The organism is Olsenella sp. An188, assembly GCF_002160255.1.
Classification (GTDB): Bacteria; Actinomycetota; Coriobacteriia; order Coriobacteriales; family Atopobiaceae; genus Thermophilibacter; species Thermophilibacter avistercoris.
In genome coordinates this window covers 1-56,490 of the sequence record NZ_NFKF01000006.1, presented here as the reverse complement: position 1 = coordinate 56,490, position 56,490 = coordinate 1, and the positions used below count along the sequence as shown (strand labels likewise).

Below are 56,490 nucleotides of genomic sequence, written 5' to 3'. Positions count from 1 at the left end.
CACCGCCGACGACCTCGTGGCCTCGGTCAAGGGAGGCCTCGCATGAGCCTCGCATCGATCATCGACCACACCGTCCTCAAGGCCAACGCCACGCGCGAGCAGGTCGAGCGCCTCTGCGACGAGGCCGCCGAGCACGGCTTTGCCTCCGTCTGCGTGAACTCGTGCTGGGTGGCCACGGCCGCCGAGCGCCTTGCCGACAGCCCGGTCAAGGTCTGCACGGTCATCGGGTTCCCGCTCGGCGCCATGTCCACCGCCGGCAAGGTGGCCGAGGCCACCTGCGCCGTCGCCGACGGCGCCGACGAGCTCGACATGGTCATCAACGTCGGCTGGCTGCTCGCCGGGGAGGACGACGCGGTCTGCGCCGACATCGCCGCCGTCGTGGAGGCCGCCCGCGGCCGCTGCGTCAAGGTGATCCTCGAGACCTGCCTGCTCACGCCGGAGCAGATCGTGCGCGCCTGCGAGCTCTCCGTCGAGGCGGGCGCCACCTTCGTGAAGACCTCCACGGGCTTCTCGACCGGCGGCGCCACCGTCGAGGACGTGGCCCTCATGCGCAAGACCGTGGGGGACCGCTGCAAGGTCAAGGCGTCCGGCGGCATCCACAACGCCGCCGAGGCCCAGGCCATGGTCGACGCCGGTGCCGACCGCATCGGCACGAGCAGCGGTATCGCCATCGTGGCCGGATAGCCGCGCTCCCGCAGCCCTCGGGCCGGACGTCCTTCTCGGCGTCCGGCCCTTTTTGTTTCCACTCGAATTCAATTCCGGACCACGCCGCCGCGGCGGTCTATAGTCAGCCTCGTCAGACAGCCGCGGGCCAATAGCCCGCGCCCGCTCAACGTACTTGAGGAGGCCAACGTTTATGAACGTTCACAGCGCGCAGACGCCCGCTGCGGCCCTCCTCCCCTCCCGACGCCAGAACCGACGAATCACGCCCTAGATGTCGCGTGTCGCTTCAAGCTTGCCGGTTCTTATCGCCAGCCTCGGCTCCAAGCGCCCCGCGACGTCGGGGCTTTCTTGTATGCACGTCAAGCTGCTAGCCAACCAACCGAAGGGAATCACCATGGCTGAGAAGGAAAAGGTCGTTCTTGCGTACTCCGGCGGACTGGACACCTCCGTCATCGTCAAGTGGCTGCAGGTCGAGAAGAACCTCGACGTCATCGCCATCTGCGGCAACGTGGGCCAGGACGAGAAGGACCTCTCCTGGATCAAGCAGAAGGCGCTCGACATGGGTGCCATCGCCTCCGAGGCGCTCGACATGCGCGCCGAGTACGCCGAGAAGATCCTCTCCAAGGCGATCTGGGCCAACGGCAAGTACGAGGGCGTCTACCCGCTGCTCTCCGCCCTGTCCCGCCCGCTGATCTCCAAGCACCTCGTGGACATCGCACACCAGTACGGCGCCAAGTACATCGCGCACGGCTGCACGGGCAAGGGCAACGACCAGGTGCGCTTTGAGACCTGCATCCGCGCGCTCGACCCCGAGCTGGAGATCATCGCGCCGGTGCGCGTCTGGGACCTCACCACGCGCGACTCCGAGATGGAGTGGGCTGAGAACAACGGCGTGCCCGTGCCCACCACCAAGAAGAAGCCCTACTCCATCGACGACAACCTCTGGGGCCGCGCCATCGAGTGCGGCGTGCTCGAGGACACCTGGAACAAGCCGCCCGCGGACATCTGGACGATGACGGCCAACCTCGAGGACTGCCCGGCCGAGCCGGAGGAGGTCGTCATCTCCTTCGAGGGGGGCATCCCCACCGCCATCAACGGCGAGAAGATGGACCTGCTCAGCCTCATCATCAAGGCCAACGAGATCGCGGGCCGCAACGGCTACGGCCGCATCGACATGATCGAGGACCGCGTCGTGGGCATTAAGAGCCGCGAGTGCTACGAGTGCCCGGCCGCGCTGCTGCTCATCCAGGCCCACCAGACGCTCGAGCAGCTCTGCCTCGACGCCGAGACCCTCAAGCAGAAGGCCAAGATGGACGTGGAGTGGGCCTCGACCGTCTACCGCGGCCTGTGGTTCTCCCAGAACCGCAACGCCATCGACGCGTACAACGCCTACACGCAGAAGTTCGTGACCGGTGACGTGCGCATCATCCTGTGCAAGGGCGGCCTGTTCGTCGACGGCGTGCGCAGCCCCTACAGCCTCTACGACTACAACCTGGCCACCTACGACGAGGGTGACACCTTCGACCACAGCGCGGCGCGCGGCTTCATCGAGCTCCACGGCCTGCAGTCCAAGACCTGGTCCAAGGTCCAGGGCCCCGGCTCCGGCCTCCAGCCCGTGCACTAGGAGACAAGGGGACGGTCCCTTCGTATCCCTTCCGGCCCGCCGGCCGACAAAGCTGGGGAAAACGTTAATCCCCTCTCAAGGTGAGGTTAATCTGGCCCTGGGACCATGTTCTCAGAGACGGATCTGGCAACCGACCGAGAGAGGGGATTGCCATGGAGAAGATCGAGCTTGTGGAGACCGTGCGCGAGAAGGCCGGCGTGGGCTACGCGGACGCGAAGGCGGCACTCGACGCCTGCGGGGACGACGTCCTGGACGCCCTGGTGTGGCTGGAGGAGCGTGGCTACTCGCAGACGGGGACGGCGCGCGCGTCGACCGGCGCGCCGGGCGCGGGGGTCTCGAGCGAGATGCGAGCGGCGCAGGACGCCTACGCACGCTCGGCGCAGTCGGGGCCGCGCGCGGCCGCGGGCTGGCTCTCGCGGATGGCGGCGGCGTGCCGGCGCTTCCTGCGGCGCGGCATGGACAGCAAGGTGGTCTCCTACCGCAACGGCGAGAAGTCCGTGCAGCTGCCGCTTCTGCCCACCGTGCTGGGCGAGGTGCTGTGGCTGCTGCTCTCGTCGGCCTCGACCGGGCGCGCCGTCTACCTGGGCCCGTTCCAGCCCGTCTGGTGGATGGCGCTCATCCTTCCCGTGTTCTTCCTCGCCTACCTGGTCTTCTTCTGTCGGATAGAGAGGCCGGCGGAGGAGGCGGAGGAGCCGCGCGCCGCGACTCGCGCGACGGCCCCCGCGCCTGCCCCGGCGCCCGCACCGGCCTACGCCCCGCGGCCGGCGACCCCGGCGCCCGCGCCGCGTGCGGAGGAGCGTGCGGACTCCGAGCCCGCCGACGAGCCCGCGTCCTTCTCGCCGGACAACAAGGCGGCGACGCCGGAGCCCGAGCCCGAGGCGCGCGGCGCCGAGGAGCCGAGCCATGACTAGGGTCCTGCTCGTCGAGGACGAGGAGAAGCTTGCGCGCTTCGTCGAGCTCGAGCTCGCGCACGAGGGCTACGAGGTCACGTGGGTCGCGGACGGGCGCTCGGCCGTGGACCGGGCGCTGGACGTGGACTTCGACCTCGTCCTCCTGGACATCCTGCTGCCCCAGCTCAACGGCATGGAGGTCCTGCGGCGCATCCGGCGCGAGAAGGACGTCCCCGTCATCATGCTCACGGCGCGCGACGCGGTGATGGACAAGGTCGCCGGCCTCGACGCCGGCGCGGACGACTACGTGACCAAGCCCTTTGCCATCGAGGAGCTTCTCGCCCGCGTGCGGGTGGCGCTCAAGAGGCACGCCCCCGCCGCCCTGTCCGAGCCCGACGCCGCGGGCGTTCTCGCCGCCTGCGGGGTGACGCTCGACCCCGAGCGCCACGTGGTCTCCGTGCGCGACGAGCCCGTGGAGCTCACCAACCGCGAGTTCGAGGTCCTGCGCGCCCTCATGGAGCACCCGGGGCGCGTGCTCACGCGGGTCCAGCTCGCGCAGGAGGCCCTCGGCTACGACTACGTGGGGGAGACCAACGTGGTTGACGTGCACATAGCCCACCTGCGCGCCAAGCTCGACGACCGCTTTGGCGTCAAGCTCATCACCACCGTCCGAGGGGTTGGTTACGTTGTCAGAGAAGGCTGAGCCTCCCAGCACCCAGCTCGCGGCGGGCGAGAAGCGCTCCTCCTCGATTGCGTGGAGAATCGCGCTCGGCTTCTGGTGGAGGCGGCTCGTGCGGTGGGTCCTCGTGGACCTGATCGCTCTTCTCGCCGTGCTTGCCGCGCTCTGGGTGGGGTACGCCCGGGACCTCCCGGCCGACGCGCTCGCCTACGGCATCATCCCAGCTGACCACGTGACCTGCGAGCTCTTCTTCAGCACGGACCGCAGCGGGCTCGATGCGCTGACGCTCGCCGTCAAGACGGGTCCGACCCCGGCGGGCGACTGGTTCTTCTTCGAGCCCGGCTCTGACCTCATCTCCCTGTGGCCCGCGGGCGCCGCCCTTCTTGCCGTCGAGCTGCTGAGCCTGCTGGGCATCTTCTCGGACGTCCGACGAATCCGGCGCAGGCTGCAGCCCCTGAACGCGCTCGCCCTGAGCGCGGAGGCGCTCGGGTCCAAGGACATCATGGACGCGAGCAAGATCGAGAGCCTCGAGCAGGCCATCGAGCGGGCGTCGGTCGACTCGCCGCAGGTAAAGACCGGCGTCGACGACCTGGCGAGCATCGAGGTGGCGCTCAACGGGCTGCTGCGCCAGATGCAGGAGGCCAAGCTCCAGCAGATTCGCTTCGTCTCCGACGCGAGCCACGAGCTGCGCACGCCGATCGCGGTCATCCAGGGCTACGTGAACATGCTCGACCGCTGGGGCAAGGACGACCGAGCGGTCCTGGAGGAGTCCATCGCCGCGCTCAAGGCCGAGGGCGCGCACATGCAGGAGCTGGTGGAGCAGCTGCTGTTTCTCGCGCGCGGGGACTCGGGGCGCAACACGCTCGAGCTCGCGCCCGTGAACCTCGCCGCGCTGGTGAGCGAGGTGGCGGGCGAGTCGGCCATGATCGACGCCGACCACGCCTACGAGCTGGGCTTCTCGACCAACGCCGCGAGCGACGAGCGCTTCGTCGTGACCTGTGACGCGTCGATGGTCAAGCAGTCCGCGCGCGTGATCGTGCAGAACGCGGCGCGCTACTCGGCGACGGGCACGAGGATCTTGCTGGACGTGGCGGCAGATGCCGACTCCGTCTCCTACTCTGTGCGCGACGAGGGGATGGGCATGTCACCCGAGGAGGCCACCCACGTCTTCGAGCGCTTCTGGCGCGCCGACGCCGCGCGCGACGCGTCCAAGGAGGGGACGGGCCTGGGGCTGGCCATAGCGCGCTGGATCGTGGAAGAGCACGGCGGCACGATCGACCTCGTCTCGCACGAGGGCGTGGGCACGCGCTTCACCGTGCGGATTCCGCGACGCTGAGCGGAGGCGCGCCGCCCGGTGACGGGAAATTAATCCACATTTGGTTTTGTGAATCGAGCAAAAGGCCAGTTGGCTGTTTTCTGAGCGCCCTGAAATGTGGATTAATTTCCCGCGGGTCCCTCTAATGTGGCCCCAATCAGAAGGCCCCCAGAGATTTTCCTCCCTCCCAGGGCAGAAGGGACCAGACGAGCTGCTGTCTTGCCTGCTCCACCTGGTGATCCCACGCCCCGTCTTCGACGACGCTGGCCGCCGCGGGTCCGCCGAGCCGCTCTGATGCCATCAGGGCCTCAAGGACCACCGTATCAAGGCCGCCACACGCAAAAACGTCCTCGGCAACAACCGGCATGACCACCCGTCCCTGTGCGGCGAGCTCCCTGTCGCGCTTGCGGTCGTCTACGTACTTATTCCTCAGCTGGGCAAGCGATGCCCTCAGCTCCGTGGAGTTGCTAATGGATTTGATGATTGACGAGAGGTTGAGATGATCGTGGCCGTCGTAGTTGAAGCCGACAGGGAGGTCGTCGAGCACAATGTCGGGAACCCTGCTGCTCATGCACCCGCGCTGGACGAGTGCGCGTGGATTGCCCTGCCGCTTGTTGAGGGTGATCTTTTCGATTCCATACCCCAAATCCCTGACGGGCCGCACGACCATCAACGCCATCACAGCCTCGATTGCCGACCACGCGTTGTCCCGCACGTTCTTCAGGTGACGCCTCGCCGCGGGCATTCCGGCAATCCCCTGACACCGGTCGATATAGTCACCGATGCGCAGAACATCCGTAACGGGGTCGAGGCCATGAGTCACGCCGCCCGTGCGGGGGTCAATTGGGCTGCGGGCAAACGTCCCGCAGAGCTCATAGCCGAGGAGCTCGTGCACGGCCGGGTGCATGACTCTGGCGAGCTCGATAAAGAGCAGCTCGGGACAGGGAATGACCAGATCATCGCTCAGCTGTAAGAACGATCCTGGGGGCAATCCCGTGGAATACACCGTGCTTGAGAAGAAGGAGGCGAGCGGCCGCGTCTCCTGCGAGGGGACGGCCACGCACACGCGCCGCTCGGGACTGGGCGCGTCGCGCAGGCCGAGTAGCTCGTGGGGGATGAGCCGCGCAGTCCACCTGCGCTGCGGGAGGGGGTCCGGCTCGGGCAGGCCGCGGATCTGGGCGTGCGCGAGCTCCCCGGTTGCCCGGACGTGTCGCAGAAGTGCGAGCGCAGACGTCTTGTTGACGCAAATCAGCATGGCGACCCCTTTCGTTGTGCGATGGGGGCCGCGCGGTGGCCGGTAGGGTATCACACCCCTTGCCGCCCGGGCGCGGGGCAGCTGCGGACGGCGGCAAGCGTTCGCCGGGCGGTCCGTAAAACCCATGCTACGCGACGGGCGCTCGCGCAAGGACCCGTTCCCGCTTTGGTAAGCTTGTTGGGACAAAACGCGAGCAAGGAGGGCTCATGGCGCTGTGGGGCGGCAGGTTCGAGAAGGGCGTTGACCAGTTCACGCAGGAGTTTGGCGCAAGCCTCGGGGTCGACAAGAGCATGGCGGCCCAGGACATAGCCGGCAGCCGCGCGCACGCTCGCATGCTCGCCGAGCAGGGCATCATCTCGGCCGAGGACCAGGCCGCCATCGACGAGGGCCTCGCCGACATCGCCGCCCAGATCGAGGAGGGCACCTTTGTCTGGGACGTCAACGACGAGGACGTCCACATGGCCGTGGAGGGCGCGCTCACCCGCAACATCGGCACGCCCGGCGGCCGCCTGCACACCGGCCGCTCGCGCAACGACCAGGTGGCCACCGACATCCGCCTGCTCGCCAAGGACCTCTGCGACCAGCTGCTCTCCGGCAACCGCGCCCTGCGTCGCGTCCTTCTCGACGTTGCCGAGAAGAACCTCGACGTGGTGATGCCCGGCTACACCCACCTGCAGCACGCCCAGCCGGTGCTGCTCTCCCACCACCTGCTCGCCTACTTCTGGATGTTCACGCGCGACCACGTCCGCCTCGTCGCCGCGCGCGACGCCGCGGACGCCAACCCGCTCGGCGCGGCGGCGCTCGCCGGCACCACCTACCCGCTGAACCGCCAGCGCACTACCGAGCTCCTGGGCTTTGGCCGCACCATCCCCAACTCGCTCGACGCCGTCTCCGACCGCGACTACCTGCTCGACCTCGAGTACGCCTGCGCCGTCTCCATGATGCACCTCTCGCGCCTGTGCGAGGAAATCGTGCTGTGGAGCTCCACCGAGTTCGGCTTCATCACGCTCTCGGACAGCTACTCCACGGGCTCCTCGATCATGCCGCAGAAGAAGAACCCCGACTTCGCCGAGCTCACGCGCGGCAAGACCGGCCGCGTCTACGGCGACCTCATGGCGCTGCTCACCACGATGAAGTCCCTGCCGCTCGCCTACAACAAGGACCTCCAGGAGTGCAAGGAGGGCCCGCTCGACGCCGCTCGCACGCTCAGCGACTGCATGGAGATCGCCGCGGGCATGGTCGAGACCATGACCGTGAACGCCGACGCCATGCTCGCGCAGGCGGGCACGGGTTTCTCGGCCGCCACGGACGTGGCCGACTACCTGGCCAAGAAGGGCATGCCCTTCCGCGAGGCGCACCGCGTGGTGGGCGAGCTCGTGCTCTACTGCGAGAAGCATGGCAAGGGCCTCGAGGACCTCACGGCCGAGGAGTTTGCCGCCGCGAGCCCGCTGTTCGAGGAGGACGTCGCCCGCGACCTCGACCCGGCCGGCATTGCCAACGCCCGCGTGACCTACGGCGGAACCGGCCACGACGCCGTGGTGGTCCAGCTCGGGGAGGCCCGCGCGGCGCTGGCCGCGGACGAGGGCCGCGTGGCGTAGAGGTTCTTCTCGCCCCTGCGGTAGAATCAGGCTGGTATGCAGCGCGACGCCGAAGGAGCCCCACATGATTGATCGCTACACCCGCCCCGAGATGGGCCACATCTTCTCGCTGGAGAACAAGTACCGCATCTGGCAGGAGATCGAGGTCCTGGCCTGCGAGGCGCACGCCGAGATGGGCAAGATCGGCATCACGCGCGAGGAGGCCGCCTGGATCCGCGAGCACGCGGACTTCAACAAGGACGAGGTCGACGCCATCGAGGCCGTGACCAACCACGACGTCATCGCCTTCCTCACCAACATGGGCGAGTACATCGACCGCGACGTGCCCGAGGGCGAGCCCAAGCCCTCCCGCTGGGTGCACTTTGGCATGACCTCGTCCGACCTGGGCGACACCGCCCTGTGCTACCAGCTCGTCCAGGCCACCGACATCCTGATCGAGGACGTGCGCAGGCTTGGCGAGATCTGCAAGCGCCGCGCCTTCGAGGAGCGCGACACCCTCTGCGTGGGCCGCACGCACGGCATCCACGCGGAGCCCATGACCTTTGGCATGAAGTTCGGCAGCTGGGCCTGGGAGCTCAAGCGCGACCTCGACCGCCTCGTGGACGCGCGCAAGAACGTGGCCTTTGGCGCCATCTCCGGCGCTGTGGGCACCTACAGCTCCATCGACCCGTTCGTGGAGGAGTACGTCTGCGAGCACCTGGGCCTGGTCCACGACCCGCTGTCCACGCAGGTCATCAGCCGCGACCACCACGCCTACCTCGCCGGCGTCCTGGCCACCACCGCCGCCACCTGCGAGCGCATCGCCACGGAGATCCGCAACCTCCAGAAGACCGACACCCTGGAGGCCGAGGAGCCGTTCAAGAAGGGCCAGAAGGGCAGCTCCGCCATGCCGCACAAGCGCAACCCCATCACGCTCGAGAAGGTCTGCGGCCTCTCCCGCGTGGTCAAGGCCAACGCGCAGGTCGCCTTTGACAACGTGGCCCTCTGGCACGAGCGCGACATCTCGCACAGCTCCGCCGAGCGCGTGGCGCAGGCGGACAGCTTCATCGCGCTCGACCACATGCTCCAGTGCCTCATCCGCATCGTGGACGGCCTCATCCTCTACCCGGCCCAGATGATGGCCAACCTCAACAAGACCCGCGGCCTCATCTACTCCTCCAAGGTGCTGCTCGCCCTCGTGGAGACCGGCATCACGCGCGAGGAGGCCTACGCCATCGTGCAGGAGAACGCCATGGCCACGTGGCGCGAGGTCCAGCAGTGCGAGGCCGGCAGCACCTTCCGTGAGAAGCTCGAGGCGGACCCGCGCTGCACCGTGCCCGCGGAGGAGCTCGACGCCATCTTCGACCCGCGTGCCTTCCTCACGCGTGCCGGCGTGGTCTTCGATCGCCTGGAGCAGCTCGAGTTCTAGGCGCCGCGTCACGTGACGCGTCTCGGCCCCGCGGGCACTTCTCGCCCGCGGGGCCGTCTTGCGCGCGGCTGGGCGGGTATACTGCTGTGAGCAAGCAACGAGGGGAGAAGAACCACCATGCAGCACTTTGACTACACCCCGCGCGGGGTCTGCTCGCGCGCCATCCACATCGACCTGTCCGACGACGGCAAGACCATCGAGGCCGTCTCCTTCGAGGGCGGCTGCAACGGCAACCTCAAGGCCATCGGGCGCCTCGTGGCAGGCAAGCCCGCCGCCGAGATCGCCAGCATCCTCGAGGGCAACACCTGTGGCCCGCGCAAGACCTCGTGCGCCGACCAGCTCTCGCGCGCGCTCACGGAGGCCCAGGCCGCGATCGCCCAGGCCTAGCCCATGCGCTTCCCCAGGCTGACCAGGCGCTCGTTCTTCAAGACCGCGGCCGCCGGCACCGCCGTCGCCGCCGCGGTGGGGGTCCTCTCCGGCTGCACGCACACCTCTGACGAGCAGACCTCGGACCCGGTCGTCGTGGACGAGGACTCCGCCGAGAACGTGCTCGACTCGTTCGAGCAGGTCGACTCCACGCTCGTGGAGGAGAACGCCTGGACCATCGCCCTCGGCAACGTGCTCCACCCCGCCGAGGGCGCCTGGATCCCGGTCACCACGGCGGGCTCGTCGGCCACGCCCATGGTAAAGGGCTCCGCGCTCTCGGTCTCGTCCGGGCAGCTCGTCGAGGTGGTGTCGGTGCCGATGGGGCAGTCGACCACCACGGTCATCTACGACGTCCGCTGCTCGGACTCCGTCTACGCCTGGGTCGAGCTCGACCTCGTCACGCGCGCCTGGACGCTCTACGCGTCGTCCTTCTCGGGCGGCGAGCTCACCGGCGACACCAAGACGCTCTGGGAGGGGGACTCCGACTTTGACCCGGCGCCGTTCGCGGTCACGGGCGACCTGGTGATCTGGCAGGTGCAGCCTGCGGTCGGCGGGTCGAGAACCGCGGAGAGCTCGCACTGCTACCTGTGGCGCTCCGGGGACTCCGAGGCCAAGGCCGTCGTGGAGTCGCCGGGCCGCTTCGCCACGGCGCCGACCGTCTCGGGAGACGTGGTGACGCTCACCCCCCGCGTCCGCGCCGACCAGGGCGTCTACTACGGCGTGACGGCCTACTCGCTCGACGATGACCTCGCCACCAGGGTCGACCAGCTCGTGATGCCCCAGAGCGTGCGGCCCTTCCGCGCCTCGCGCGTGGGCGAGCGCTTCCTCGTGTCCGTCGAGGCCAGCTACAGCTCGGGCGGCCTCCTCGGGCAGATGGGGACCTACATCGGCACCGCGGACGGCGGCTTCTTCCGCATCTCCGCCGAGCCCTCCGAGGGGGGCTGCGGCAAGGGCGACGTCGTCATCGTGAAGGTCCTCAACGCCGCGTCCGCCTACTACGTGGTCGACGTGGCAAACCGGACCTACTCGGGCATATCCTCGGTGGACCGCTCGCTCGACTACGGCGAGTTCCCGGCGCGCGCGGGGGAGTGCGACCTCTTCGTGACCTTCTCGACGGTCAAGGACGCGGACACCGGTTACCCCGCTTCCGTGTCGGTACGTACCTTCCGCCTGTAACCTGTGAATCGCCCGCAGGCCGGTGGGGTACACTAGTGTCACTACGGGCCACGTCCGTGGCAACGCGAGCAGACACAGGGAGGCCCCCAGATGGCTTCAGACGAGAAGAAGATCCTGCTGGTCGAGGACGAGAAGGCCATCCGCGACGCCGTCGCCGCCTATCTCGAGCGCGAGAACTACATCGTGCGCGGGGTCGGTGACGGCCAGAGCGCCGTCGAGGAGTTCGAGAAGCACACCTTCGACCTCGTCATCCTTGACCTCATGCTCCCCAAGCTCTCGGGCGAGCGCGTGTGCCGCGCCATCCGCGAGACCTCGAACGTGCCCATCATCATGCTCACGGCCAAGGGCGAGGTCGAGGACCGCATCATCGGCCTCGAGCTCGGCGCCGACGACTACCTCATCAAGCCCTTCAGCCCGCGCGAGCTCGTCGCCCGCGTGCGCGCCCTGCTGCGCCGCGCCCACACCGAGGCCGAGCCGGCCCTCGAGGTCCTCGACTTCGGCGACCTCGTGATCGACATCTCCGGTCACAAGGTGCTCGTGGAGGGCAAGGAGGTCGACCTCACGGCCTCCGAGTTCAAGCTGCTCACCACGCTCGCCCGCTACCCGGGTCGCGTCTACACGCGCATGGAGCTCGTCGAGAAGGTCCTCGGGTACGACTTCGAGGGCTACGAGCGCACCATCGACTCCCACGTCAAGAACCTGCGCGCCAAGCTCGGCGACGACCCGCGCAACCCGCGCTGGCTCTACACCGTCCACGGCGTCGGCTACCGCTTCGAGGCCCCCGAGAAGGCCGCGGACGCCTCGGCCAAGTAGGCCCCCGTGTCGGCTCGCTTTGTGACGGGGCACGACGCCCATCCCGACGAGGCGCCCGAGCGTGCCTCGTCCTCGCGCAGCTCGTGGAACACCATAAAGCCGCGCCCTAAGGGCGGGCGCCCGTACGCGACGAGCCTGAGCTTCGCCTTCGCGCTCACCGCGGTCATGACGGCGCTCGTGCTCGTCGCGGTGCTCGGCGTGGTGTGGGAGGGCCAGTTCATGGCCTACACCCGCTCCAACATGCAGGCCATCGCCGACTCCACGGCCGCCTCAATCTCCGAGGCCTACGCGCGCGAGGGCGAGCTCGACGAGGACGTGGCGGCGGTGGCGGAGTCCGCCTCGTCGGTCTCCCCGGACATCGTGGTCCAGGTGACGGCCGCCGACGGCACCGTCCTGTACGACGACACCTGGGCCTCGGCCGACTCGACCGGCTCCGCCCGCGGCGAGAAGCCCGTTCCCTCGCAGGTCCCCACCTCGCACGAGGCCGTGGTGAGCGCCTCCATCACGGCGCCCGACGGCGAGGTCGTGGGCACGGTGCGCCTGTGGGCCTTCGGGTCTGACGCGCTGCTCACCAAGACCGACTCCGCCTTCCGCTCCAACTCCTACGGGGCCATCGCCACGGCGGCCGCCATCGCCGCGGTTCTCGCCTGCGTGATCGGCTACTTCGTCTCGCGCTCCATCGCGCGGCCCATCCAGCGCATCACCTCCACGGCCAAGCAGATCAGGAACGGCGACCTCACGGCGCGCTCCGGCGTGACGGGCTCCGACGAGATCGGCCAGCTCGGCGAGACGTTCGACGACATGGCGAGCACGATCGAGCGCGACCTCAAGCTCGAGCACCGGCTCACCGGCGACGTCGCCCACGAGCTGCGCACGCCGCTCATGGCGCTCCAGGCAACGATCGAGGCCATGCAGGACGGCGTGCTGCCGGCCGACGACGAGCACTTCGAGACCATCGCCGGCGAGGTGCGCAGGCTCTCGCGCCTGATCGACGCGATGCTGAGGCTCTCGCGTCTCGAGAACGGCACCACCGAGGTCAAGGCCGAGCGGACCGACATGGTCTATCTCGTGCGCAGCCTCGTCTCCGCCCAGCACCAGCTCTTCCACGAGCGCGGGCTGCACCTGCGCTTCGTGGACGAGACGCACGGCGAGCTCTACGCCGACGTCGACCCCGACCTCATCCGCGAGGCCGTGGTCAACCTCATGAGCAACGCGATGCGCTACACGAACGCAGACGGCTGGGTCAAGGTCTCGCTGCGCCAGGACCGCTCCGACGTGCTCGTCTCCGTGCAGGACACGGGCATCGGCATCGCCAAGGAGGACATCCCCCAGACCTTCTCGCGCTTCTGGCGCTCCGACGTGAGCCGCGAGCGCGTCTCGGGCGGCCTGGGCGTGGGCCTGGCCATCACCAAGGAGATTGTGGACCGCCACAACGGGACGATCCTCGTGGAGTCCGAGCTCGGCAAGGGCACCACCTTCACGCTGCGCATCCCGCTGCGGCGCCCGCGCAAGCCGCGCGACGAGTAGCACCCCGGCAGGACGCGCCGGCCGCGCCACGCGGCGCCCGTCCATCCCCCACACGCCTGGCCCCAGTGACGTATACTGGGAGTTTGTGGATACGACATCGAAAGGATGGCAGCATGGCTGAGATGGAACTTCGTCCGGACTCGCGCGGCAAGGTGCGCGACATCTACGACTGCGGCGACAGCCTGCTCATGGTGGCGTCCGACCGCATCAGCGCCTATGACTTCATCCTGCCCGACGAGATCCCCCACAAGGGCGAGATCCTCACGCGCATCTCGGCGTTCTGGTTCGAGCGCTTTGCGGACCTCATCCCCAACCACATGATTTCCTGCGACGTGGCGGACCTCCCCGAGGAGTTCAAGCCCTACGCGGACTACCTCGCCGGCCGCTCCATGCTGGTCAAGAAGGCCCAGACCGTGCCCATCGAGTGCATCGTGCGCGGCTACCTCACCGGCTCCGGCAAGAAGACCTACGACGAGGACGGAACCGTCTGCGGCATCAAGCTCCCCGCGGGTCTCACCGAGGCGTCCAAGCTCCCCGAGCCCATCTTCACCCCGTCCACCAAGGCCGAGCAGGGCGACCACGACGAGAACATCTCCTTCGAGCGCTGCTGCGAGATCGTGGGCACCGACGTGGCCGAGCAGCTGCGTGACGCCTCCCTCTCCATCTACCAGGCCGCCGCTGACTACGCGGCGACCCGCGGCATCATCATCGCCGACACCAAGTTCGAGTTTGGCTTCATCGACGGCAAGCTCACGCTCATCGACGAGTGCCTCACGCCCGACTCCAGCCGCTTCTGGCCGGCGGAGGGCTACGCCGAGGGCCACGTCCAGCCGAGCTACGACAAGCAGTACGTGCGCGACTGGCTGCGTGCCAACTGGGACATGACCGGCGAGCCGCCGCGCATCCCCGCCGAGGTCGTCGAGGGCACCTCCGCCCGCTACGCCGAGGCATTCCAGATCATCACCGGAATCGAGTTCAAGCCCGTGAGGGCGTAAGGGAGAGCAATGTCTCTGAAAGACACCATCGAGGGCGCTCGCCGCGAGGCCGAGGGCAACGTCATCGGCCGGCCCAAGAAGGAGGCGGCCGCCGTGACCGACGAGGAGAAGAAGGGCTTCTCGCGCCCCTCCGCTGCCAAGGCCAAGCCCGCGCGCGAGGCGGCGTCCTCCGTGCGCATGGCCTCCAAGCCCAAGTCGGCCGATCCCTGGGTCAGCGAGACCAAGGACGAGAAGCGCGAGCGCAAGCGTCGCGAGCGCGAGGCCCAGGACGCGCGCAACCGCGCCTACGACCTCGTGCTGCACAGCATGCCCGAGTACCGCCGCTCCGAGCGCAACTTCTGGATCGTGATCGGCGTCGGCATGGCGCTTGCCGTCGTCTCCCTGGCCCTCACCTACTTCTACGGCCAGCAGCCCGACCTCGGCACCTGGCAGGGCATCGCCACGGTCGTCACGCTCGGCGGCGCCTACATCCTCATCATCGGCTCGTTCATCTACGACCTCGTGCGTCGTCGTCCCTACCGCAAGAAGGCCGAGGTCATGGTCCACTCCATGTCCGACAAGCGCATGCTTGAGCTCTTCGAGCAGGACCGCGCCGCGCAGCTCGAGAAGCGCCGCCAGAAGGAGGAGCGCCGCAAGAAGTAGCTTTTGTCGCCGGGTCAAACCGGTGATAGAATAGCTTGCACGCCTTCGTAGCTCAGGGGATAGAGCACCGCTCTCCTAAAGCGGGTGTCGGCCGTTCGAATCGGCCCGGGGGCACCAGAAATTACGCAGGCCAGTCGTACTTCTCGACTGGCCTGTCTTTTTGTGCGGCCCATTTCCGGGAGACCCCAAACCATGCCGACCGTATGCATAAAAGGGCGCGGCCGCCGAGAAGAACCTCGGCGGCCGCGCCGCGTATCGTGATGGTAGGATCCGCTATGCCCCAGTGTTGGCCGAGAGCCCGGTGATTCCCTGAGCCCCGTTGCCCTCGGTCTCGCCATCGGTGCCCTCGCCGTCTCCGGAGCCGGTGTCAGGCGTGCGCGTGGTGAGGACGATCTCGGCGCCCTTGGGCGCGGTCCCGGTCACGGACTGGCTCGAGACGATGCCCTCCGCGGAGTTGCCGGTGGCCAGGACGGGGCTGAATCCCTGGTTGGTGAGGGCGGCGTAGGCCTCCGCGTAGGTCCAGCCCACCACGTACTGCACGTCGTACTCCTTGGGCGCGGCAGGTCCGGAGGAGACGTAGATGGTGACGGTGGAGCCCACGTCGGCGGTCTCGCCGACGCCGGGCGTGGTGTAGATGACGTGGCCTTCGGCCACCGTGTCGCTGTTCGAGGTCTGGCTGCTCACGACGAAGCCGGCGGACTCGAGGCGCGAGCGTGCGGTGCTCTCGTCGTCGCCCTCGACGTTGGGGATGACCTCCTGGCCGCTGCCGCTGGAGACGTAGTAGGTGATGGTGGTGCCCACGTCGACGCTGCTGCCGGGATCGTAGTCCTGGTCGCAGATGAGCCCCTGCTCGATGTTGGCGTCCTCGCGCTCCTCACCCGCGCGTCCCTTGAGGTTGGCTTCGGCGAGAAGCGCCTGCGCCTCCTCCTCGGTCTTGTTGGTGAGGTCGGGGACGCTCGTCTGCTCCACGGGCTCCTCGCCCTTGGAGACCTTGAAGTTGATCGTGGAGCCCTCGGGCATCTCGCGGTAGGCGCGCGGGTCCTGCTCGCAGACCTGTCCCTCGGGGTAGCTGCTGCTGTAGACCTCCTCAGGCGTGCCCGCGACGAAGCCGGCGGCCTCGATCTCCTCGATCGCCTCATCCTGGGTGAGCGTGATGAGGTTGGGGACCGTGCGCATGGTCGTCCCGGAGCCGAGCAGGCTCGTGACGGCAAAGATTACCACGGCAAGAACCGCGATGCCCCCGATGACGCCGAGGATGATGTTGCGACGACGCTTGCGCTGGCGCTCGGCCTCCTGCTCGGCGGCCTGCTCGGTCGCGCTCTGGCCGCGGTAGCGGTTGGCGCGCTCGACGCGCGGCATGGAGGCGGTCCCGCCGGCGGCGGGGATGGTGCCCGCTCCGCGGTCGAGCTTGTTGGTGGGCTGGGCCGGCAGCATCGCCGTGGCGCTGTTGACCGCCTGCATGCGCCCGGCGAGGTAGTCGCGCAGGGTGCGGTAGAGCTCGTCGGCCGTCTGGAAGCGCTCGGCGGGGTTCTTCTGCATGCACTTGAGGATGATGGACTCGAGGCTCGGGTCAACGGCGGGGTTGAGCTGGCTGGGCGGCTTGGGCTGCTCGTTGACCTGCTTGAGGGCAACCGAGATGGCGTCGTCGCCCTGGAAGGGGACCTGTCCCGTGGCGGCCTCGTACATCACGATGCCGAGCGAGTAGATGTCGGTGGTGGGGCCGAGCTCCTTGCCCTGGGTCTGCTCGGGGGAGACGTAGTGCGCGGTGCCGAGGACGGAGTTGTCCTGCGTGAGGTGGCTGTTCTTGGCGCGCGCGATGCCGAAGTCCATCACTTTGATGTTGCCGTCGGGCTGCACCATGATGTTCTGCGGCTTGATGTCGCGGTGGATGATGTCGTGCCTGTGGGCCACCGAGAGCGCCTGCGCGATCTGCGAGCCGATCTGGGCGACCTTCTTGCAGTCGAGGGCGCCGTGCTTGCGGATGCCGCTCTTGAGGTCGGTTCCGCGCAGGTACTCCATGACGATGTAGTAGGTGTCGGCGTCCTTGCCCCAGTCGTAGACGCTCACGATGTAGGGGCTCTGGAGCGCCGCCGCGGCCTGCGCCTCCTGCTTGAATCGCGCAGCGAAGGAGGGGTCGTTGGCGTACTGGGGCAGCATCGTCTTGATGGCCACGGTACGCCCGAGCACCTCGTCGAGGCCACGGTACACCGTGGCCATGCCTCCCGCGCCGATCTTGTCCTGGACCTGGTAGCGTCCGCCGAGCATCATCGCTGACATCGCATCTCTCCTATTCCCCGCGGCTGGGCCGCGTCCTTCTCGCTGGGGCGCCCTCGGGCGCCGGGGTGGTCGTTTCTGCTGCGTTTGGGCTTCGTCTGGTGGTTCCTCTCGTCACACCCCCATCAGCTGCCCGCGCCTGACGCCTGGACCTGGAGCGCCGAGGCGAGCACCTGGCCGGCCAGGCCGGCGGCAAACCCCTCGACGTCCTCACCCTGGCCCTCGACGCAGACCGAGATGACCAGCGTCGGGTTGTCGTACGGCGCGAAGCCGATGAAGAACGAGTTTATGTTGCCGTTCTCGACCTCCGCGGTGCCGGTCTTGCCGGCAACCTGCACTCCCGCGACCTGGGCGCGACGTCCGGTGCCGTGGTCGACGACGCCGAGCATGGCCTCCTTCATCCGGTCGGCCGTCTGGGAGGAGATGACCTGCCCGAGCGAGCGGGGCGTGGTCTGGGAGGTCACGACGCCCTCTGGGGAGAGGACGTGGTCAACGACGTAGGGGTCCATCGCCACGCCGCCGTTGGCGATGGTCTGGGCCACCACGGCGTTCTGCATGACGGTGGTCTGCGGGCCGGCCGGGCTCTCGTGCTGGCCCACGGGCTGGCCGCAGGACGCCCACGCGGTCTCCCACTCCGTCATCTCGGAGGGGTCGGGCATGAGCGAGGTGAGGCAGTCAAAGTCCTGGCCGATCTTGCGCCCGTAGCCGTAGGCGTTGGCGTAGCTCACGAGCGTGCTCGCGCCGAGCTCGGTGCCCACCTGGGCGAACGCCGTGTTCGAGGAGAGCGCGAAGGCCTCGCGCAGGGTGGGGCTGCCGTAGTCGTTGCCGCCGTAGTTGGTCACCTCGGCGCCGCCGATCTCGAGCGAGGGGCCGGCGTAGTAGACGTCGTCGAGCGTCACGGTGCCGGAGTCGAGCGCGGCGGAGAGGGTGACGGCCTTGAACGTGGAGCCGGGCGAGTAGAGCGCCTGCGTGGTGCGGTCGAGCAGCTCGCCGTTGGTGCCCTGGATGGCGGCATCGAGCTCGGAGACCGTGTAGGTCGGCGAGGACGCCTTGGCGAGAACCGCCCCGGTCTTGGGGTCGAGGACCACGATCGCGCCGGTGTAGCCCTCAAGCGCCTGCTCGGCGGCGCGCTGAATCTGCGAGTTGATGGTGAGCGCGACGGTGGAGCCGCTCTGCGAGACGCCCGCCATGGAGTAGAGCGCGCTGCGCCAGTTTGAGTAGTCCTTGTGGCCGGTCAGGGTCTCGTTCATCGAGGCCTCGATGCCCGCGCTGCCGTACTGGGTGGAGACGTAGCCCACCGTGTGCTGCGCGAGCGAGCCCTGGGGGTAGTTGCGCAGGTAGGTGCCGTCGGCCTGCTGCACGCTCTCGGCGAGCGTGACGCCGTCGGAGGTGATGATCGCGCCGCGCTGCACGTAGGCGCTCTTGGCGATCGTGTGGTTGTTGCTCGGCAGGTTCTGGATGCGCGAGGCGTCGATCTGCTGGACGTAGGTGAGGTTGGCCACGAGCGCGGCGAAGAAGAGCGCGAAGACCGTGATGAGGCTCGTGAGGCGCTTGCCGAGGGCGACGCGCCCGAGGACGCCCGACTCGGCCGTGGTGAGGCCGAAGGAGCCGCGCGCGTGGCTGCCGTGGACCACCGAGGCGGCGTGCGCGCCTGCGCCGGCGCCCGCCTGGCCCGCGAGGGTGAGCAGCGGGTCGCGGCGCTCGCTGGCGCGCTCGGTCCCGCTGCGGAGCTCGACCTCGCGTCCGGTGCCCTCGTCGCCGGCGCGCAGCAGCAGGCCAACGATGAGGAAGCTGGCGAGAAGCGACGTGCCGCCCTGGCTCATGAAGGGTAGGGTCACGCCCGTGAGCGGGAGCAGCTTGGTGACGCCGCCCACGATGAGGAACGCCTGGAAGGAGATCGCGCACGTGAGGCCGACGGCCGCGAAGGCCGAGCAGTCGGACTTGGCGCGCGCCGCCGTGGCGAGCCCGCGGACGCAGAAGAGCAGGAACATGATGAGGACGGCGGAGGAGCCGAGAAGCCCCATCTCCTCGCCGATGGCGGAGAAGATGAAGTCGCTCTGCACGAACGGGATCGTGGTGGAGAGGCCGTTGCCGATGCCGACGCCCACCAGGCCGCCGTCGGCCAGCGAGTAGAGCGACTGCACGATCTGGTAGCCGCCGCTCGAGGCCGCCGACCAGGGGTCGAGCCAGATGTTGACGCGGTTCTGCACGTGGCCGAACAGGAAGTAGCAGGCCACGCCGCCGGCGGCGAGCAGCGCGAGGCTCACCACGACGTAGCTCACGCGACCCGTGGCCACGTAGATCATGATGACGAAGAAGGCGAAGAACAGAAGGGCGCTGCCCAGGTCGGTCTCAAAGACCACCACGAGCAGGCTGATGCCCCACATCACGAGCAGCGGGAGCAGCATCCTCAGGCGCGGCAGGCTGAAGGGGCCAAAGCGCCGCATGGAGGCGGAGAGGGCCTCGCGGTTGGTTGCCAGGTAGAACGCCAGGAAGAGCGTGATGAGGATTTTGGCGAACTCGCCAGGCTGGATGGAGAAGCTGCCGATGTAGATCCAGAGCTTGGAGCCGTTCTGCTCGGTGCCCAAAATCATGGGCAGGATGAGAAGGACTACGCCCGCGATCCCGAGCGTGTACTTGTAGTCCGCGAGCGAGTCGAGGTCTCTGACCACGACGAGGACGGCCACCATGGCGGCCACCGAGAGGAAGAGCCAGATCACCTGGTTGACGGCTCCCTCGGGGGAGAGCCGCGTGAGGAAGGTGATGCCCACGCCCGAGAGGGCGAAGACGATGGGCAGGATGGCCGGGTCCGCGCCCGGGGCGAGGAACCTGATGGCCACGTGGGCCGCCGCGAAGGCTGCGAACAGGCCGATCGGCACGCCGAGCGTGGTGAGGGAGAGCTGCGCGTTGGAGTGCAGCACGTACATCGCGTAGAGCAGGATGACCGGCACCGCCGCGAGGCACAGGAGCATGAGCTCGGTGTTGCGGCGACCGTGACCGCCTGCGACCGGGGCGCCGACGGGCGCCGGGGCGGCGACCGCCTCCATCTGGGAGCGCGATATCGCTCCCGTGTACCTGCTTCTTCTCGGCATGTCACTCACCCCCGTTCTCAGATGCGGTCCCGTCCGACTCGGTCTCGGCCCCGGGGCTCGCCTCGGTGCCGCCGGAGTCGGCGACGGCGCTCGGGTCGGTCTCCGAGCGCGTCGTCTCGGCCAGCTCGGCCGCACGGGTCTTCTCGGCGTCTATCTGCTGGTGGTAGGAGTCGATGGTGTCCCGCCCGGCCTGCTCGTTGGCGACGCGGATGCCGCTTTCGAGCTGGTCCTGGAGGGAGACGGGCAGGTCCGAGATCTCGACGGCGCTCTCGCCCACGAGCTCGCTCAGGGAGATTCCCAGGAACTCGCCCTTGACGCCGCGGTAGAGGCCGACGGTCGTCCCGTTGACGCCGAGGTACCACTCCCCGCGGATGAACGCCAGGGCGACGAGCAGCGTCACCACGACGATCCCCACGAAGACGCCCGCGAAGGCGGCTCCCCGCCTGAACAGGCGCCTGCGCGCCGCCTCGGCGAGTCCGTCGTTGAGCACGTCCACGACGACGACCGTCACGTTGTCGGCGCCGCCGGCCGTGAGGGCCGCGGCGACGAGGTTGTCGGCCGCCTGCTGCGGCGTGGCGCTCGAGACGGCGACCGACTCGATCTCGCTGTCGGAGATCATGGACGAGAGGCCGTCCGAGCACAGGATGACGCGGTCCCCGTCGTTGACCTCGAGCGAGAAGTGGTCGGCGTACATGTCCGGGTCCGAGCCGAGGGCGCGGGTGATGATCGAGCGGGAGGGGTGCGTGCGCGCCTCGTCGGCCGTGATCTGGCCGGAGTCAACGAGCTCCTCCACGTAGGAGTGGTCGTGGGTGATGCGCACGAGCGTGCCGTGGTGCAGGACGTAGGCCCGCGAGTCTCCCACGTGGGCCACGGCCATCTTGTTCTTCTCGATGAGGACGGCCGTGGCGGTGCAGCCCATGCCGGGCTTGCCGATGCCCGCCTCGGCCGCGGCGATGACGCTGGCGTTGGCCGCCTCGACGGCCGCGCCGAGAAGGACGTCGTCGGCGGTCCCGGGCGCGCGCTCGCCTATGGTCTCGACCGCGATGGAGCTCGCGACCTCGCCTGCGGCGTGGCCGCCCATGCCGTCGGACACCACGAACAGGGGCGTCCTGAGCAGGAAGGAGTCCTCGTTGTGGCCGCGCACGAGCCCGACGTCGCTGCGCGCGCCCCACGAGATGAACTCGTTGGCGCCGGAGACGGCGTCCGCGCCGGCGCGCCCCTCGACGGGCATCTCGGCGCGTCCGGGGGCGTTGGCGGGCTCGAGCGGGGCGGTCATGGAGGGCTCCGGGCTCATCATCCGCGGCTCACCCTCATGATCGTGTCGCCGATCTGGACCTCGTCGGCCTCGCGCAGCGTGACGGGCTGCCCGATGACGTGGCCGTTGACGAGGGTGCCGTTGGTGGAGCCGAGGTCCTCGAGCACGAGCGCGGGGCCCTGGAGGGTGAGGCGCGCGTGGGTGGAGGAGACGTAGGGCTCGTCGATCACGATGTCGGATGACGGGGAGCGGCCGATGACCACGGGGCCGAGGATGTCGACGTGCAGGCCGCGCAGCGAGCGCGTGCCCTTCTCGACGTCGACGGCCCAGATGGCGGCGTCGCGGCGCTGCCCCTTGACGAGGCCCACGCCGGTGCGCATGACGGCGAAGAGGAAGACGTACAGGACGACGACGAGAAGGACGCGCCCCACGAACAGGACGATGTCGATCATCGCGGGTTCTCCCTGAACTCGAGGTTGACGAGGCCGACCGTGATGAGGTCGCCGTCGCGCAGGACGCACTCGGAGACGTCGACGTCGTTGACGAGCGTTCCGTTGGTGGAGTTGAGGTCGGTGATGCGCCAGTCGCGCCCGTCGAAGGTGAGCTGGGCGTGGCGACGGGAGACGTTGGGGTCGCGCAGGACCACGTCGGCCTGGGAGCGCTCGCGGCCGATGACGGCCAAGGGGGCGCGCCCGGTGAAGGTGCGGCCGGTCTGGCGGTCGATGAGCAGGCAGGACGCCGAGGAGTCGTGGGCGCCCGCGGGACGCCCGGCCCCGGCCGCGACGCCCGCGACGGCGGCGCCGGCAACGGCGGCACCCGCCACGGCCTCGGTCCCGACGCCGCGCCTCACGTCGACGAGCGGGACGTTGCGCCGCTGGGTCTGGGGCACCGAGACGGGCACGGACGCCGGGGCCTCGGCCGCCGCGATGGGGGCGGCGGGAACGACGGGCACCGGCATCGGCGTGGACGAGGAGGCCGACGCCACGGGGGCGGGCTCGGGGAAGTCCGCGGAGAAGTCGCTGGGGATGACGTCGAGGCCGGCGTCGTTGCCGGCGAGCGGCGCGGGCGTGGGCGCGGGGACGCTCGGCGTCGCCTGTGCGGCCGCCTGCCTGCGGTGCGGCCGGTCTCCGCGGGGGTGGAGCTGGGCCGCCGCGCCGCCGGCGCTGGAGTTGCCGGCCAGGAAGGCGCGCTCCTCCTCGCGAAGGCGCGCGAGGGTGCCGGCGTCGACGTTCTCGGCAAAGACGGCGAACTTGCCGGACTTGAGCGAGGGGTCGACCATGAAGCGGACGAGCGGGTTGCCCACGAAGGCGTAGCCCTTCTTCTGGGCCTGGGCCGTCACGAAGGACGCGGTCTCGTAGGTGATCTGCTCGTAGAGCGGGCGCATGAGGGAGTCGTCGGAGGCGGAGACGAGCACGGTGTAGAGGGCGGGGGCGGTGTCCACGCCGTCAATCTCGTAGGTCTCGTTCTCCATCTCGCGCGCCGCACGCTTGGCGAGCTTCTTGAAAGAGAAGGGCTCGGTGTAGCCCTGCGGAGCCGCGCCGAACACAGATCCTATGCGCGCCTCGAAATCACTGAGGAAACTCATGGGTACCCCCGCCTTCCGGGCCCTCGTAGAGCGGGCCTCTCAGGACAGTCGCAATGCACAAAAGCACAAACAAGAGTATCGCAACGACCATCGTGTCCCAGTCGAGGGAGGCCCATATACCGGCATTCTCCACGCTGGCGGCGAGAACCCCAGAGCCAAGCAGGCAGGCGAGGCCGAGCGCCTGACCGAGTATGCCCGCGGCGACCGAGCCCCTGAGCGCCACGGCCGAGGAGACGGCCGCGCACGCCGCGCTCGCGGCGAGCATGACCCAGAAGGTGGGGTCGGAGCAGGTCGACCCGAGCGCCACGAGCAGCGCCCCGCCGGCAAACCCCGAGGTCGCGCACGCGTGGAAGAGCACCCCAACGAGGTAGCCGAGCGCCCCGGTGGCCGCGGCGGGGGCGGGGTCGAGCGCAAAGCCCGCGAGCGCCGCGCCCGAGACGGGCGAGGGGAGGCAGCAGGGGAGCAGGACGGCGAGCGAGGAGAGGTGGTCCCTCCTGCCCGCGAGCGCCCACCAGACGACGACGCCCGCGCCGAGCGCCATGGCGATCAGCAGCGTCGCGCCCGTCACGCTCGTGGCGGCGAGGACGTAGGCGAGGGCGAGGGCGGCAAGGGGCGCCCCGAGCGGCGGCCACGCCGCCGCGGCCGCGCAGCACAGCAGCGACGCCACGGCCACGACCTGAGGCGTTGCCCCCGGCGCGGCGGGCAGGACCACGCGCAGGACGGCGAAGGTGCCGAGCGCGGTGAGGCCGCGGCGCAGGACGGCCGCCGCGCGCGGGGCGTCGAGCGTCAGAGCGGGGGTTCTTCTCGGCCGCCGGCTGTCCTGCCCGTCGTCCTCCTCGGCCTGCTCGACGAGCTCGCGAAGGGAGGCTGCCCCCTCCTGGGCGTCGCCGAGGCTGGCGTCGAGCTCCTCGGCGAGCTGCAGGGCCGAGGCCATGCGCCCCGAGGGCGAGGGGCAGAGCGCCTCGAGCAGGGCCTGCTGGCCCTCGGCGTCCAGCTCGGGGCGGGTGCGCCCGGACGGCCCGCGGTTGATCTTCGAGAGCGACTCGGCGGCGGTGCGGGCCAGGAAGGGGTTGCTCCCGGTGAGCGCCTGCCAGACGACCACGGCGAGCGAGAACACGTCGGCGCGCTCGTCCACGAGCATCCCCTCGATCTGCTCGGGGGGCATGTAGCCCACGGTCCCGCCGCGCGCGTCGCCGTAGCCCGCCGCGGATGCGAGCGTCGCCATGCCAAAGTCGGCCAGCTTAACCGTGCCGCGACGGTCGATCATGATGTTGGTCGGCTTGATGTCGAGGTGCAGCACGCGGTTCTCGTGCGCGTAGTCGAGCGCCCGGGCCACGGAGTCGAGCACGTGGGCGCACTCGTCGGGCGTGAGGCGCCCGCCCTCCACGCGGGCGAGCAACTCGGCGAGGTTGAGGCCGTCGACGTACTCCATCACGAGGTAGGCGTAGGCGCCCTGCGTCTCGTAGTCGTAGAGGGTGACGATGTTGGGGTGGGCGAGCAGGGAGACCGTGCGCGCCTCGGCCAGGGCCTCCTCGGCGGTGGCGCCCGTCTCGGCGGCGAGCGGCATGCGCTTGATCGCCACGCGACGCTGCAGCCGGGTGTCCCAGCAGGTGCACACCGTCCCAAAGCCGCCCGTCCCGCGCCGCTCGAGAACGCGGTACCTGCCAAGAAGGACCTCGTCGTGCGGGGTCTGCTGCTGGGGGGCGCCGTCGCGCATCGGCACGCGCTCCCGTGTGGGCGTCTCGTTCACGGCTCCTCCTCGTTTAAGCTGCTTGCGGCCGTGCAGGGCCATTCTACCGCGCCGTGGTCGCGCCACGCACTTCTCAAGAAAAAGCACTTGGCAGCGGAGGAGGGTTGCGGTACTATATCCCAGCACGCGGGCGTGGCGGAATTGGCAGACGCGTACGGTTCAGGTCCGTATGGGGGCAACCCCATGAAGGTTCAAGTCCTTTCGCCCGCACCATGAATGAGAGGGGCCTCGGCGGCAGCGCCGGGGCCCTTTTTCGTGCGGGCCGGGGCGCGGCCTCCGTGCCGCCCTCTCCCGGGGCGCGGCGTCCGTTCCGCATCGTGTACACCCCAGGGGAGGTCCGAGCCAAGGTCCTTCTCGCAAACGCCCAGCTAGACGGCTTGTCGAGAAGAACCTTGGCCTGGCGGCGGTGTACACGATGCGAGACTGCGTCCTACAGGTCGCGGCGGGCGAGAAGAACCGTGGGCCCGCTACTCGTCGTCATCGTCGTCGAAGAGGTCCCAGTCGCTGTCGGTCTTCTCGTGGTTGAAGTAGCGCTGCTTGGTCTTGCGCTCCATGAGCAGGGCGATGAGCAGGCAGATGACGATTCCGCCGCCGATGAGGCAGATGACGCCCGTCGTGTCGTTGAAGAGCCACGTGAAGAAGTCGCCGATCGCCTGCATGTGCCGCCTCCTGAGAAACGCGTCGTTTTTTCCGCACAAGTATATACTTGGGGAGCCGACGCGGAGGCGCCGGCGGCGAGTCAGCAACCCGGAGCAAGGAGCCAGCATGCTCGACATCAAGTTCGTTCGCGAGAACCCCGACGCCGTGGACAGGGCGTGCGAGTCTCGCCAGAACGCCCACTGGGATCGCGAGAAGTTCTTCGAGCTCGACGAGGAGCGCCGCTCCGTGATTTCCGAGGTCGAGAAGCTCCAGGCCGAGCGCAACGCCGTCTCCAAACAGATCGGCCAGCTCATGCGCGAGGGCAAGAGGGACGAGGCCGAGGCCGCCAAGGCCCAGGTCGCCGCCAACAAGGACCGCATCGCCGCCCTCGACGAGCGTCGCGGCGCCGTCGAGCAGGAGCTCTTTGACCTGGTGGCCGCCATCCCCAACATCCCGCACGAGAGCGTGCCCTACGGGCGCGACGACTCCGACAACCCCGAGGTGCGCCGCTGGGGCACCCCGCGCGACTTCGCGGCGGACGGCTTCGAGCCCAAGGCGCACTGGGACCTCGGCCCCGCCACGGGCATGATCGACTTCGACCGCGGCGTCAAGGTGGCCGGCACCCGCTTCTACGTGCTCGGCGGCATGGGCGCCCGCATGGAGCGCGCGCTCATCAGCTTCATGGTGGACATGCACGTCAAGGCGGGCTTCAAGGAGTGGTGGATGCCCGTCATCACCAACCGCGACACCCTCTTTGGCACCGGTCAGCTGCCCAAGTTCGAGGACGACCTCTACCACGTGCAGCCCGACATGTACCTCATCCCCACCGCCGAGGTCATGCTCACCAACCTGCACCGCGGCGAGGTGCTCGACGCCTCCCAGCTGCCGCTGTGGTACACCGCCTTCACGCCGTGCTTCCGCGAGGAGGCGGGCTCTGCCGGGCGTGACACGCGCGGCATCATCCGCGTGCACCAGTTCGACAAGGTCGAGATGGTCAAGTTCGCCAAGCCCGAGGACTCCATGAACCAGCTCGAGAGCATGGTCGCCGAGGCCGAGGCGGTTCTCCAGGCCCTCGGCCTGCCCTACCACGTGGTGACGCTGTGCACCGGCGACATCGGCTTCTCCGCCTGCAAGTGCTACGACCTCGAGGTCTGGCTGCCCAGCTACAACGCCTACAAGGAGATCTCCTCCTGCTCCAACTGCTGGGACTTCCAGGCCCGTCGCGCCAACATCCGCTACAAGGACCCGGCCGAGTTCAAGGGCACGCGCTTCGTGCACACGTTGAACGGCTCGGGCCTGGCCGTGGGCCGCACGATGGCCGCCATCATGGAGAACTACCAGAACGCCGACGGCTCCATCACGGTGCCCGAGGCCCTGCGCCCCTACATGGGCGGCGTCGAGGTCATCCGGCCCGAGGCGTAGTCCGACCTCGCGTCGAGAAGAACCGTCTGAAAGCAGCCCCTTGCGGAGGCCGCTCGCGCCAAGGCGCGGGCGGCCTCTTCTGTGGGGCCTCCCCCAAAAGCTATTACAAACACACGTTCTTAAGAACATATGTTTGGTATACTGGTGCCAACGGATAGCGAGGGAAGGGAGAGGGCATGCAGACGGTTGAGGTGGCACACTTCGAGCGAGCGGGTGACGTGCGCAGGGTTCTTATCGGCGAGGAGGAGGGGTGCGTCGTCGTGAGGGAGGACCTGAGCGGCCCCTCGACGCTCGTCGCGTACGGAGACGAGCAGCGCAGCCTCCGGGTGACGTTTGCCCGGGAGGCGGTCCCGGCGCTGCTCGATGCACTCGGGACGGTCCAGGAGGGCGGATCGCTGAGGGGATACCTCTCCTGCGAGAGGCATGACGTGGTGGACCTCATGGACCTCTGCGACGCCCGGGGCGTTCCCTATGCGTTTACCGGCATCGGCCCCTCGAGCGGGATTCAGTTCCGTCCGGCGGGCTGGTCGGGCCAGGGTGGGCGCGAGGGCGCCCCGCTCGAGTAGGATGGGGTAAGGACACGTGGGAAGGGGCCACCATGAGGCGCTACACGATTGACAACTTTGCCCAGCTCATCGACCACACCAACCTTCAGCCGGACGCCACGCGCGCGGACATGGAGCGACTCTGCGACGAGGCGGTGCGCTACCACTTTAGGATGGTGGCGATAAACCCGGTCCAGTCGGCGCTCTGCGCCGAGCTGCTCGCGGGGACCGACGTTCACGTGGGCGCCGCGATCGGCTTTCCGCTGGGGCAGATATCTGTTGCGTCCAAGGTGTTCGAGACGCGCGACGCGCTCCGCGCGGGTGCCAACGAGATCGACTACGTGGTGAACCTCACCGAGGTCAAGGCTGGCAACTGGGACTACGTCACCGAGGAGATGGCGCAGGTCGTGGCCGCCTGCCGCGAGGTCGGGGCAACCTCCAAGGTCATCTTCGAGACCTGCCTGCTCACGGACGAGGAGAAGCTGCGCCTGTGTGACGTGGCGAGCGAGGTGCTGCCCGACTTCGTGAAGACCTCGACGGGCTTCTCGACCGGAGGGGCAACCGTGGAGGACGTGCGCCTCATGCGGGGCCGCGTCGACGCGCGGGTCGGCGTGAAGGCGGCCGGCCGCATCCGCTCGGCCCAGACGTTCCTGTCCATGGTCGGCGCCGGGGCGACGCGCGTTGGCGCAACGAGAAGCGTCACGGTGATCGAGGAGCTGCGCGCGCTCATGGAGGAGGCGGGGACGGACTACCTCGAGGTGTAGGTTCCGTCGGGCGGCCCGCGCCGTCCGCGCATAGCAAAACGGGAGGCTTCCGAAGAAGCCTCCCGTACTTTGCGTGGTGCGGCGTATAGGATTCGAACCTATGACGCCCTGATTCGTAGTCAGGTCCTCTATCCAGCTGAGGTAACGCCGCGTGCAGTTGGATATATTGCCACGTGTGCCCACTGCCGTCAAGCCTCAGGGAGAAAAAAGTTGGAGAAGGTGAGGAGGTGCTGGTCAGAGGGGGTCATGCAATCAAAAAAAGACCCGCCGCGCGGTGGCGCGACGGGTCCCTCACAGTCTGGCGGAGAGCTGGGGATTCGAACCCCAGATAGGATTTGCATCCTATACTCGCTTAGCAGGCGAGCACCTTCGGCCTCTCGGTCAGCTCTCCAAGTAGGTGCCTGAGCATCATACCCCACAACGGGCCAACTCACAACGTCTTGTCGGAAAATCCGCCCGTCGGACGCTGCGATGGTGCGTCCCTATCCCAGGCGGGCGAGAAAAGCCTCGTCCACGACGACGTCATCGCGGTGTGCGGCGATCCTCTCCCACGAGAAGGACGCCACGAGCTCGGTGGGCGTGAGGCCGGTACCGCCGTCCACGAGGCCGGCCGCGGCTGCCAGCGCACCGACGATGCGCTCCGGCGCCACGCCGCGCTCGCGCAGGACGCCGAGGTCGAGGTCGCGGTCGCGCTTGGAGAGGCGCCGTCCGTCCGGGGCGACGAGCAGGGGGACGTGTCCGTACTGCGGGGCGGGGTGGCCCAGGAGGCGGCCGAGGTAGATCTGTCGCGCGCAGGAGCCGAGCAGGTCGCGCCCGCGCACGACCTGGGTGACGCCCATGAGGGCGTCGTCGACCACCACTGCGAGCTGGTAGGCAACGACGCCGTCGCTGCGGCGCACGAGGAAGTCGCCGCACTCGCGCGCAAGCACCTCGCGGCGCGGCCCGTAGGCGAGGTCGCGGAACTCGACGGTCCCGGCCGGGTCGTCGGCCTCGGGCACGCGCAGGCGCGTGGCGGGCGGCCGCTCCGCGGAGCGCCGCACGACCTCGTCTGCCGAGAGGTCCCGGCACGTCCCCGCGTAGACGGGCGTGCCGTCGGAGGCGTGCGGCGCCGTGGCGGCGTGCAGCTCGGCACGCGAGCAGAAGCAGGGGTAGGTGAGCCCGGCCCCGGCAAGCCGGTCAAGCGCCTCCTGGTAGACGCCCGCGCGCTCGCTCTGGAAGAAGGGTCCCTCGTCCCAGGTGAGGCCGAGCCACTCGAGGTCTCCCATCAGGGTGTCGGCGCGCTCGCGACTCTGCGCGCGCGGGTCGAGGTCCTCGATGCGCAGCACCACGGTTCCGCCCGCGGCCCGCGCGGAGAGCCAGGCCACGAGCGCCGAGAAGACGTTGCCCAGGTGCATGCGCCCAGACGGCGTGGGCGCAAAGCGCCCCCTCACCCGGGGGTTCTTCTCGACCATGAGGCGTCGGCCCTCCTGCACGCGCTCTTCTCGCCGCCCGCCGCGCTACAGGCGCTCGCTGTAGACGTAGACGTGGAAGTCGTCCGTGGCGGGATCGCCGCCGGGCCAGGCCACCTCGGACTTGCGGTCCATGGCCCTCGCGAGGCCCATGTGCTCGTAGAAGGAGACGTCGCAGGAGTCGTCGGTGAGCAGGTGGTAGCCAGCCGCGCCGCGCTCGCGCAGGTAGGAGCGCACGGCGTCGAACAGGCGCCGCCCCAGTCCCAGCCCGCGCGCCTCCGGCGACACGATGAGCAGTTTGACTACGCAGGCAACCTCCGCCGCGCCCGTCAGCTCGTACTCGTGTGCGAGCCCGGCCTCCTCCACGACCCCGGCCATCTCCAGGTCCATGGCCCGCGTGGCGTCCGGGTTGCCCGCGGCCTCGCGCTCCGCCTCCGCACCGCGCCTGCGCCACTCGTCGGCATCCGCGACCTCGCGGTCCTTCTCGCCCAGCAGGATGGCGCCAAGCAGCGTGCCCCCGCGCTCGGCGACGAGCGACCAGGTGGTCTGCGCCAGGTAGTCACAGAGTTCCACCGTGGCGGCCAGCTCGCCGGGGTAGCCCGGGAAGTCGGGGAGCCAGGTCTTGGCCATGAGGCCCGCAAGGGGGTAGAAGTCCCGCTCCTCGAAGGGCCTCAGGACGAGTTGGGCCGCGTTCTGTGACATGTTGCCTCCTCGCTGCGGTATCGTTAAGGAGACGGTACCGCAAGCGGTCGCTATTTCCAAGGAGGGGCTTACATGGCAGATACTCCCATCAGGCGCGCGCTCGTCTCGGTTACGGACAAGACGGGCGTGGTCGACTTCGTCAAGGCGCTCGAGGACGAGTTCGGCGTCGAGGTGATTTCCACCGGCGGGACGGCCCGCGTGCTCGAGGAGGCTGGCGTGCGCGTGGTCCCGATCGAGCAGTACACGGGCTTTCCCGAGATGATGGACGGCCGCGTCAAGACGCTGCACCCCAAGGTCCACGGCGGCCTGCTCGCCCGGCGCGACAACCCGGAGCACATGGCCGAGGCCGAGGCGCACGGGATTGGCATGATCGACCTCGTCTGCGTGAACCTCTACGAGTTCGAGAAGACCGTGGCCAACCCCGAGGTCACCTTCGCGGACGCCATCGAGCACATTGACATCGGCGGCCCCTCCATGCTGCGCTCCGCCGCCAAGAACGCCGACTCCGTGACCGTGGTCTCAGACCCGGACGACTACGACGAGGTCCTCGACACCATGCGTGCCATGGACGGCTGCACCACGCTCGAGCTGCGTCGCTACCTGCAGCTCAAGGTCTACGAGACCACCGCCTGCTACGACATGGCCATCGCAAACTGGCTCGCGGACCGCTACGACGAGGAGTTCGCCGACGCCGAGGCCGACGACGAGGCCTCCCCCACGCCCGACGAGTTCGGCCTCTACCTCGAGAAGGTCGACGACCTTCGCTACGGCGAGAACCCCCAGCAGAGCGCCGCGGTCTACCGCTTTGCCGACGACTTCGCCGACCTGGGCTCCTCCGCCAACCCGCTCGTGGGCGCCGAGCAGATCCAGGGCAAGCCGCTCTCCTACAACAACTACCTCGACGCCGACGCCGCCTGGAACCTCGTGCGCGAGTTCGACGGCCCGGCCTGCGTGATCCTCAAGCACCAGAACCCCTGCGGCTCCGCCGTTGCCGACGACGTTACGTGCGCCTACGACCGCGCCTTCGCGTGCGACCCCAAGAGCGCCTTCGGCGGCATCATCGCCTGCAACCGCGAGGTCCCCTTTGAGCTGGTCGAGCACGCCTTCGACGAGAACGGCCAGTTCGTGGAGGTCATCATCGCCCCGAGCTACACGCCCGAGGCGCTCGAGCGCATGGCCAAGCGCCCCAACCTGCGCGTGCTTGCCACCGGCGGCGCCGAGGGCCACGCTCGCCTCGAGCTGCGCTCCGTCGACGGCGGCGTGCTCGTGCAGTGCGTGGACACGGTCTCCGAGGACCCCGAGACCTTCACCTGCCCGACCGAGCGCAAGCCCACGCCCGAGGAGATGGACGAGCTCATGTTTGCGTGGCGCGTCTGCAAGGGCGTGAAGTCCAACGCCATCCTCGTCTCCAAGGGCAAGGCCGGCATCGGCATGGGCCCCGGCCAGCCCAACCGCGTTGACTCCGCGCTTCTCGCCTGCCAGCGCGCCGACGAGGCCTGCGAGCGCATGGGCGTCGAGAAGGGCGGCTACGCCTGCGCGTCCGACGCCTTCTTCCCGTTCCGCGACAACGTGGACGTGCTCGCCGAGCACGGCGTGACCTGCATCATCCAGCCCGGCGGCTCCAAGCGCGACGACGAGTCCATCGAGGCCTGCAACGAGCACGGCATCGCGATGGTCTTCACCGGCGCGCGCCACTTCCGCCACTAGGCGCACGGGAAGCTCGGTCGATTCCCGCACTCGGTCGTCGGGCCCCGAGCCCGGCGACCGAGTTCTTACGGGGCGGTCCGTACTGACGCGGGCCGGCGAGGGGAGGAAGCATGCGAGACGAGAAGAACCTGCGGGCGGAGACGGGCCGCTTCACGCTGGGGCGCCCCGCCATCGTCTGCCGCTGGCGCATCGCCGACCGGGCCCTTCCGCTTGAGAACCGCCACCTGCGCGCGCTGGCGCGCCGCAGCGTGGGGGGCGTCCGGGTCTCCCCGCAGCTCGTCGCCTGGGCGAAGCAGCACATAGAGTGGACGCTCGAGGACGGGGCGGCGCGGCACCCGGACGGCGTGCTCATGACGATCGTGGACGAGCGCGGCCAGGCGGCCATGACCGTCGGCCCCTACGAGCCCCTCGCCCCGACCTCGCTCGAGGAGCTCGCGCGTCGCGCGGACCAGGCGGCGCGCGAGGCCCTGGAGAGCGGCGTTGCGCCCGAGACGCTCTGGGCGTCGTGCGACGAGGCCCTGGTTGTCGGCGCCGATGCGGACTCCACCCCCTCCGGGGCGACCTCCCTCGCGCTCGACCTGGCCCGGACCGTGGGCATCCCCGTGCGCTACGATCCCGGTCTCGTCCGGTCCGTCCTCTCGGGCGCCCTGCGCCCCGACGAGGCGTTTCTCGTCTCCGACGAGCATGGCGTGGTCCCCGCGGACGGCCTTGCCGGCACCCGCTCGCTCAGGCTCGCGAAGGGCTACGAGAAGCTGCTCGAGGGGCGTCGCGGGAAGTAGCGATCCCGGGCCGCCCGCCGTCCCTTAGGCCGAGAAGCTCCAGGCGCCCGCCGCCTCCGAGCAGATGAGGTCGAGGTCCCAGGTGCGCATGCTGCGCCCGACGCTGTTGGAGTCGTGGACGACCACCTTGCCGTCCTCGGTCATGCGCTCGAGCACGATGTAGTGGCCCACCTCGGTGAACGTCCCGGGGTTCATGATGCAGATGACCGGGCGGCCGGACTCCAGCTCGTAGCGCAGCGCGTCGGCCGTGGCCACGATCGACTGCCCGTAGACGCCCAGCTGGGCGGCCCCGTCGGTCATGAGGGCCCAGGAGCTTCCGTTGCCCTCGGTGGCGTAGCCGTTCTGGGTGGCAAAGTCTGCCATGCCGGCCGGGTCGTAGCTCGTGTCGCCCGTGAGGTAGATGTAGACCATGCACAGCGCCGTGGGGCCGCAGCCCTGCTCGGCGAGGGTGCCCCCGGAGTAGCTGGCGTCGGACCACTGCGGATCGATCTGGTAGAGGTAGGGCATGGTGCCCTTTGCCCAGAGCTCGCGCGGGGTGCTCGTGGCGGTCTCTTCCGCGGCGCTGTCGGACGCGGGGTCGGTCGTGTCGGTCTCTGCGTCGGTGCCGTTCTCGGCCGCGACGTCGCCCTCGTCGGGGCTGATCACATTGCCGTTCTGCGTGACGGGCACGGTGCCGCCGTCCTTCTCGGCAGGCGAGCACGCCGCGGGCAGGACCGCCGCAACCAGTACGATGACCAGCACGGCCAGGACGGCAACGGCCACGACCGCGCCCCGGCCGGCAAGAAGCCCGCCGAGCCGCGCCTGGGTGGAACCCTTCCCGTGCGTCTGGCTGTCCATGCCACCTCCCGTCGCGTGCACCCGCTGATTCTATCACCGTGCCTCCCGTCGCGCTCGGACCCACGCCAAAACCGCGCGTCTTGGACGCCCGGCGAGAAGGGCGGGCGCGCCGCCGCGTGCGCCGGGCCCGCACTCGCGAGTGCGGGGTAGAAGTGCGGGCCGTACGGGCCGATGGCGTGTGGGAGTGCGGGGTTCTTCTCAGCGTATGCGCGGGAGTGCGGGATTGGGGCCGCCCCGAGCCCGCACTCGCGAATACGGGGCAGGAGTGCGGTGCAGAAGTGCGGGGCGGAAGTGCGGGCCCCGCGGGCCCGATGCGGCCTGCCAGCACGCTCCGCCCCCGCCCGCTAATTCCTAGCGTAAACGAGGCATTCCACCTGCGGCGGCTTTCACCGACAAACTGTTCCGGTTGCGGAATGTCGGATGGCGAGTGGCGGCTCGGGGGTACACTGTGAGATGTGTGGGCACATGCCCATTCTCAGTCATGCGCCTTGTGAGTGAGAGCTGGCCGAGGCCATGGGGGCCCTCGGCGAACCGGTAAAAGGAGAGGATATGGCGCGTAAGTTTAAGTCGATGGACGGCAACGAGGCGGCGGCGTACGTCTCGTATGCGTTCACCGAGGTGGCGGGCATCTACCCGATCACCCCGTCCAGCCCGATGGCCGACCACGTCGACCAGTGGGCCGCCCAGGGCATGAAGAACGTCTTTGGCACGCCGGTCAAGGTCGTCGAGATGGAGTCCGAGGCCGGCGCCGCGGGCACCGTTCACGGCTCGCTCGGCGCGGGCGCCCTCACGACCACCTACACGGCGTCTCAGGGCCTGCTCCTCATGATCCCGAACATGTACAAGATCGCGGGCGAGGGCCTGCCGGGCGTCTTCCACGTGTCCGCCCGCACCGTGGCCTCCCACGCGCTCAACATCTTCGGCGACCACTCCGACGTCATGGCCTGCCGCCAGACCGGCTTTGCCATGCTCGCCGAGGGCAACGTCCAGGAGGTCATGGACCTCGCGCCCGTCGCCCACCTCGCCGCCATCGAGGGCAAGGTGCCGTTCCTGAACTTCTTCGACGGCTTCCGCACCTCCCACGAGATCCAGAAGGTCGCGGTCTGGGACTTCGACGACCTCAAGGAGATGCTGGACATGGACGCCGTCCAGGCGTTCCGCGACCACGCCCTCAACCCGGAGCACCCGCACGCCCGCGGCTCCCACGAGAACGGCGACATCTTCTTCCAGCACCGCGAGGCCTGCAACGGCGCCTACGACGCCCTGCCTGCCGTGGTCCAGTCCTACATGGACAAGATCAACGAGAAGCTCGGCACGAGCTACCACCTCTTTGACTACTACGGCGCCGACGACGCCGACCGCGTCGTGGTCTGCATGGGCTCCTTCTGCGACACGCTCGAGGAGGTCATCGACTACCTCAACGCCAAGGGCGAGAAGGTCGGCCTCGTGAAGGTCCGCCTGTACCGTCCGTGGTCCGTCGAGGACTTCGTGGCCGCCCTGCCCGCCACGGTCAAGAAGATCGCCGTCCTGGACCGCACCAAGGAGCCCGGCTCCATCGGCGAGCCCCTCTACCAGGACGTCATCACCGCCCTCTACGAGACCGGCAAGGACGGCATCACCGTCGTCGGCGGCCGCTACGGCCTCGGCTCCAAGGACGAGCCGCCCGCGGCTGCGTTTGCCGTCTACAAGGAGCTCGAGAAGGACGCCCCGGCCCGCGAGTTCACCATCGGCATCGTGGACGACGTCACCAACCTCAGCCTCCCGATGGACCCGGACGCCCCCAACACCGCCGACCCCTCCACCATCGAGTGCAAGTTCTGGGGCCTCGGCGGCGACGGCACGGTCGGCGCCAACAAGAACTCCATCAAGATCATCGGCGACCACACCGACAAGTACGTCCAGGCCTACTTCCAGTACGACTCCAAGAAGACCGGCGGCGTCACGATCTCGCACCTGCGCTTCGGTGACTCCCCGATCCGCTCGCCGTACTACATCAACAAGGCCAACTTCGTGGCCTGCCACAACCCGAGCTACATCGTCAAGGGCTTCCCGATGGTCCGCGACGTCAAGCCGGGCGGCACGTTCCTGGTGAACTGCCAGTGGTCCGACGAGGAGTTCGCCTCCCACATGCCGGCCGTGGCCAAGCGCTACATCGCCAAGAACGACATCAACGTCTACCTCATCGACGCCATCGACCTGGCGGAGAAGGTCGGCATGGGCAAGCGCACCAACACGGTGCTGCAGTCCGCGTTCTTCTCGCTGGCTCAGGTGCTCCCGTCCGAGGACGCCATCCAGTACATGAAGGACGCCGCCGAGAAGTCCTACGCCAAGAAGGGCCAGAACATCGTCGAGGCCAACTGGAAGGCCATCGACGCCGGCGCCACCGCCTACCGCAAGTTCGAGGTGCCCGCCGACTGGGCCGACGCCACCGACGAGGTCAAGGAGCTCACGCTCGAGGGCCGCGAGGCCATCGTCAGGCAGGTGCGCGAGCTCATGGAGCCGATCAACCGCATGGACGGCGACTCCCTGCCCGTCTCCAAGTTCGTCGACGTTGCCGACGGCCAGTGGGAGCTCGGCGCCTCCGCCTACGAGAAGCGCGGCGTCGCCGTCATGGTGCCGCACTGGGACGAGACGAAGTGCATCCAGTGCAACCAGTGCTCGTTCGTGTGCCCGCACGCCACGATTCGCCCGATCGTCATGAACGCCGACGAGCAGGCCGCCGCCCCGGAGAACATGCGCCGCGTCGACCTGACCGTCCCCAAGAACACCGGCTACACCTTCACCATGGCCATCAGCCCGCTCGACTGCATGGGCTGCACCAACTGCGCCAAGGTCTGCCCGAAGGATGCCCTCACGATGGTTCCGCAGGAGTCCGAGCTCGACCAGGCTCCGGTGTGGGACTACGCCGTCAACAAGGTCTCCGAGAAGATCGAGCTCGTGGGCGCCAACGTCAAGGCCAGCCAGTACGCCAAGCCCTACCTCGAGTTCTCCGGCTCCTGCGCCGGCTGCGCCGAGACCGCGTACGCGCGCCTCATCACGCAGGTCTGCGGTGAGCGCATGTTCATCTCCAACGCCACCGGCTGCTCCTCGATCTGGGGCAACCCGGCCGCCACGTCGCCCTTCACGGTCAACGCCTGCGGTCACGGCCCGGCGTGGAACAACTCGCTGTTCGAGGACAACGCCGAGCACGGCCTGGGTCTCGCCCTTGGCTACGAGGCCGTCCAGGAGAAGCTCGTCGCCGAGACCGAGGAGCTCCTCAAGAGCGACTGCGCGTCCGACGCGCTGAAGGAGGCCGCCACGGCCTGGCTCGAGGCCCGCAAGGACACCGAGGCCAGCAAGACCGCCGCTGCCGCCTACGTCGCCGAGCTCGAGAAGGCCGAGTGCGACACCGCCAAGGCCATCCTCGCCGACAAGGCCTACCTCACCAAGAAGGCCTTCTGGATCTTCGGCGGCGACGGCTGGGCCTATGACATCGGCTTCGGCGGCCTCGACCACGTGCTTGCCTCCGGCAACAACGTGAACGTCTTCGTCTTTGACACCGAGGTCTACTCCAACACCGGCGGCCAGGCCTCCAAGGCCTCCAACATCGGCCAGGTGGCCCAGTTCGCCGCTGCCGGCAAGGTGACCAAGAAGAAGAGCCTCGCCGAGATCGCCATGTCCTACGGCTACGTCTACGTGGCCCAGGTCGCCATGGGTGCCAACCCCACGCAGACCCTCAAGGCCATCCACGAGGCCGTGAGCTACGACGGCCCGTCGCTCATCATCGGCTACAGCCCCTGCGAGATGCACTCCATCAAGAAGGGCGGCATGCAGAACTGCCAGGCCGAGATGAAGAAGGCCGTGGACTGCGGCTACTGGAACCTCTTCCGCTTCAACCCGGCCGCCCCGACCGGCAAGAAGTTCACCCTCGACTCCAAGGAGCCGCAGGGCGGCTATCAGGACTTCCTGATGAACGAGGCCCGCTACGCCTCGCTCACCCGCTCCTTCCCGGAGCGCGCCAAGGAGCTCTTCGCCGAGAACGAGGAGGCTGCCATGGCCCGCTACGCGCACCTGCTCAAGCTCAAGGACCTCTACGCCGACGCGTAAGCTCCCCTCGCTGAGCTCATAGCGCACAGCAAGGCCCCCGGTGCAAGCCGGGGGCCCTTTGCGTTGGGGCGTGGGATTGAAGCGCGCAGGTTCCGGACGGAATCGACCCGGAAAGCGTCCACAACCTGCACGTGTCTCCGATGCGTGCGAGTTCCGGACGGTCTGGGCGAGAAAAGCGTCCACGACCTGCACGCGTCTCCGATACATGCGAGTTGCGGACGGTCTGGGCGAGAAGAGCGTGCGGTCGCGCGCCTAGCGGCGGTCCTTCTCCGCGATCTTGAGCGCCACGTCGTGCGCGAGCGTCTCGAGTTCGTCGCCCAGCGGCGCGAGCTCCACGTCCAGGCCGCGGCGACGCAGCGCGGCCGCGATCAGCCAGTCGGTGACGCCGGGGTTCTTGGGCAGGATGGGACCGTGCAGGTACGTGCCGATCACGCCCGCGTGCAGCACGCCCTCGCCGCCGTCCTCGCCGTTGTTGCCGGAGCCGTGCACGAGCGCGCGCCCCAGGGGCTTCTCGCCCGACGCGAGGTGCGTGCGGCCCGCGTGGTTCTCAAAGCCCACGATCGGCGCGTCGCAGACGGGGGAGTCCACGGCAACGTTGCCGATGAGGCGCGTGTCGCCGGCCGTGGTCTCGAGGTCCAGGACGTGCAGCCCCTCGACGCGCTGGTCCCCCATCATGTAGTAGTGGCCCAGCAGCTGGTAGCCGCCGCAGATGGCGAGAAGCACGCCGCCGTCCGCCACGTAGGCCGTGAGCTTGTCCGTCTGGCCGCGCAGCTCGTTGGCCACGGCCAGCTGGTCGCGGTCGGCCCCGCCGCCGAGAAGCACGACGTCCGCGTCCGCGAGGTCGAGTTCCTGGCCCATGAGCACCTGGTCGACGCGGCAGGGGATGCCGCGCCACTCGCAGCGCTTGGACAGCGACGCGATGTTGCCGCCGTCGCCGTAGAGGTTGAGCGCGTCCGGGTAGAGGTGCACGATGCGCAGCGGCCGGTCGAGGGTCGTCGCCGGGCCCGACGTCCCCGGCCGCTCCGGGTGGGAAACCCCGGAGCTGGTTGCGCTCACGGGCGCGCGCCAGTCCCGCTCGAGCCGCTCGAGCTCGGCCACCACGGGCGGAAACGCCGTGTAGTTGGCCACGACGTGGAGCTTCTCGCCCGCCTCGACGAGGGCCAGCGCGTCCTCCACACCGTCGATGAGCTCGATGGCGCCGGGGAGCTCGGCGTACTTCACGCGCACGGCCATGTCCTCGCGACGCGTGCCGCCCACGAAAACGCAGCGCAGGTCGGGCAGGTCGCGCAGGCGCTCGAGGTCGATGTCCCAGATCCAGGATACGTCGTGGCCGTCCGCGTCGTTGTCGTTGAGGAAGAGCGCGAGGTAGCGGCCCTGCTCGGCGCGCACCTGGGCGATCATGCGGTTGAAACCGGTGGGGTTCTTGGCGAGCATGCTCACGGCCTGGTAGCCGCCGTCGAGCGAGAAGGTCTTGCCGCGCCCGCTGGCCGGCTCGTAGGCGTCGAGCACCTCCTGGAAGCGCGCCGCGTCGCCGCCCGTGACCAGGCACCCGGCGAGCGCCGCCATCACGTTGTAGACCATGTAGAGGCCGCTGTAGCGCGTGCGCACGTGGTGGCGCACCACCTCCGAGCCGCGCCGGTCCTCCACGTCAAACTCAAACCCGCCGCAGGTCAGGGTCACGTTCACCGCGGCAAACGCCAGCTCCGGGCGCCTCCAGCCGCACTCCGGGCAGCGGTACGCGCCCAGCTGGCCGTAGTGCACGTACTCGTAGTCGAGCGGCGCGTTGCACCTGGCGCAGAAGCGGCTGTCGGAGATGCGGTCGGCCTCCAGCCCCGTGGGCTCGTCGATGCCGAACGGCAGGCCGGGGTTGTCCACGCGCGCCGCGATGGAGGCGCACAGCGGGTCGTCGGCGTTGTAGACGAGCGCGGTCTTGCCCGAGCGGCGCAGCGCCTCGGCGATCACGTCCTGCGTGTGGTCGATCTCGCCATAGCGGTCGAGCTGGTCGCGGAACAGGTTGAGCAGCACGAGGGCGCGCGGCCGCAGGGCCGGCATCACGCGCACGGTGTAGAGCTCGTCGCACTCGAAGCAGCCTGCCTGCGGGCGCGTGGCGCGGGTCTCCACCAGGGCCGCGGCTATCCCGGACTCCATGTTGTTGCCGGCCCGGTTGCAGGCCACGCGCGTGCCGTCCGCAGCGAGCGCGTCGGCGAGAAGCCCCGTGGTGGTGGTCTTCCCGTTGGTTCCCGTCACCATCACCGAGCGCTCGAGCCTCCCGCCGAGCGACCCGATGATGCCCGGGTCCACGCGCAGCGCCACGGCCCCGGGCGCGTTGCCGCCGCCGCGGTGCAGCAGGCGGGTGGTGCCCCAGCGCGCGGCGTCGGCGGCCAGGCAGGCGATTGTCGAGCGGGCTCCCATGCGCTCTCCTTAGGACGCGGGCGGTGCGGGCGCGTGCCCGCCCGTTCTTCTCGCTGCCATACTAGCACGCGACCGCGGCGCCGCCCGCACCCGACCGCGTGCCCCCGCAACTCTGCTAGTATCTTTCCTGTCGTGCTCGCGGGGATGCTTCTTTTGGAGTGCTTTCCACCGGGATCCCGCAGGTCGCGGACACGACATGCCCGCTCGCGGGCATCCAGCAAAGCCCTCCCAAGGAGAAAGAGAACCGAAGATGAAGCAGGCCAGCACCCACGAGATCTCGCTCGACCGCGCCGCAGGCGCCCGTCGCACCGTCCGCATCGGCATGATAGCCGCGGCCTACGCCGCGCTCACCCTCGCCACGCTGCTCTTCCTGGGCAGCCTTGCCTGGGGTCCCGTCCAGTTCCGCGTCTCCGAGGCCCTCTGCGTCCTCGCGCTCTTCACGGCCGACGCCGTCCCCGGCCTCGCGCTGGGCTGCGCCATCGCCAACCTCGCCAACATCGTGCTCTCCGGCACGGGCATGCTCGGCATGCTCGACGTGGTCTTCGGCACGCTCGCCACCGCGCTCGGCGCCTACTTCACCTGGCGCAACCGCAGCCACCCCGCGCTCGCGCTGCTCGGCCCCGTGATCGCCAACGCGCTCATCGTCCCGGCCTACCTGCCGCTCATGCTGCAGGGCGTGGGCTTCTACACCATCCCGTTCACCAACATCGCGCTCGACGGGGCCTACCCGGCCATGTACGCCTTCGGCCTGCTCGCCACCGGCATCGGCGAGGCCGCGGTGATGTACGTGCTCGGGCTGCCGCTCGCGCGCGCCCTCGCGCGCACCACGCTGCCGCGCATGCTCGGCTCCGAGCTGCCCGAGTCCCTCTCGAGAAAGGGGTAGGAGCCAGGTGAACCCCGTCGTCGTCATCCCCTCATTCTGGGCGCAGGGCGAGAAGCCCGGTGCGCTCGGCGAGCGCGGCGTCTACGACTACACCACGCGCATCGACAAGCCCCTGCCCGAGCTCGAGAGCTGCCTCGCCTCGCTCGAGCAGGTCCGTGGCATCCTGCGCGTGATCGTGCTCGTCGTGGCCCCGCCCTCGTGCGAGGAGTCGGCGCGGGCGCGCGTGAACAGCATCTGCCGCGCCCACGTGGGCCTCAACCCGCTCGTGGTCGGCGCCCAGGAGGCGGCCCACGTCGAGCGCGCGGTCGCCCGCATGGCGCATCACGTGGCGGGGGAGACCGTGTCGCTGCGCGGCTACGGCGCCATCCGCAACATGGGGCTCGCCGTGGCCGCCGTGCTCGGACACGACGTGGTGGTCTTTCTCGACGACGACGAGGTGGTGCTCGACGCCGACTTCCTCGTCAACGCCGTCTACGGCCTGGGCTCGCTCACCCGACAGAACCTGCAGGTCCTTGCCAAGAGCGGCTTCTTCGTGGACGAGTTCGACTCCCCGTACGCCGAGCCCACCGAGGAGTGGAGCGAGCGCTACTGGTCGAAGGCGGCGGACTTCAACAAGGTGATGGAGCGCGCGCAGACGGGCGCGTCGCGCATCACGCGCTCGAACCACCTCTGCGGCGGGTGCTGCGCCCTGCACGCCGCCGCCTACTCGCGCGTGCCCTTCGACCCCTACATCACGCGCGGCGAGGACCTCGACTACGTCCTCAACCTGCGTGCCAACGGCCTCGACGCCTGGTTTGACAACGCGTGGTTCGTCCGCGCGCAGCCGCCCGAGGAGATGGCGCCCGTGCCCTCGACCTTCATGCAGGACGTCTACCGCTGGCTCTACGAGTACCGCAAGCTCGACGCCATGAACGCGCGGCGCGACCTGCGCACGATCACGCCCGAGTCCCTCATGCCCTACCCGGCGCCGTGGCTTTCTGCGGAGGTGCGCCAGCGCGTCTTCCGCACCGCGCTGCGCCGCTTTGTCACGGGCCCCAACCGGCTGGCCTACCTGGGCATCCTCACCAAGGGCCGCTACGAGGCGGACAAGTTCGCGCGCAGCGCGAGCACCCGCTACCTCTCCTTCGCCATGGTCTGGCCCACGATCGTCTCCGCCCTGTGGGAGGATCGCTTCCTGCAGAGCGCCATCCTGTCGACCGGCGAGGTGAGCGCACCCATATCGTCTGCCGTGCACGCGGCGCGCGACGGCGCCGACCCGCTCGCCGACACCGGGTCCCTGCCGAGCCTGGGGGACCTCTCATGAGGCGGCCCGCTGCGCGGCTGAGCGCCAACCTCGTGAGCGTCCTTCTCGTCCTGTGCTCGCTCGCCCTGATAGGCCTGCTCGTGTGGAGCGTGCGCGACGGGCTGGTGATCGCCGCCATGGTGGTGGGGTGCGGCCTGGCGCTCGTCATCGTGATGGGCGGCGCGGTCAACCTCTCCCCGGAGGACACGCGCACCGAGGCCACCGAGCGCACGCTGCGCGTGGCGACCAACACCCTGCAGCACCTCCACGGCGGCCTCACGGTGGACAACGCGCGCGCCATCTGCGCGCTGCTGCTGCCCGAGACCGACGCCGAGGGCATCGCCATCACCGACCGATCCCACGTGCTCGCCTACGAGGGGTCGATAAGCACCACCTACGTCCCCGGGACCGAGAACGCCAAGCCAACGCTCGAGGTGCTCGAGAGCAAGCGCATGGAGACGTTCGTCTCGGTTGACGCCGAGAGCCAGGACGTGAGGCGCTTCTCGATGGGCAACCGCCGCGAGGGGCACGCCTTTGGGATCATCGTCCCGCTGCTCGTCCAGGACCGCGCGGTGGGCGCGATCAAGTTCTACTACCGCCGCGACGTGGACATCGACCGCACCCAGCTCGCCATCGCCGAGGGGCTCGGCTCGCTGCTCTCCACGCAGCTCTCCTCCTACGAGCTCGACCGCCAGGCCGAGCTCACTGCCCGCGCCGAGGTCAAGGCGCTCCAGGCCCAGATCAACCCGCACTTCCTCTTCAACACGCTCAACACCATCGCCTCGTTCACGCGCACCAACCCCACGCGCGCCCGCGACCTGCTGCGCGAGTTCTCGACCTTCTACCGGCGCACCCTCGAGAGCTCGGAGAAGACGCTCATCCCGCTCTCCCAGGAGCTCGAGCAGACGCGGCGCTACCTCAAGATCGAGAAGGCGCGCTTCGGCGAGGACCGCATCGTCGAGACCGAGCACGTCGAGGAGGGCTGCGGCGAGCTCGAGGTGCCGTCGTTTCTCGTGCAGCCGATCGTGGAGAACGCCGTGCGCCACGCGATGCGTGACGAAGGCGCGCTTCATGTGGACGTTCAGGTTGCGACCGACGGGGATGATATTCTTATTGCCGTCGCCGACGACGGACTGGGCATGGACAAGGCGGTGGCCGAGAGGCTCCTCGCCGGCGCCACGGAGCCCGGGAGGTCGCGGGGGCCGGCCGCGGGTGCCGGGACGGGCATGGCGCTGCGCAACGTCGCCGAGCGCATCGAGCGGTTCTTTGGCGTCGGGTCCGGCGTCGAGATCGTCTCCAAGCCCGGCGAGGGGACGTGCGTGACGCTGCGGCTCGCCGGGGCGCGACGCAAGCTCGCCGGCGGTGACCGGCGCGGTAGGGAGTAAGGCACGACGCCGCCGGGCGACCGGGGGCGGGGGGACGCGAAGGGAAAGACTCATGCGCGCGATGATCGTAGACGACGAGGCTCCGGCCCGCTCCGAGCTCAAGTACCTGCTCGAGGAGACCGGTCGCGTTGACGCCATCATGGAGGCGTCGAGCGCCCGCGAGGCCGTGGAGAAGCTGATGGAGGCCAAGGCCGACGTCATGTTCCTCGACATCCAGATGCCCAAGACCTCCGGCATGCAGCTCGCCGAGGCCCTGCACCGCCTCAAGAACCCGCCCGCGATCGTCTTCGTGACCGCCTACAGCGAGTACGCGCTCGAGGCCTTCGAGGTCGACGCGATCGACTACCTGATGAAGCCGGTCGACCCCGAGCGCCTGTCACAGGCCCTCGACAAGGTCCAGGCGCGCTCGAAGCCCCAGCCCCAGAGCCACTCCTCCGTCGAGCGCATCCCGGTGGTCAAGAGCGGCCGCAAGGTGCTGGTGCCCATCGATCAGATTCGCTACATCGAGGCCAAGGACGACTACTCCTGCATCTACACCGACGTGGACAGGTTCCTCTCCACCATCAGCCTGGCCAAGCTGGAACAGAAGCTCGCGCCGCACGGGTTCTTCCGCGTGCACCGCGGCTACATCGTCAACCTTGAGTACGTAGAGGACGTCGAGGTCATCTCCTCCGGCATCCTGCAGCTGGGCATCAACGGCATCGAGGGCAAGAAGATCTCCGTCTCGCGCCGCCGCGTCGTCGCGCTCAAGCGCGCCCTCGGGCTCTAGGCTGGAGGCACGCTTGCTCACGCGCTACGACATCGTCTCCGACACCCACGGCTACCTCTCGCCCGAGCTCCTCGCCGAGCTCGCCGGCGCCGACGTGATCGTGCACGCCGGCGACATCTGCTCGCCGTCCGACTACCTGACGCTGTGCGGCATCGCCCGCGTGCAGATGTGCCTCGGCAACAACGACTGGTCCCACGACTACGGCCCGGCCGTGAAGGGCCGCAAGATCTTCTACGGCAGCGGCCTCAAGTGGCAGGTCACGCACTATCGCCAGCATCTCAACCTCACGATGTGCGACGTCGCGATCTGCGGGCACACCCACACGCCCTTCGTGGAACGCGACGAGTGGACCCACACGCTCGTCATGAACCCGGGCAGCCCCACCTACCCGCGCCGCTCGCGTCCCTCCATGGGTCGAATCCTGGTGGACGACGGCAAGGTCGTCGAGGCCAAGATCATCACCCTCGCATAAAACGGGGCGAGAAGAACCTCGCGCCGAGGTGCTTCTCGCCCACGCCATGACCCGGGCCCGGGTTGTGCCCGCGGCCTAGCCCTCCTGCCGCGGCCGGTCGACGACGAGAAACGCCGGCGCCACCACCTTGGTGTAGAAGACCAGCCACACGAGCGAGACGCAGAAGCCGGCGATGACGTCTGAGGCGTAGTGGACCCCCAGGTAGATGCGGCTCACGCCCACCATGACGATGACGAGCCCAAAGACCACGCACCACACCACGCGCATGACGTCCTTGCGGTGGAAGCGCCAGACCATCCAGATGAGCAGGCCAAAGAACGCCATGGACACCATCGAGTGCCCCGAGGGGAAGCTGTAGCCCGTCTCCGAGATGAGGCGGAAGCCCTCCGGCCTCGGCCGCTGCACGATCTCCTTGAGAATCGTGTTGAGGACGACCACGCAGACCAGGTTGACCGAGACGCACCACCCCGGCGCCTTGCCCGGGGCGAGCGCGGCGATGACCGCCGCCATCACGGCGAGGACCACGACCGAGGCGAGCGACGTGAAGCCCTCCATGACGTGGGTGAGCGCGTCGGAGCGCATCCGGCCGACGAAGAGGTCGTAGGCCATCGTGTCGAGCTTCATGATCTCGCCCTCGGCCACCTCGTTGAGCAGCACCACAAAGACGAGCGCCGCCACGAGCAGCACGACGGTGCGAAGGTTCTCCCGCGCAAGCGACAGGGCGCCGCGGGTGATGTCCCGGGCGCCCTGCGCGAGCTCCTTGCCCCTGGCACCCATGCCTAGAGGTTGGCCTCGAGCTCGGAGACGAGCGCGGGCTTGGGCATGTTGCCGACCATGGTGTGGACGGGCTTGCCGTCCTTGAACAGGATGAGCGTGGGGATGGAGACGATGCGGAACCTCGTGGCGAGGTCGGGCTCGTCGTCGACGTTGCACTTGTAGACGTCCAGGCGGTCGGACATCTCCTGGGCGACCTGGTCGACGACGGGGCCGAGCGCGCGGCACGGGCCGCACCACGACGCCCAGAAGTCAACGAGGACGGGCTTTGCGGAGCCGGAGACGACGGAGTCGAAGTCGATGCTGGTAATTGCCTTGGCCATGGGAACCTCCCTGGTCGGATTCTCTGCTTGATTGGCTTATGCCCGATTTACACTGGTTCAAACGCGCGTGGAGAAAATGCCATGAGCGAGGTGGCAGTTTGGGCGGCGACGCCGCCCCAGGCGTCGGGAGGAGCGGAGATGCCGTCAGAGAGGGATGCGCGCCGTCGCGCGTGCCTGGACAAGACCGCCGCGGAGCTGGACGCGCTCGAGGCGCGCGGCGCCGTCATGGGCGGCTACGCGTTCTCCGCGGTCCTTCTCGTCAAGGGCGAGCTCTCCGAGGCCGAGAGGGGAGGCGACGAGCCCCTCTCGGGCGCCGACGGGAAGGCCCTCAGGGCGTCGCTCGAGCGCCTCGGCTACGCGCCGGAGGACTGGGGGTGGCTGCTCGCGACGGATGCGGGCGGGGACCCGCTCGACGCCGCGCTCTTCTCCGAGGCCGTCTGCGCGCTCGACCCCGCGACGCTCGTGCTGTGCGACGGCGCGGCGGCCGACCTCGCGCGCGAGGCCTACGCGGACGACCTCGCCGACCTCGAGCGCCTCGAGGAGGCCATGCTCGCCCCCGGGGAGGTGGCGCACGTCCGGGGGATGCGCCTGCTCGCCCTCGGCGGGTTCGAGGCGGCGCTCGTCGACGCGCACGAGAAGCAGGTCATGTGGGCGCGCCTCAAGAGGATTCCCCCGCTCGGCGAGCCGTTCTAGCTGGAGGCGAGGTCGTGGTCCCGCGGAGGGGCTGCTCGCGCTATCCTTAACCTATCTGTTGCAGCTCGGGGAAGGAGCAGCCCATGCCCACCATATCCGCCCCTATCGACGCCACGACCACGCCCGCCTGGGCGGCGCTCAAGGCGCACCACGACGAACTCGTGGCCGGCGGCTTCAGCCTCAAGGAGGCCTTCGCGACGGACGCCGAGCGCGTCTCCAAGCTCACCTTCGAGACGAGCGACCTGCACTTCGACCTCTCCAAGAACCTCGTTGACGACAAGACCCTCGAGCTGCTGTGCCAGCTCGCGCGCGAGGTCGGCCTCGAGGAGCGCCGCGACGCCATGTACGCGGGCGCCCACATCAACACCACCGAGGACCGCGCCGTCCTCCACACGGCGCTGCGTCGCCCGGCCAGCGAGGTCGGCACCGTGTTCGACGGCGAGCAGGACTGCGTGGCGGACGTCCGAGAGGTGCTCGAGCGCATGTACGCCTTCGCGCGCCGCGTCCGCTCCGGTGAGTGGAAGGGCGTCTCGGGCAAGCGCATCGAGCACGTGCTCTCCATCGGCATCGGCGGCTCCGACCTCGGCCCCGTCATGGTCTACGAGGCCCTGAAGCCGCTCGCCGACGCCGGGATCGACTGCACCTACGTCTCCAACATTGACCCCAACGACATGGCCGAGAAGGTCCGTGGGCTCGACCCCGAGACCACGCTCGTGATCGTGGTCTCCAAGACCTTCACCACGCTCGAGACCCTCACCAACGCCCGCGAGGCCAAGACCTGGCTGCTCGAGGGGCTGCGCGCCGCCGGCGCCGTCGACGGGTCGGCCGAGCAGGACGCCGAGGCCATCAAGAAGCACTTCGTCGCCGTCTCCACGGCGCTCGACCTCGTGGCCGACTTCGGCATCGACCCCGAGAACGCCTTCGGCTTCTGGAGCTGGGTCGGCGGCCGCTACTCGGTCGACTCCGCGGTGGGCCTCTCGCTCATCGTGGCGCTTGGCCCGGAGCGCTTCGAGGAGTTCCTCGCCGGCTTCCACGACCTCGACACCTACTTCCAGGACACCCCGCTCGAGAAGAACGTGGTGGCGCTTCTCGGCCTGCTCAACGTCTGGTACGTGAACTTCTGGGGCATGAAGAGCCACGCCGTGCTGCCGTACAACCAGTACCTGCACCGCTTTGCCGCCTACTTGCAGCAGCTCACGATGGAGTCCAACGGCAAGTCCGTGCGCTGGGACGGCACGCCCGTGACGTCCGACACCGGCGAGATCTTCTGGGGCGAGCCGGGCACCAACGGCCAGCATGCCTTCTACCAGCTGATTCACCAGGGCACCCAGCCCATCCCGGCTGACTTCATCGCCTTCGTGAACACGCCCAACCCCGTGAAGGACGGCGACCAGGACGTCCACGAGCTGTTCCTGGGCAACTACCTCGCCCAGACCAAGGCGCTCGCCTTTGGCAAGACGGCCGACGAGGTCCGCGCCGAGGGCACGGCCGAGTGGATGGTCCCGGCGCGCGTCTTCGAGGGCAACCGTCCCACCACGTCCATCTTCGGCGTCGAGCTGACGCCGCACGCGCTCGGCGAGCTCATCGCGCTCTACGAGCACATCACCTTCGTCGAGGGCACGGTCTGGGGCCTGGACTCCTACGACCAGTGGGGCGTCGAGCTGGGCAAGCAGCTCGCCAAGCAGATCACGCCCGCCTTCCACGACGACGCGGCGCTGGCCGAGCAGGACGCGTCCACGCAGGCGCTCATCGCCTACTACCGCGCCCACCGCAAGTAGGCTGGGGGCGCCTCGCCCGCAGTGATCGCTTGGGCCGTCGGGCACTTCTCGCCCGGCGGCCCTTTTGTTGGGCTGTCGAGGTTCTTCTCGCCGACGCTGCCCCCGCTCGCCCTCCTCGCCCGGATGCGGCCTCGCTCGGTGTCGTGCCCTTGCCCGCCGCGGCCAAAACGGCCCGCGATTGGGTGGCATGTTTGATACGCGGGCGCGCAACCCATCAAGGATGCCACCCAATATCAGCAAAAGTGCGGCAATCTGGCGAGAATAACGCCCCCTCGCGGCCCCCCACATCAAACGTTGCGCCCAGTCGCACAGGGTTTCTGGCGAGAAGGGCCCCGCGCCGGACGCACGGAGGGCCAAACGCCCAACCGCCCGCGTTTTGTGGCAGCACTCCTCTCGTGCGTCGGCCCCGGCTAGCGCCTGCGCCGGACGCTGTCTAGCGCAAAAGTCACAACACCCCCATCTACCTGCGGATGGCAACCGCAAGGCGCCTCCCGGTTGCCGGGAGGGCGGCCGAAAAGCAGCCTCGGGTTGGTGGAGCGCGACCGTCTGGTACCGTAACGTACGTGGTGCCGGCAACGAACCCGCACCCCGACCGAAGGGCCAGCCATGAGCTTTCGCGACAACCTCCAGCACCTCCGCGCAACGCGCAACATGACCCAGGAGCAGCTCGCCATGCTGCTCGGCGTCTCCCGCCAGTCCGTGACCAAGTGGGAGGCGGAGAAGAGCTATCCGGAGATGGACAAGCTCCTCAAGATCTGTCAGGTCTTCGAGTGCTCGCTCGACGACCTCGTCCAGGGCGACCTCACCGGCCGCTCGCCGGAGCCGGCCGCCGCCGTCCCCGCCGGCCCGCCCACTGACGTCTGCGGCTACGACGAGCACCAGCGCATGCTGGCGTGGAAGGTCCCCACGGGCGTGGCCGCCATCCTCGCGGGAATCGCAATCGGCCTCTTCTTTGAGGGTGCGGCCGACCTCGTCCCGGTCGGCGCGCGTGACGGCCTGTTCGTCCTCATTGTCTTGGCGGGCGTTCTGGTGGGTCTCGTGTTTCTGGTCCCGGCCTGCATGGACCACGCTGCCTTCCAGAGGGCGCATCCCTACGTGGAGGACTTCTACACCGAGGACGACCGGGCCCGCGCCCGCAAGTCGTTCTCGGCAGGGCTTGTCGGCGGCATTGCGCTCATCTTTGTGGGCATCGGCTTTCTGCTGGTGCTGGGGGAGGACCATGCGCGGGAGAACGTGGCCCTGTTCTTCCTGATGTTCTTCATCGCCCTGGGCGTGTGGAACATCATCCATTACGGGATTCTCCTCGGCCGCACCAACGTGGCCGAGTACAACAGGAGCGTCGCCGAGGAACTCGAGGTGGAGGACATCGTGGGTGCCCAGGTTGACGAGGAGGTCCGCTCCGCCCTGCTTGAGCGGAAGCGCTCCGGCGAGAAGATCGGCGCGGTGTGCGGCGTCATCATGATCGTCGCCACGATCGTGGGCTTTGTCCTGCTGTTCGCCCCGGTCTTCTCGTCTGGCGACCCGTCCAGCTTCAACCCCGAGGGCACCTCTGCCATGTGGTTCTGGATGGCCTGGGTCGTGGGCGGACTGCTCTGCGCCATCGTGACCATCCTCATGAACGCGTTTGGCAAGAAGGAGTAACGTCTTGGGTGCGGGGCGACGGGGGCCGAGCGCCCCAGTCGGGACGTCCAGCGCGGGGAACGCGGAGGCATGGCTATGAGTGACGACATCCGGGGCACCTCTCGCATCCCGCTCGTGCTCGACCTCGACACCGGCATCGACGACGCCCTCGCGCTGGCCTACGCCCTCGGCAGCCCCGAGGTCGAGCTCGTTGGCGTGGTGTCGAGCTACGGCAACGTGACCATGGAGACCGCCGCGCGCAACACCTGCGCCCTCCTCGAGCTTCTCGGTCGGCCTGACATTCCCGTCTACCTGGGACTTGATCGTCCGACTGCGTCCGCGGGACCCTTCTCGCCGCCTCCGGGGGTGGTCCGCATACACGGGGAGAACGGCCTTGGCGGGGCGGTGCTGCCCTGCGGATGCCGCACAACCCGCCAAAACGGGGTGGATTTCATCGCAAACGCGGGGGTTATGCGGCATCGGGAGCTCTGCTACGTACCGACCGGGCCCCTCACGAACCTCGCGGCCGCCCTTCGGCGCTCGCCGGGGCTCGCCTCCCGCCTCCCGCGCGTGACCTTCATGGGCGGCGCGCTCACCGTGCCGGGCAACGTGACGCCCTGCGCCGAGGCCAACGTCCACAACGATCCGGAGGCCGCGGACGCCGTGCTGCACTCGGGGCTGCGGACGTGCATGGTCGGGCTCGACGTCACGCACCAGGCGATCCTCACCCGAGAGGAGACCGCCGCCTGGCGCGAGCTCGGGGCCGCGGGGAGGCTCTTTGCCCAGATGGCCGACTACTACATTGGCATCTACGAGAAGAACAACCCGTGCCTCGGCGGCTGCGCCCTTCACGACCCCCTGGCCGTGGCCGCGGCCATCGACCCCACGCTCGTGAGGTGCCTGTCGGCCAACCTGTGCGTGGACCTCACGGGCCCCACGCGCGGCCGCACGGTCTGCGACCCCGCGCGCCTGCGTGACGCGGAGAAGCGCTGCGACGTGGCCCTTGGCGTTGACGTCCCGCGCTTCCTCGGGGAGTTCCGCACGCGGGTCCGCCGCGCCCTCGGCGGCCGCTAGCGCCGCTGCTTGTCGGGCGGGCGCAGCTCGGTGAGGGCCGTGTAGTCCACGTTGGCCGAGGACGGGCGCATCTCGCCGGGCGCGTACCAGTCGAGCGCGCAGTCGATCCACGCGTTCCAGAACGGCCACTCGTGCGCGCCGATCTCGGGCTCCCAGTACGTGACGTCAAAGTCCGCGCTCTTGAGCAGGCGGACGAGGTCGCGGTTGTTCTGGCAGAGGTTGTCGTGCAGGCCGCAGGCCACGTAGAAGCGCGGCTTGGGCAGCTCGGGGTTGTTGCGGAACTTGTCGACGATCGCCACGTAGTCCTTGTCGGACCCGATCACCGTGTCGATGTCGCCGAAGAAGCGCTCGTAGTAGCGGCGCTTGCGCGGCGAGTGCGACTCGACGGCCTCGATCACGCGGTCGCGCATGAAGGCGCCCGAGAGCACGATGATGCTGCCAAAGCGGTCGGGCTTGAGCAGGCCGTTGACGAGCGCGGTGTACGCGCCGATGGAGATGCCGGCGAGCGCCGTGTCCTCGCGCTTGGTGGAGAGCGGCAGCAGCCGGCGCGTGAAGTCGACGAGCTCCTCGCTGATGAACTTGCCGTGCCACTCGTTGATCTCGGGCTTGTTGAGGTAGAGGCCGTCCTCGCCGGAGGGCATGATGAGGACGACGTCGCGCGCCTCGGCCGTCTCGACCACGTGCGTGCGGTCGATCCAGTCCACGTCCTGGCCGAAGAGGCCGTGCAGCAGGTAGACGGTGCGGTACGGGCCGCGGCGCTTCTTGGCGAGCTTGTCTCCGTCCATCTTGTCGGCGGGCACGACGGCCGTCAGAATCACGTTGCGCTGGAGGTAATGGGAGTAGAAGTCAACCCTCAGAAGTGCCATGCGCGTCCCTCCCCGTGAGGTCGGTCGATCCGCTCAAACAACGTGCGTCCCAAGGGCCCGACGGCTCGCTAGAGCAGCCAGTTGAGCGCCTCGGGCAGGGCCGCGTTCCAGAAGTCCCAGTCGTGGCCACCGCACATCTCATGGTAGGTCACGTCGAGCCCGGTGTCGCGCATGCGCTGGGCCAAAACCCGGTTGGGCTCGGCGAGCGGGTCCTGGTTGCCGCACGTCATGAAGATGCGCGGGCGCGGGCGGTCGCAGTAGACGAGGTCGGCCGCGAGGCGCGCCGGGTCCTTGTCGCTCCCGCGCACCTCGTCGAGGTTCCCGAAGGTGTGCTCGAGGAACGGGCGCGAGAGGAAGAACAGGCCGTCGGAGGAGATGAGCTGGTCGAAGCTGTCGATGATCATGGCCGAGGACAGCGACACGATGGCGCCGAAGGTCTCGCAGTACTTGAGGCCGTTCCTGAGCGCGCCGTACGCGCCCATCGAGATGCCGCCGATGAAGGTGTCCTCGCGACGGCAGGAGAGCGGGAACATCCGCCGCGCCACCTCGACGAGCTCCTGCCCGACGAAGCGCCCGTAGTAGTTGTGGACCTCGGGCTGGTCGAGGTAGAAGGCGTTGTAGCCGGAGGGCATGACCACGGCGATCCCGTGGCTCTCGGCCCAGTTGCGGATGCGCGTCTCGCTGATCCAGTCGGCGTGGTTGCCGGAGATGCCGTGCAGCAGGAAGAGCGTCTTGTACGGCTCCTTGCGCGGCGGGTAGGGACGCTGCTCCCAGGCCGAGGTCTCGGCGGCGAAGTCGCCCTTCGCGTGGCGCATGATCGAGTCGGTCGCGTAGGCGGCGCCCTGGTCGTCAAAGGGGAGGATGACCTCGAGCGTGGTGGTGCGCATGAGGGAGGAGGAGAAGTAGTCGACGCTGATGAGTGCCATGGGGGTGCCTCCTTTACGGCGAGAAGAACTTGGGCCAGTATAGCGCGCGCGACGCGACGATCAGGACAGGGTGGGCCGTCACACCTTCTGGCGGACGGCGCCGAGGTTCTTCTCGGCAACTATGAAGACGCCCCGGCCGCGAGGACGCTGCGGCCGTACGAGGCCGTGGTCTGGAGCGCGTGACAGGCCGCGCGCGGTCCGCGCCGGCCCCGGGGACGGGGCGTGCGGACCGCGCGCATGCGGTGACGCTAGCGCCCGGCCTTCTCGCCGAGGAAGCGGACGAGGTCGTGGAAGCGGTTCTCGGAGAGGGCGCTGCGCGGGACGAAGACGTAGCGCCTCCGTGCGAAGCCCGCCACGAGAAAGTCCGACGTGTCGTGAACGAAGCGCAGGTCGGAGAGGTCAAAGTCCTGTTGGCCGCCCTCGTCGTTGCAGAGGTGCAGGGAGTTCTCGCACACGGTGACGTGGACGCGCGAGCCCATCGTCACCGGGTCGAGGTTGGTGCCGCGCGCGTAGCGGACCTGGAGGCTGCTCAGGTTGTTGGTCACGTAGAGCAGCGTCGCCGGGATCAGGAAGACGATGACGAGCAGCAGCGTCTGGTCCCTCAGGGCCATGGCGAGCAGGATGAGCACGACGAGCGAGCCAAAGTCGGCGACGGTCAGGATGCCCTTGAGGCGTGGGGCGATCTGCTCGGCCGCGCGGTTGAGCGAGAGCTCGTTGTATTCGAAGGTGGCCGAGAAGCGCACGTCCTCGTAGCGCGCGTCGTCGAACCAGCTGGGTGCGGGCGCGCTCTCGCGGTGGCGCGCCGGGGACTTCTTGCTCATGCGTGATCTCCTTCGGGTCTACCTACCAGACAAATCCTAGCGCCCTGTGGAGGACTTGTCTTCGAGATGTGCTTGGCCGGTGAAGAGCGCCGTTCGCCGGAGCCTTGCGTCTGAGACGCCGGCGATGGGGAATGATACTGACTGCGCAGGGGGCGGGCGCGCGCCGAGAGGGATTCGCGCGGGCCCGCACTGTAGAGCTTAAAAGCTTGGCAGCTGCCAAAGTGGGGGCCCGGACGCCACGGCGTCGACGGGCCCTCGTCTATTATCTGGCTCCCTCGTCTTGCGCCTTGCTGCCGGCCCCGCGCCGACCGGCCGGGCGCCGCCTAGTCCACCAGGAGCGGCTCCATCTCAAAGGTGAGGCAGTTCACGTAGCCGCGGTTGGTGAGGCGCAGCTCGGGCACGCACGCGAGCGACATCACGCCCATCGTCATGAACGGAGAGGGCATCGTGCAACCCATCTCCGCCCACGCCGCGCGGGCCCGCGCGACCTTCTCGGCCACCTGCTCGACGCGCTCGGTGCTCATGAGGCCGCAGACCGGAAGCTCCACCAGCGCCAGCACCCGCCCGTCGGCCACGGCGACCTCGCCGCCGCCGCACTCGGCGAGCGTGCGCGCCGCGAGCGCCATGTCCTCGTCGTTGTCGCCCATGACCAGCAGGTTGTGGGCGTCGTGGGAGACGGTCTGGGCGAGCGCCCCGTGGATGCCGAAGCCCGTGACAAAGCCCTGCGCGTGCGTGCCGTCCGCCCCGTGGTGGCGGTCAAAGACGCACACCTTGAGGACGTCGTGGGCCGGGTCGGCGAGAAGCGCGCCGTCTCGCACGGGCACCTCCACCACGATGTCGCGCGTGAGGGTGTCGCCGGGCTCGATGCCCATGGCGCGCACGCGGGCCGTGCCGTCCGGGCGGCCGGGCGCGTCAAAGCGGAAGGTCTCGGCGGTGGGCGTGAAGCCGAGGTTCATCGTGTGGGTCATCCACTCCGGCCAGGCGTAGGGCTCGACCTCAAAGAGGGCGCGCCCGTCCTCGGCCACGAGCTCGCCGTCGACGAACACCTTGCGTGCGCGGAAGCCCTCCAGGTCGTCGAGAAGGACGATGTCGGCGCACTTCCCCGGCGTGACGGAGCCGAGGTCGTGCGCGAGCCCGAAGTACTCGGCGCAGTTGATCGTGGCCATCTGGACGGCCGTCACCGGGTCGAGGCCCAGTTCGACGGCGGTGCGGAGCACGCGGTCCATGTGCCCCTCGCCGACGAGGGTCTCGGGGTGGCAGTCGTCGGTGCACAGCAGGCAGAGGCGCGTGTCCACGCCGCTCGCCACGAGCTGCGGGAGGTAGCCGGGCAGGTTGAGCCACGCCGAGCCGTAGCGCAGCTGCACGTACATGCCGAGGCGCAGCTTCGCGAGCACCTCGTCGAAGCTCCCCGACTCGTGGCAGGACGAGACGCCCGAGGCCACGTAGGCGCTGAGCGCACGGTCGCGGTCGGGCGAGGGGAAGTGCCCGGTCACCACGCGGTCTGCCTCGAGCGTGGCGCGCACCTCGTCGATGGCGTTCTCCTCGCAGGAGAGGATGCCGGGGAAGTTCATCATCTCGCCGAGGGCGACGACGTTGTCCCACCCCATGGTGTCGGCGATGTCTGCGGCCGTGACCTCGGCGCCGGTGTCCTCGACGCCCGTGACCGCCGGCACGCACGAGGGCGGCGTCATCATGGCCTTGAGCGGGACGCGCCCGGCGTCCTCGAACATCGCGCGCACCCCGGCGAGCCCCGCGACGTTTCCCACCTCGTGCGGGTCGCACAGGATGGCGGACGTGCCGCGCGGCACCACGGCGCGCGCGTACTCGGCCACGCCGATCATGGCGCTCTCCACGTGGATGTGGCTGTCCATGAAGCCCGGCGTCGCGTAGAGGCCCGTGGCGTCCACGACCAGCGTGTCGGGCCCGATGCAGTGCTCGGCCGTGTGCTCGCCCAGGCCCAGGTAGGCAACTCGCCCGCAGGCGACGGCGATGTCGGTGTCGGGCAGGATCTCGTGGGTGGTCACGCTCACGAGGTTTGCGTGACGAATCACGAGGTCAGCGGGCTTCTCGCCCTGTGCGACGCGCACGAGCTCGTCGTTGCACTCCCAGAGCGGGGTCTTGCAGAAGCGGTTGCGCATGGGGCCTCCTCGGTTGTGGTTTGGAATAGGGTAGCGCGGCGCTGGCGGGGTGGGGCCGACTTTGCTAGAGTGTTCTGCGAGCGCGTTCGGTGGGTTCGGGTGACGTCACACCTCGAACCTGGTCAGGGCCGGGAGGCAGCAGCCATAAGGGGCCTCTGGCGGGCACCCGATCCCACCGAGCGCGCTTTTCTTGTGCCGCTGCGCGGCGCTTTCCCGCTGGCCTCCGCTCGCTCCGCTTAAAGATTCGGGGTAATGGCAATCGGTGGCCCCGGCGCGCTTAAAGATCCGGGGTAATGGCAGCCGCCCCCTTCGGCGCGCTTAGGAAAACCGCGTTATGGCGAGAAGAACCCGTGTCTTTGCTTAGCAATCCGGGGTTAT

Annotated in this window: 47 protein-coding genes, 4 tRNA genes and 1 other RNA gene (1 of these 52 only partly in view); 32 read left to right on the top strand and 20 right to left on the bottom strand. The window is 68.9% G+C overall.

The window, feature by feature from the left end; translation table 11 throughout:
• From B5F23_RS07345 to B5F23_RS07320, 6 genes are all read left to right on the top strand, one after another.
• Positions 1-46 carry the 3' portion of a transketolase family protein gene (locus tag B5F23_RS07345; RefSeq protein WP_087353257.1) on the top strand. Its footprint begins 914 nt before the window's first position, so only the last 46 of its 960 coding nucleotides appear in the window; the start codon falls outside the window, past its left edge; its stop codon occupies positions 44-46.
• Positions 43-684: a deoxyribose-phosphate aldolase gene (gene deoC, locus B5F23_RS07340; protein ID WP_087353255.1), complete on the top strand. Its 642-nt coding sequence runs from the start codon at positions 43-45 to the stop codon at positions 682-684. Before B5F23_RS07345 ends, deoC (B5F23_RS07340) begins: the two co-directional genes overlap by 4 nt.
• Positions 685-1,057: 373 nt before the next feature.
• A complete protein-coding gene (locus B5F23_RS07335; RefSeq protein ID WP_087353253.1) occupies positions 1,058-2,287 on the top strand; it encodes an argininosuccinate synthase in 1,230 nt (409 codons plus the stop codon).
• A 152-nt stretch (positions 2,288-2,439) separates the two neighbouring features.
• Complete coding sequence (locus tag B5F23_RS09880; RefSeq protein ID WP_087353251.1) at positions 2,440-3,198, top strand: hypothetical protein; 759 nt, start codon at positions 2,440-2,442, stop codon at positions 3,196-3,198.
• A complete protein-coding gene (locus tag B5F23_RS07325) occupies positions 3,191-3,880 on the top strand; it encodes a response regulator transcription factor (RefSeq protein WP_087353249.1) in 690 nt (229 codons plus the stop codon). The genes B5F23_RS09880 and B5F23_RS07325 overlap by 8 nt, the downstream gene beginning before the upstream one ends.
• Positions 3,864-5,192 (top strand): sensor histidine kinase, encoded by a 1,329-nt coding sequence (locus B5F23_RS07320; RefSeq protein WP_164484257.1) that lies wholly within the window; start codon positions 3,864-3,866, stop codon positions 5,190-5,192. The genes B5F23_RS07325 and B5F23_RS07320 overlap by 17 nt, the downstream gene beginning before the upstream one ends.
• A gap of 136 nt (positions 5,193-5,328) precedes the next feature.
• Here B5F23_RS07320 and B5F23_RS07315 read toward each other — a convergent pair whose 3' ends face one another.
• Positions 5,329-6,426 carry a hypothetical protein gene (locus B5F23_RS07315; protein ID WP_087353247.1) on the bottom strand — a complete coding sequence of 366 codons (1,098 nt, stop codon included), beginning with the start codon at positions 6,424-6,426 and terminating at the stop codon, positions 5,329-5,331.
• Between the two features lie 206 nt (positions 6,427-6,632).
• Here B5F23_RS07315 and argH point away from each other — a divergent pair, with 206 nt between their 5' ends.
• The 9 genes from argH (at position 6,633) to B5F23_RS07270 (ending at position 15,128) form a co-directional block, all read left to right on the top strand.
• On the top strand, positions 6,633-8,024 hold the full coding sequence (argH, locus tag B5F23_RS07310) for an argininosuccinate lyase (RefSeq protein ID WP_087353245.1): 1,392 nt from the start codon (positions 6,633-6,635) through the stop codon (positions 8,022-8,024).
• A 64-nt stretch (positions 8,025-8,088) separates the two neighbouring features.
• The gene (gene purB, locus B5F23_RS07305) at positions 8,089-9,432 is read left to right on the top strand and encodes an adenylosuccinate lyase (RefSeq protein ID WP_087353243.1); all 1,344 of its coding nucleotides are present in this window, start codon (positions 8,089-8,091) and stop codon (positions 9,430-9,432) included.
• A 117-nt stretch (positions 9,433-9,549) separates the two neighbouring features.
• Entirely contained in the window at positions 9,550-9,819 is a 270-nt protein-coding gene (locus tag B5F23_RS07300) for a TIGR03905 family TSCPD domain-containing protein (protein WP_087353241.1), read from the top strand.
• Positions 9,820-9,822: 3 nt separating this feature from the next.
• Positions 9,823-11,034 (top strand): Tat pathway signal protein, encoded by a 1,212-nt coding sequence (locus B5F23_RS07295; RefSeq protein ID WP_087353239.1) that lies wholly within the window; start codon positions 9,823-9,825, stop codon positions 11,032-11,034.
• 90 nt (positions 11,035-11,124) lie between these two features.
• Positions 11,125-11,847 carry a response regulator transcription factor gene (locus tag B5F23_RS07290; RefSeq protein ID WP_087353237.1) on the top strand — a complete coding sequence of 241 codons (723 nt, stop codon included), beginning with the start codon at positions 11,125-11,127 and terminating at the stop codon, positions 11,845-11,847.
• Between the two features lie 165 nt (positions 11,848-12,012).
• Positions 12,013-13,374, top strand: a complete 1,362-nt coding sequence (locus B5F23_RS07285; protein WP_446723486.1) for a HAMP domain-containing sensor histidine kinase — start codon at positions 12,013-12,015, stop codon at positions 13,372-13,374.
• 113 nt (positions 13,375-13,487) lie between these two features.
• Positions 13,488-14,369 carry a phosphoribosylaminoimidazolesuccinocarboxamide synthase gene (locus B5F23_RS07280; protein WP_206392320.1) on the top strand — a complete coding sequence of 294 codons (882 nt, stop codon included), beginning with the start codon at positions 13,488-13,490 and terminating at the stop codon, positions 14,367-14,369.
• A 9-nt stretch (positions 14,370-14,378) separates the two neighbouring features.
• On the top strand, positions 14,379-15,011 hold the full coding sequence (locus B5F23_RS07275; protein ID WP_087353235.1) for a hypothetical protein: 633 nt from the start codon (positions 14,379-14,381) through the stop codon (positions 15,009-15,011).
• A gap of 41 nt (positions 15,012-15,052) precedes the next feature.
• A tRNA-Arg gene (locus tag B5F23_RS07270) sits at positions 15,053-15,128 on the top strand.
• Positions 15,129-15,284: 156 nt separating this feature from the next.
• Here B5F23_RS07270 and pknB read toward each other — a convergent pair.
• The 6 genes from pknB to B5F23_RS07240 form a co-directional block, all read right to left on the bottom strand.
• Complete coding sequence (gene pknB, locus B5F23_RS07265; protein WP_087353233.1) at positions 15,285-17,288, bottom strand: Stk1 family PASTA domain-containing Ser/Thr kinase; 2,004 nt, start codon at positions 17,286-17,288, stop codon at positions 15,285-15,287.
• 122 nt (positions 17,289-17,410) lie between these two features.
• On the bottom strand, positions 17,411-20,332 hold the full coding sequence (locus B5F23_RS07260; RefSeq protein WP_087353231.1) for an FtsW/RodA/SpoVE family cell cycle protein: 2,922 nt from the start codon (positions 20,330-20,332) through the stop codon (positions 17,411-17,413).
• 46 nt (positions 20,333-20,378) lie between these two features.
• Positions 20,379-21,674, bottom strand: coding sequence for a Stp1/IreP family PP2C-type Ser/Thr phosphatase (locus tag B5F23_RS07255; protein WP_087353229.1), 1,296 nt, complete (start codon positions 21,672-21,674; stop codon positions 20,379-20,381).
• Positions 21,671-22,084: an FHA domain-containing protein gene (locus B5F23_RS07250; protein ID WP_087353227.1), complete on the bottom strand. Its 414-nt coding sequence runs from the start codon at positions 22,082-22,084 to the stop codon at positions 21,671-21,673. The genes B5F23_RS07255 and B5F23_RS07250 overlap by 4 nt, the downstream gene beginning before the upstream one ends.
• Positions 22,081-23,217 (bottom strand): FhaA domain-containing protein, encoded by a 1,137-nt coding sequence (locus B5F23_RS07245; RefSeq protein ID WP_087353225.1) that lies wholly within the window; start codon positions 23,215-23,217, stop codon positions 22,081-22,083. The genes B5F23_RS07250 and B5F23_RS07245 overlap by 4 nt, the downstream gene beginning before the upstream one ends.
• Positions 23,201-24,967 (bottom strand): serine/threonine-protein kinase, encoded by a 1,767-nt coding sequence (locus tag B5F23_RS07240; RefSeq protein WP_241145828.1) that lies wholly within the window; start codon positions 24,965-24,967, stop codon positions 23,201-23,203. The genes B5F23_RS07245 and B5F23_RS07240 overlap by 17 nt, the downstream gene beginning before the upstream one ends.
• Positions 24,968-25,093: 126 nt before the next feature.
• On the opposite strand from B5F23_RS07240, the gene B5F23_RS07235 reads away from it, so the two are divergent.
• Positions 25,094-25,180 (top strand) — tRNA-Leu (locus B5F23_RS07235).
• A gap of 254 nt (positions 25,181-25,434) precedes the next feature.
• On the opposite strand, the gene B5F23_RS07230 is transcribed toward B5F23_RS07235, so the two are convergent.
• Positions 25,435-25,626 carry a DUF6724 family protein gene (locus B5F23_RS07230; RefSeq protein ID WP_087353223.1) on the bottom strand — a complete coding sequence of 64 codons (192 nt, stop codon included), beginning with the start codon at positions 25,624-25,626 and terminating at the stop codon, positions 25,435-25,437.
• Positions 25,627-25,732: 106 nt separating this feature from the next.
• Here B5F23_RS07230 and serS point away from each other — a divergent pair, with 106 nt between their 5' ends.
• The 3 genes from serS to deoC (B5F23_RS07215) all read left to right on the top strand — a co-directional run bounded on the left by serS (position 25,733) and on the right by deoC (B5F23_RS07215) (position 28,337).
• A complete protein-coding gene (gene serS, locus B5F23_RS07225) occupies positions 25,733-27,028 on the top strand; it encodes a serine--tRNA ligase (protein WP_087353221.1) in 1,296 nt (431 codons plus the stop codon).
• Between the two features lie 176 nt (positions 27,029-27,204).
• Positions 27,205-27,594, top strand: coding sequence for a hypothetical protein (locus B5F23_RS07220; protein WP_087353219.1), 390 nt, complete (start codon positions 27,205-27,207; stop codon positions 27,592-27,594).
• A 32-nt stretch (positions 27,595-27,626) separates the two neighbouring features.
• Positions 27,627-28,337 carry a deoxyribose-phosphate aldolase gene (gene deoC, locus B5F23_RS07215; RefSeq protein WP_087353217.1) on the top strand — a complete coding sequence of 237 codons (711 nt, stop codon included), beginning with the start codon at positions 27,627-27,629 and terminating at the stop codon, positions 28,335-28,337.
• Positions 28,338-28,411: 74 nt separating this feature from the next.
• On the opposite strand, the gene B5F23_RS07210 is transcribed toward deoC (B5F23_RS07215), so the two are convergent.
• The 4 genes from B5F23_RS07210 to B5F23_RS07195 all read right to left on the bottom strand — a co-directional run bounded on the left by B5F23_RS07210 (position 28,412) and on the right by B5F23_RS07195 (position 30,487).
• Positions 28,412-28,488 (bottom strand) — tRNA-Arg (locus B5F23_RS07210).
• Between the two features lie 148 nt (positions 28,489-28,636).
• Positions 28,637-28,728 (bottom strand) — tRNA-Ser (locus B5F23_RS07205).
• A gap of 91 nt (positions 28,729-28,819) precedes the next feature.
• Positions 28,820-29,788: a tRNA glutamyl-Q(34) synthetase GluQRS gene (gene gluQRS, locus B5F23_RS07200; protein ID WP_087353214.1), complete on the bottom strand. Its 969-nt coding sequence runs from the start codon at positions 29,786-29,788 to the stop codon at positions 28,820-28,822.
• 45 nt (positions 29,789-29,833) lie between these two features.
• The gene (locus tag B5F23_RS07195) at positions 29,834-30,487 is read right to left on the bottom strand and encodes a GNAT family N-acetyltransferase (protein ID WP_087353212.1); all 654 of its coding nucleotides are present in this window, start codon (positions 30,485-30,487) and stop codon (positions 29,834-29,836) included.
• A 72-nt stretch (positions 30,488-30,559) separates the two neighbouring features.
• Here B5F23_RS07195 and purH point away from each other — a divergent pair, with 72 nt between their 5' ends.
• Complete coding sequence (gene purH, locus B5F23_RS07190; RefSeq protein WP_087353210.1) at positions 30,560-32,194, top strand: bifunctional phosphoribosylaminoimidazolecarboxamide formyltransferase/IMP cyclohydrolase; 1,635 nt, start codon at positions 30,560-30,562, stop codon at positions 32,192-32,194.
• 110 nt (positions 32,195-32,304) lie between these two features.
• Positions 32,305-32,973, top strand: a complete 669-nt coding sequence (locus tag B5F23_RS07185; protein ID WP_087353208.1) for a hypothetical protein — start codon at positions 32,305-32,307, stop codon at positions 32,971-32,973.
• Between the two features lie 24 nt (positions 32,974-32,997).
• On the opposite strand, the gene B5F23_RS09875 is transcribed toward B5F23_RS07185, so the two are convergent.
• Positions 32,998-33,810, bottom strand: coding sequence for a C39 family peptidase (locus B5F23_RS09875; RefSeq protein ID WP_206392318.1), 813 nt, complete (start codon positions 33,808-33,810; stop codon positions 32,998-33,000).
• A 549-nt stretch (positions 33,811-34,359) separates the two neighbouring features.
• Here B5F23_RS09875 and nifJ point away from each other — a divergent pair.
• Positions 34,360-37,896, top strand: coding sequence for a pyruvate:ferredoxin (flavodoxin) oxidoreductase (nifJ, locus tag B5F23_RS07175; RefSeq protein WP_087353206.1), 3,537 nt, complete (start codon positions 34,360-34,362; stop codon positions 37,894-37,896).
• 252 nt (positions 37,897-38,148) lie between these two features.
• On the opposite strand, the gene B5F23_RS07170 is transcribed toward nifJ, so the two are convergent.
• Positions 38,149-40,308, bottom strand: a complete 2,160-nt coding sequence (locus B5F23_RS07170; protein ID WP_087353204.1) for a MurT ligase domain-containing protein — start codon at positions 40,306-40,308, stop codon at positions 38,149-38,151.
• A 322-nt stretch (positions 40,309-40,630) separates the two neighbouring features.
• Here B5F23_RS07170 and B5F23_RS07165 point away from each other — a divergent pair, with 322 nt between their 5' ends.
• From B5F23_RS07165 to B5F23_RS07145, 5 genes are read left to right on the top strand one after another with little or no spacing between them, the layout of a single operon-like run.
• Positions 40,631-41,191, top strand: a complete 561-nt coding sequence (locus tag B5F23_RS07165) for a QueT transporter family protein (protein WP_087353418.1) — start codon at positions 40,631-40,633, stop codon at positions 41,189-41,191.
• A 7-nt stretch (positions 41,192-41,198) separates the two neighbouring features.
• Positions 41,199-42,494, top strand: a complete 1,296-nt coding sequence (locus tag B5F23_RS07160; protein WP_206392316.1) for a glycosyltransferase family 2 protein — start codon at positions 41,199-41,201, stop codon at positions 42,492-42,494.
• Positions 42,491-43,858, top strand: a complete 1,368-nt coding sequence (locus tag B5F23_RS07155) for a sensor histidine kinase (RefSeq protein ID WP_087353202.1) — start codon at positions 42,491-42,493, stop codon at positions 43,856-43,858. Before B5F23_RS07160 ends, B5F23_RS07155 begins: the two co-directional genes overlap by 4 nt.
• Before the next feature lie 52 nt (positions 43,859-43,910).
• Complete coding sequence (locus tag B5F23_RS07150) at positions 43,911-44,627, top strand: LytR/AlgR family response regulator transcription factor (protein WP_087353200.1); 717 nt, start codon at positions 43,911-43,913, stop codon at positions 44,625-44,627.
• A gap of 13 nt (positions 44,628-44,640) precedes the next feature.
• On the top strand, positions 44,641-45,099 hold the full coding sequence (locus B5F23_RS07145; RefSeq protein ID WP_087353198.1) for a YfcE family phosphodiesterase: 459 nt from the start codon (positions 44,641-44,643) through the stop codon (positions 45,097-45,099).
• Positions 45,100-45,174: 75 nt separating this feature from the next.
• Here the strand turns inward: B5F23_RS07145 and B5F23_RS07140 are convergent, their stop codons facing one another.
• Both B5F23_RS07140 and trxA read right to left on the bottom strand, forming a co-directional pair.
• The gene (locus B5F23_RS07140) at positions 45,175-45,876 is read right to left on the bottom strand and encodes a phosphatase PAP2 family protein (RefSeq protein WP_087353196.1); all 702 of its coding nucleotides are present in this window, start codon (positions 45,874-45,876) and stop codon (positions 45,175-45,177) included.
• A 2-nt stretch (positions 45,877-45,878) separates the two neighbouring features.
• Complete coding sequence (gene trxA, locus B5F23_RS07135) at positions 45,879-46,196, bottom strand: thioredoxin (RefSeq protein WP_087353194.1); 318 nt, start codon at positions 46,194-46,196, stop codon at positions 45,879-45,881.
• 138 nt (positions 46,197-46,334) lie between these two features.
• Between trxA and B5F23_RS07130 the strand changes: the two genes are divergently transcribed.
• From B5F23_RS07130 to B5F23_RS07115, 4 genes are all read left to right on the top strand, one after another.
• Positions 46,335-46,889 (top strand): hypothetical protein, encoded by a 555-nt coding sequence (locus B5F23_RS07130; RefSeq protein WP_087353192.1) that lies wholly within the window; start codon positions 46,335-46,337, stop codon positions 46,887-46,889.
• Between the two features lie 83 nt (positions 46,890-46,972).
• Positions 46,973-48,667 carry a glucose-6-phosphate isomerase gene (pgi, locus tag B5F23_RS07125; RefSeq protein WP_087353190.1) on the top strand — a complete coding sequence of 565 codons (1,695 nt, stop codon included), beginning with the start codon at positions 46,973-46,975 and terminating at the stop codon, positions 48,665-48,667.
• A gap of 606 nt (positions 48,668-49,273) precedes the next feature.
• Positions 49,274-50,308, top strand: coding sequence for a helix-turn-helix transcriptional regulator (locus tag B5F23_RS07120; protein ID WP_087353188.1), 1,035 nt, complete (start codon positions 49,274-49,276; stop codon positions 50,306-50,308).
• A 75-nt stretch (positions 50,309-50,383) separates the two neighbouring features.
• Positions 50,384-51,361, top strand: a complete 978-nt coding sequence (locus B5F23_RS07115) for a nucleoside hydrolase (protein WP_087353186.1) — start codon at positions 50,384-50,386, stop codon at positions 51,359-51,361.
• On the opposite strand, the gene B5F23_RS07110 is transcribed toward B5F23_RS07115, so the two are convergent.
• From B5F23_RS07110 to B5F23_RS07095, 4 genes are all read right to left on the bottom strand, one after another.
• Positions 51,358-52,227: an alpha/beta hydrolase gene (locus tag B5F23_RS07110; RefSeq protein ID WP_087353184.1), complete on the bottom strand. Its 870-nt coding sequence runs from the start codon at positions 52,225-52,227 to the stop codon at positions 51,358-51,360. The genes B5F23_RS07115 and B5F23_RS07110 overlap by 4 nt on opposite strands.
• Positions 52,228-52,295: 68 nt before the next feature.
• A complete protein-coding gene (locus B5F23_RS07105) occupies positions 52,296-53,153 on the bottom strand; it encodes an alpha/beta hydrolase (protein WP_087353182.1) in 858 nt (285 codons plus the stop codon).
• 248 nt (positions 53,154-53,401) lie between these two features.
• Positions 53,402-53,974, bottom strand: coding sequence for a hypothetical protein (locus B5F23_RS07100; protein ID WP_087353180.1), 573 nt, complete (start codon positions 53,972-53,974; stop codon positions 53,402-53,404).
• A gap of 323 nt (positions 53,975-54,297) precedes the next feature.
• Positions 54,298-56,112 carry an adenine deaminase gene (locus B5F23_RS07095; protein ID WP_087353178.1) on the bottom strand — a complete coding sequence of 605 codons (1,815 nt, stop codon included), beginning with the start codon at positions 56,110-56,112 and terminating at the stop codon, positions 54,298-54,300.
• A gap of 86 nt (positions 56,113-56,198) precedes the next feature.
• Here B5F23_RS07095 and ffs point away from each other — a divergent pair.
• Positions 56,199-56,294, top strand: an RNA gene (gene ffs / locus B5F23_RS07090) — signal recognition particle sRNA small type.
• Positions 56,295-56,490: the final 196 nt, after the last annotated feature.

What these genes read in the sequence shown, in the direction of transcription:
- deoC (WP_087353255.1), top strand. Translation starts at nt 43, where the DNA reads ATGAGCCTCGCATCGATCATCGACCACACCGTCCTCAAGGCCAACGCC.
- B5F23_RS07335 (WP_087353253.1), top strand. Translation starts at nt 1,058, where the DNA reads ATGGCTGAGAAGGAAAAGGTCGTTCTTGCGTACTCCGGCGGACTGGAC.
- B5F23_RS09880 (WP_087353251.1), top strand. Translation starts at nt 2,440, where the DNA reads ATGGAGAAGATCGAGCTTGTGGAGACCGTGCGCGAGAAGGCCGGCGTG.
- B5F23_RS07325 (WP_087353249.1), top strand. Translation starts at nt 3,191, where the DNA reads ATGACTAGGGTCCTGCTCGTCGAGGACGAGGAGAAGCTTGCGCGCTTC.
- B5F23_RS07315 (WP_087353247.1), bottom strand. Translation starts at nt 6,426, where the DNA reads ATGCTGATTTGCGTCAACAAGACGTCTGCGCTCGCACTTCTGCGACAC.
- argH (WP_087353245.1), top strand. Translation starts at nt 6,633, where the DNA reads ATGGCGCTGTGGGGCGGCAGGTTCGAGAAGGGCGTTGACCAGTTCACG.
- purB (WP_087353243.1), top strand. Translation starts at nt 8,089, where the DNA reads ATGATTGATCGCTACACCCGCCCCGAGATGGGCCACATCTTCTCGCTG.
- B5F23_RS07300 (WP_087353241.1), top strand. Translation starts at nt 9,550, where the DNA reads ATGCAGCACTTTGACTACACCCCGCGCGGGGTCTGCTCGCGCGCCATC.
- B5F23_RS07295 (WP_087353239.1), top strand. Translation starts at nt 9,823, where the DNA reads ATGCGCTTCCCCAGGCTGACCAGGCGCTCGTTCTTCAAGACCGCGGCC.
- B5F23_RS07290 (WP_087353237.1), top strand. Translation starts at nt 11,125, where the DNA reads ATGGCTTCAGACGAGAAGAAGATCCTGCTGGTCGAGGACGAGAAGGCC.
- B5F23_RS07285 (WP_446723486.1), top strand. Translation starts at nt 12,013, where the DNA reads ATGACGGCGCTCGTGCTCGTCGCGGTGCTCGGCGTGGTGTGGGAGGGC.
- B5F23_RS07280 (WP_206392320.1), top strand. Translation starts at nt 13,488, where the DNA reads ATGGCTGAGATGGAACTTCGTCCGGACTCGCGCGGCAAGGTGCGCGAC.
- B5F23_RS07275 (WP_087353235.1), top strand. Translation starts at nt 14,379, where the DNA reads ATGTCTCTGAAAGACACCATCGAGGGCGCTCGCCGCGAGGCCGAGGGC.
- pknB (WP_087353233.1), bottom strand. Translation starts at nt 17,288, where the DNA reads ATGTCAGCGATGATGCTCGGCGGACGCTACCAGGTCCAGGACAAGATC.
- B5F23_RS07260 (WP_087353231.1), bottom strand. Translation starts at nt 20,332, where the DNA reads ATGGAGGCGGTCGCCGCCCCGGCGCCCGTCGGCGCCCCGGTCGCAGGC.
- B5F23_RS07255 (WP_087353229.1), bottom strand. Translation starts at nt 21,674, where the DNA reads ATGATGAGCCCGGAGCCCTCCATGACCGCCCCGCTCGAGCCCGCCAAC.
- B5F23_RS07250 (WP_087353227.1), bottom strand. Translation starts at nt 22,084, where the DNA reads ATGATCGACATCGTCCTGTTCGTGGGGCGCGTCCTTCTCGTCGTCGTC.
- B5F23_RS07245 (WP_087353225.1), bottom strand. Translation starts at nt 23,217, where the DNA reads ATGAGTTTCCTCAGTGATTTCGAGGCGCGCATAGGATCTGTGTTCGGC.
- B5F23_RS07230 (WP_087353223.1), bottom strand. Translation starts at nt 25,626, where the DNA reads ATGCAGGCGATCGGCGACTTCTTCACGTGGCTCTTCAACGACACGACG.
- serS (WP_087353221.1), top strand. Translation starts at nt 25,733, where the DNA reads ATGCTCGACATCAAGTTCGTTCGCGAGAACCCCGACGCCGTGGACAGG.
- B5F23_RS07220 (WP_087353219.1), top strand. Translation starts at nt 27,205, where the DNA reads ATGCAGACGGTTGAGGTGGCACACTTCGAGCGAGCGGGTGACGTGCGC.
- deoC (WP_087353217.1), top strand. Translation starts at nt 27,627, where the DNA reads ATGAGGCGCTACACGATTGACAACTTTGCCCAGCTCATCGACCACACC.
- gluQRS (WP_087353214.1), bottom strand. Translation starts at nt 29,788, where the DNA reads ATGGTCGAGAAGAACCCCCGGGTGAGGGGGCGCTTTGCGCCCACGCCG.
- B5F23_RS07195 (WP_087353212.1), bottom strand. Translation starts at nt 30,487, where the DNA reads ATGTCACAGAACGCGGCCCAACTCGTCCTGAGGCCCTTCGAGGAGCGG.
- purH (WP_087353210.1), top strand. Translation starts at nt 30,560, where the DNA reads ATGGCAGATACTCCCATCAGGCGCGCGCTCGTCTCGGTTACGGACAAG.
- B5F23_RS07185 (WP_087353208.1), top strand. Translation starts at nt 32,305, where the DNA reads ATGCGAGACGAGAAGAACCTGCGGGCGGAGACGGGCCGCTTCACGCTG.
- B5F23_RS09875 (WP_206392318.1), bottom strand. Translation starts at nt 33,810, where the DNA reads ATGGACAGCCAGACGCACGGGAAGGGTTCCACCCAGGCGCGGCTCGGC.
- nifJ (WP_087353206.1), top strand. Translation starts at nt 34,360, where the DNA reads ATGGCGCGTAAGTTTAAGTCGATGGACGGCAACGAGGCGGCGGCGTAC.
- B5F23_RS07170 (WP_087353204.1), bottom strand. Translation starts at nt 40,308, where the DNA reads ATGGGAGCCCGCTCGACAATCGCCTGCCTGGCCGCCGACGCCGCGCGC.
- B5F23_RS07165 (WP_087353418.1), top strand. Translation starts at nt 40,631, where the DNA reads ATGATAGCCGCGGCCTACGCCGCGCTCACCCTCGCCACGCTGCTCTTC.
- B5F23_RS07155 (WP_087353202.1), top strand. Translation starts at nt 42,491, where the DNA reads ATGAGGCGGCCCGCTGCGCGGCTGAGCGCCAACCTCGTGAGCGTCCTT.
- B5F23_RS07150 (WP_087353200.1), top strand. Translation starts at nt 43,911, where the DNA reads ATGCGCGCGATGATCGTAGACGACGAGGCTCCGGCCCGCTCCGAGCTC.
- B5F23_RS07140 (WP_087353196.1), bottom strand. Translation starts at nt 45,876, where the DNA reads ATGGGTGCCAGGGGCAAGGAGCTCGCGCAGGGCGCCCGGGACATCACC.
- trxA (WP_087353194.1), bottom strand. Translation starts at nt 46,196, where the DNA reads ATGGCCAAGGCAATTACCAGCATCGACTTCGACTCCGTCGTCTCCGGC.
- B5F23_RS07130 (WP_087353192.1), top strand. Translation starts at nt 46,335, where the DNA reads ATGCCGTCAGAGAGGGATGCGCGCCGTCGCGCGTGCCTGGACAAGACC.
- pgi (WP_087353190.1), top strand. Translation starts at nt 46,973, where the DNA reads ATGCCCACCATATCCGCCCCTATCGACGCCACGACCACGCCCGCCTGG.
- B5F23_RS07120 (WP_087353188.1), top strand. Translation starts at nt 49,274, where the DNA reads ATGAGCTTTCGCGACAACCTCCAGCACCTCCGCGCAACGCGCAACATG.
- B5F23_RS07115 (WP_087353186.1), top strand. Translation starts at nt 50,384, where the DNA reads ATGAGTGACGACATCCGGGGCACCTCTCGCATCCCGCTCGTGCTCGAC.
- B5F23_RS07110 (WP_087353184.1), bottom strand. Translation starts at nt 52,227, where the DNA reads ATGGCACTTCTGAGGGTTGACTTCTACTCCCATTACCTCCAGCGCAAC.
- B5F23_RS07105 (WP_087353182.1), bottom strand. Translation starts at nt 53,153, where the DNA reads ATGGCACTCATCAGCGTCGACTACTTCTCCTCCTCCCTCATGCGCACC.
- B5F23_RS07100 (WP_087353180.1), bottom strand. Translation starts at nt 53,974, where the DNA reads ATGAGCAAGAAGTCCCCGGCGCGCCACCGCGAGAGCGCGCCCGCACCC.
- B5F23_RS07095 (WP_087353178.1), bottom strand. Translation starts at nt 56,112, where the DNA reads ATGCGCAACCGCTTCTGCAAGACCCCGCTCTGGGAGTGCAACGACGAG.